The organism is Pedobacter sp. KBW01, assembly GCF_003852395.1.
Lineage (GTDB): Bacteria > Bacteroidota > Bacteroidia > Sphingobacteriales > Sphingobacteriaceae > Pedobacter.
The window spans coordinates 57,672-115,342 of record NZ_QAJQ01000001.1 but is presented as its reverse complement, the minus strand read 5'-3'; the positions used below and the strand labels follow the sequence as shown (position 1 = coordinate 115,342).

Sequence of the window (57,671 nt, the reverse complement as noted above, 5' to 3'; positions counted from 1 at the left end):
GGTTTAAGGTATAATAAGCTACCGGATGAACCAGCGAATAGAAACCATCCTGCGAACGGATACCATCTAAAGTTAAAGTATGGATATAATACTGACGCAGGTTTTGAACAATAAATCTTGCTTTCAATCCATCAGCCGAAACTTTAACACCCGAAATTTTTAGTTTCTCGGTATTTACCGGTGGCGAACCATAAACCGGGTGGTACTTATAAATAAAGCTTTCAGCATCGTAAGAAGCTAAATCTTCGGCCGATTTACGATCTACCGGCATGGTAAATTCAACTTCGAAACCATCAGGCATTGCCCTTACGGCCTTCATCTCGAAAGGTGTTTTATTGTTGTAAACCAATCTTTCTAAACCTTCGTTTGCATCACCAGCCGATCCCCAGCCGCGGTTGGTTTCTCCAACAAATAACGAACCATCGGTTCCCCACTCTAATCTTAATACACCCGAACGGAAACCTTTACGGAACAAGAAGGCTGCGCCTTGCTCTTCACCTTTTACGGTTTCCATAAAAATCCTCGAAATGATACTCATCCCCTGATCGCCAACTAAAATCTGACCTGCAAATGGACCAAATGTATTTTCAGGAATTTTAACAGGCTCTGCAGAAGAGATACCCAAAATACCGTAAGGCAACCAAACCGATGGTAAACGCAACTCAGGAAATACTTTCTTCATATCGAACAAAGTTTTGAAGGTTTCATTTACCCTGTTTTCTGGCTTAATATATCTTCCCTGCTCATTTTTAGTTCTACGCTCATCTATTTGCGAATAAAAGAAATCAGATTGTAGTTTAACGGGAGAGTTTGGCAGGTTGGTCCACCTTAAACTTGCAGGGTGCCCCATAAAATCGCCTTTGTTTACTTTCCATAAACCACCTGAGCCAACCCAGTCGCCCTGGTTTTCGGTATAATAAAATTTACCATCAATTTCGCCAATACCTGCAGGCGAACGGAAACCAGCTGCATAAGGGCTCATTTTACCATCTTCGGTAATGTTCATGGCCCAACCACGCATAGGTACGCGGCTTTCCGCACGCCACCATTCTTCATCGCCGAAAGCAACGTTTGCGGTAACCATAAAAGTACCATCAGGCATTAATTTAGGTCCGAAACTATATTCGTGGTAGTGACCGCTTAAAGGCCATGCATATACAGTTTCGTACACATCGGCTTTACCATCCTGATCTTTATCAACCAATTTGGTTAACTCGCCACGTTGCGCTACGTAAATCGCACCATTTTTATAGGCAATACCTAAAATTTCGTGCAAGCCGTAGGCAAATCTGCGCCAGTAAGGTTTGGTTGTTGTTGGGTTTTCTACCACAAACACTTCTCCTCTACGGGTAGAAAGGGCTAAATCGCCATTCGGTAAGGTAATTAAACCACCAACCTCTAAAATAGGTCCTTCGGGTACGCGTACTTTATTTATTTTGAAAAAATCTTCTTCTTTCGGTGTTTCCTGTGCAAAAACTGTAGTAAAGCTAAAACTTAATGCCAGTATTGCTAATTTCTTAAATGTATTTCTCATTACTATCACAATTAAAACAAAATGGTATAATTCAACTTACTTCCAATGGCTACAACCATTTCTTTCTTGCCATCTACATCTCTGATTACTGGTTTGGCAGCGCCATCAGCCAGCTGGATGTAATAAGATTTGTCATCAACCAGGTATAAACCTTTCGATACTTCTTCGATGTTGGAAGCAGTAGCTAAAAGGAAATACAAATCTTTTGAAGCATTGTCGACAGTAATTTCTCTTATTAAGCCTTGTCCATTTTCCATCACTTTTACCGCATCGGCAACTGTGGTACCATAAATATTGTATTTAAATGTTGGTCTTTCTTGTTGATCCAATACATATCCTCTTGTGCGGAAACCTGTACCAGCAGTATCTGCAACCCATTTACCCTGTGCATTTGCCAGTTTTGAAATGGCTAAAACAGGTTTCCTGGTAAAGCGGGTAACACTACCCAATGCACGTGAAGTACCATTACCACGGCCATCCCACATTGGTGTTGCGTCTATAAAATCGCCGTGCCAACCTTGTAATAAGGTTCCGTTATCCAAATCGTAGCTATAAGCCGTTTTTTCTGGTCCGCCTACTGAAATAGCATGTACTGAACGTACACCTGGTAACACATCTACAAAGCTTCTGATCATGTTGTTGCTTGCTGCTTCGATATAAATCGGATCTGCACCACCTCTTTGGTCTGACTTAGGAATATCAGATAGCGCAGTGATTACAATGTTTTTAAAAGCCACGCTACCATGATCGCCTTGTAAACGCAATGGTCCGGTAGCTTTTTCAGCACCTGCAGCGCCACGGGTTGCACCAAACAATTCTACATTTTCGTGAATGGTTACCCCATTAAGCACTACACTAATTACTTTCGCATTTTCGGTTTTCTTTCCAGATGCATCGAATTTTGGTGCCTGGAAAACAATTTTAATGTGCTGCCATAAACCAGGTGCTTTACTTGCATTCTGACGTGGAGCTATACCACCAAAACCTTTTTCGGCTTCTGGCTTGCTGTCATCCCAACGTTGGTAAATACCTCCGTTGTTTGATGAGGTTGCGTTTCTCAATCCCCAGGCATCATCAATTTGGATTTCGTAATTACCCTGAAGATAAATACCAGAGTTTGCACCTTTGGAAGTTAAATAGTCAAGTTCTACTGCTACGTTACCATATTCGCTTACGGTAAACAAATCAGATCCGGCTTTTTTAGCTGTTGACTGATTAACCAGAATTCCTTCACCTTTGGTTGCTTTCAAAATATTTTCACCGTTTAAATCGGCTACAACATTTTCGGCTAGTGACCATGAATTTCCAGGGTTCCGGAAAGCAGAGAGATCTTTTAGTTCGATGCGCTGGCCGTATGCCAGCAAGGTTCCACAAAGCCAGAGCATGGCTGTGAAACTCGTCTTTGAGACGTTTCTTATCATATATTTGGTTTCATTTGTGCCGACCGTATTAGGGTCAAACTGTGTCTTAAAATTTCCATTGAGCAGGTGTTTACTACTCAATGGAAAGGTAAAATTAATTATTTTTCTGTTGATAATGAATAAGGGAAATCGGCTGGATTTGCCCCACGTGTTTTGTTTGGTGTAGCTGTCATGTTAAAGTTTAACACGGCACCTTGCTGCATACCACTATGGCTGATCCAGTTTTTTGAATACGGTTTACCATTGATCTGCAATGATTGCACATAACGGTTGTTATCGCTGTTTTCTGGCGCATTAATTACTAACTGTTTACCATTTTCTAAAGTAACGGTTACCTTTTTAAACAAAGGCGCACCCAAAACATACTGATCAACAGCTGGTGTTACCGGATAGAAACCCATTGCCGAAAACACATACCAGGCAGAAGTTTGTCCGTTATCTTCGTCTCCGCAATAACCATCAGGTGTTGCTTTGTACATTCTGTTCATGGTTTCGCGCACCCAATATTGTGTTTTATAAGGAGCACCGCCATAGTTGTACAGGTAGATCATGTGTTGGATAGGCTGGTTACCGTGTGCGTACTGACCCATGTTGGCAATCTGCATTTCGCGGATTTCGTGAATTACGCCACCATAAGCACTTTCGTCAAACACCGGAGGCATAGAGAAAACTGAATCCAGTTTGGTTACAAATTTCTGATGACCACCCATTAATTTCGCTAAACCGTCGATATCCTGAAAAACCGACCAGGTATAGTGCCAGCTGTTACCTTCGGTAAATGCCCCCCCCCACTTAAACGGGCTAAACGGGCTTTGGAAAGTTCCATCCTGGTTTTTACCACGCATTAAGCCTGAAGCCGGATCGAAAAGGTTTTTGTAGTTCAGAGCCCTTTTCTTGTAAATATCGATCTCTGATGCCGGTTTACCCAGTGCTCTTCCCAGCTGGTAAATGGTGAAATCATCGTACGAATACTCTAAAGTTTTAGCTGCATTTTCGTTCTTTTTAACATCAAAAGGTACATAGCCTAATTCGTTATAATATTTAACGCCATCGCGACCAACAGCTTCCATAGGGCCTTCGTTATTGGCACCATGTTTTACCGCCTGCCATAAGGTTTCAATATCGTAACCACGCATCCCTTTGATATAAGCATCAGAAACTACTGAAGCAGAGTTGTTACCCACCATGATGTTGGCATACCCCGGGCTGCTCCATTCAGGCAACCAACCACCTTCTTTATAGTCGTTAATTAACCCTTGCTGCATTTCCTTGTTAATTGAAGGATAAACGAGGTTTAAGAAAGGATATAAAGCCCTGAATGTATCCCAGAAACCTGTTCCGGCAAACATATACCCTGGTAACACCTGACCGTTATACGGGCTCCAGTGTACAATCTGGTTCTGTGCATCAATTTCGTACAATTTGTTCGGGAAGAACAAGGTGCGGTACATGGCCGAGTAAAAAGTACGCGTTTGATCGATGGTACCACCCTCAACAGCAATTTTGCTTAAAGTTTTGTTCCAGGTAGCACGGCCTTTTGCTTTTGTTGCTTCGAAAGCATCGTTAGCCAGCTCTCTTTTTAAGTTTAAATCGGCTTGCTCAAAACTAATAAATGAAGAAGCAACTTTTGCAATTACCTGCTCGCCTTTTTGAGTAGCAAAACCGATAACAGCACCTGCATGATCAACGGTAAGCTCTAAATCTTTATCGTTTAATTTTTTATCATCCCAGGTTTTGGCCAATTTAAAATCTTTGTTAAAATAGATTACAAAGTAGTTTTTGAAATTTTTAGGCAACGGGCCACGGGCATACTTGGAGGTATAACCGATAATTTTTCTTTCGGCCGAAATAATTTTAATGTAAGAACCTTTGTTCTGTGCATCAATTACCACAAAAGAACTATCGGTTTTAGGGAAAGTAAACCTGAACTGTGCCGCTCTTTCTGTTGGTGTAATTTCGGTGGTTACATCAGCATCAGCCAAATAAACGCTATAGTAGTAAGGTTTAGAAACCTCTGCTTTATGGCTGAACCAGCTTGCGCGGTCATCGTCAGTAAATTTTAATTTACCGGTAACGGGCATTAAAGAAAAAGCGCCGTAATCATTCATCCATGGCGACGGCTGGTGGGTTTGTTTAAAACCGCGGATTTTATCGGCATCGTAGGTATAGGCCCATCCATCGCCGCTTTTACCGGTTTGTGGAGTCCACATATTCATTCCCCATGGCAAACCAATTGCCGGGTAGGTATTTCCGTTTGATAATGCCGGCTTGGATGCTGTTCCCATCAGGGGATTTATCCAATCAACCGGATCTGTAACCTTACCTATGGTTTGTGCGAAGCTGGTTGTTGCCGCAAAACCCAATAAGGCAATAAATAGTCGTTTCATTTGTTTTGTCCGTGTTTTTTATATGCGTGTAATTATTATTTAAACTTGCGAATTTTTAACGTAATCAGCCCAAAGCGCATCTAAATCTTTTCCGGTTAATTTCGTCCAGATTTCTTTAGTATAGGTATGGTCTCTTAGTGAAGCATCAACCGCTTTAATGGTACCCGGTTTAATGCTTTTCTCCATCCAGGCAAAAAATGCTGCCGTAATGCGGTAGCTGTTTTTATAACTATGCTCTGGTTTTAAAGCTGGCAATGCCCATTTGGCTCCGGCATTATCAACGCCGAATTTGTAACGGGCATAATCGGCAATGCCTTCGGTTAACCAACCCGGCCCAACGCTACGGCCATAATCCTGTACAATGTGCATTACTTCGTGGGTAACTACATCAATATCTTCTGGGTGCTTCACCATCCACAGCGAACTGAAAGTTACTTTGCCATCAGCCGTTGCTGCAACGCCTTTGTATGCCGTATCGACAAAAAATTTCACTTCTTTAATGGTTGATGGGTTATACTCTTTTGCAAGTTTTGGATAAACTTCAAAAAATGTTTTAATTAAACGCTTTTTTAACTGTGGATCCAGTTCTGCAAAATTACTTTCGAACGATAAGGTGTAACCGCTCTTTTTGGTAGTTTCCTGTGCTTTTAACTGTGCAGAAAGCGCCGTAATCAGCATTGCACAAATCGAAATGGTGAATATTTTTTTCATTTATCTGAGATTTATGGCTTTGGTTAGCACGTTTGGTTCTGCAAAATAAATATAATATGTAAAACGTTTTACTAAATGATCAAAAATTTTACTTTACCAACGATTATTTTACTTCCCGCCCCCTAACCAGGCGTTATTATTTACTGCTATAAGTTAGCGTTACTTTTTGTGGTTCCTTACTGTAATCTTCCCAAAGCTGATCGACAGTTTTGCCGGTTAAAGCTGCCCACGATTGCTCGGTGTATTGGTGTGCCCTCAACTGCTGATCCAAGGTGGCAATTAATCCTGGTTTTACATTTTGCTCTAACCATGCGAAAAAACGTGCGGTAATGCGATAACTATTTTTGTAGCTCTGTTTATCGTTATATGCCGGTAAGCTCCATTTAGAACCTACATTATCTACCCCGTATTTATAGCGCACATAATCGGCAATGCCCTCGGTTAACCAAACCGGACCTGCACTGTAGCCATAGCCTTGTACAATGTGCATGGTTTCGTGTGTTACCACATCGATATCAGTAGGATGTGCTTTCATATAACCTGCACTGAAAAGAATCCGGTTTCCGCTGGCTTCTGCAACAGCCTTATATGCCGTATCGACTACAAAAAGTACATTGTTAGTAGATTTGTTATTAAAGGTTTTAACCAGTGTAGGGTAAATTTCGAAATAGGTTTTAATGAGTTTTTTTCTAACCACCGGATCTAAATTGGGGTCTTTACTGATTAAGGTTAAGGTATAGCCTTTATGTTTTTCTTTGCTGTAGGAAACCCAGTTTTTTGAAAGCGCAGTAAACAGCTCTTTTTCTATTTTCTTTTGCGATTTATTTTTAACCCATTCGCTGTTTACTTTTATTTCTCCAGCTCTGGCCTTAATTGTTGGTGTTTCGTCGGTTACAAAATCCAGCTCCACATTTCTTTTTGTACGGTATCCATCTGCCTGAGCAAAACCTGGATAAACCTGAAAAAAAGCAGCCTTTAATTTGGCATCTACATCGGCATTAGTAACACTATCTGCATCGTTAATGATAATTTTATATTCTCTTTGCCCACGGTTTTGAGCAAAAGCACCGGTACCTAAAAGCGAGGCTAAGGCAAGGATTAAAAATTTCTTTTTCATTTGGTTTGTTTGGGTGTATGATAAATATGAACGTGGGCTTAAAAAATCAAATAGCTAGGTAAACAACTTCGCTGGTATGGGTAGCGATGCATCAAAAAACGACACATTATTTTAAGATAAACCTAAAAAATATAGCTTTAAAATAAAACTAAAACGTTTAAGTAAGCAATAATAAGCATATTACTACGTAAGCAAAAATTAATTCAGACTTTTTGGGACAGAAATTTTCACTAAACGCACAGCCAAATGCCACAGCGGCAATTAGAAATAAAAATATTACAGAAAATTTTTCTCGCCGGCAGGATACAAAAGAGGCTGTTTCACCAATAACAAACTAGATTTGATGAAACAGCCTCTGTAGAAAAAGAGATAAGAACCAGTCTTAGGTAAGGCTTAAATCGCAACAACTTGCGGCACCGATAAGAGCTGCATGCTCTTTAAGTTCTGATATTTTTATTTCCGTTTCAATGCCATTACCTTTCAGTGTGGCAATCAGTTCGGGGGCAAAAGCATTAAATGATTGTGCAATATTACCACCAATAATAACGGTATCAATTTTATGTTCTTTTATAATCGGAATTAAGAACTGAGCCAGGTTATTACCAAATTCCATAAAAACCATGGTTGCATGGTGATCGGTTTCTACAATCTCGACAAGCTCCTTAACGCCGGCTACCACTTTTCCGCTAAGCTGGTTAAAACGTTTTACGAACCAGCGTGTAGATAAGTAATCTTCGGCAATTCCGTCTAAAAATTCGGAGTTCCAAAGGTCAGCATCGAAAGCTTTATAGTTGAGGCATAGCGATGAACCCAACCCTGTACCAAGCGTTAAGCCCAATACACTTGCATTTCCTTTGGCTGCGCCTGCAAAAACCTCGCCTTGCAAAAAGCCTGCCGCATCGTTTATAAAGTGAATATGATCAGTAGGGATATCCAATCTTTTGGAAAGTTCTTCTTTAACATTAATTTGATAAAGTGCTTTAAACTTATCCTGTTCTTTAATTAAAGAAATGCCTTCGCTGTAATTAAATGGGCCTGGCATGGCAATACCCACACTGCGAACGCCATTTTTAATGTTTTTAAAAGCCTTATCAATGATATCGCACCATGCTGATAAAATCACTTCTTTACTCTCCTGTGAATTCACAGGGCTACGCTTGATAGAATCTTTCACCAAAGTTCTTGTTTCTAAATCCACCAATGCGGCCGTAATATGCGAGCCGCCAATATCTACACCTAATGCAACAGGCTTTTCCATTCTATATTTATATTTCTGTTATTTACTCTTCCTACTTTTTAATAATTTGCAAAAGTAGTAATTCCTTATCTATTTGCTAAGCGAAAATGGCTTATCTTCAGCTAATAACCCTCTATTTAACGAAGGTTTAACATTCATTTCTAATTTTAGTACCCCTCCCTTTAACAAATCGCTGTGATTGATGAAGTTTTTGGTGAAGTTTTTACCATTAAGTGTTGCCGATTTAATGTAAACATGGCTGACATCGTTGGCCGGTGCTTCGATCACGAATTTTTTACCGTTTTCTAAATTAATGGTCGTTTTTTTAAATACCGGGCTTCCCAATACATATTCACCGGTACCGGGGGTTACACTGTAAAAGCCTAGCGCACTTAATACATACCACGACGAGGTTTGCCCCTGATCTTCATCTCCAGGGTAACCGTTTTCCGTGGCATCGTACAGTTTACGCATCACCTCGCGGGCATAAAATTGCGATTTCCAGGGTTGGTTGGCATAATTGTACAGGTAAACCATGTGTTGTATGGGTTGATTACCATGGGCATATTGTCCCATGTTGGCCATTACCATTTCGGTCATTTCGTGTATCAAGCCACCGTATGAGCCTACATTCACCTTATTGGGCTCGCTAAAAACTGAATCGAGTTTTGCGGTAAAGTTTTGGTATCCGCCCATTAAATCAATCAGGCCTTTGGTATCCTGAAAAACCGACCAGTGATAATGCCAGGCATTGCCTTCGGTAAAAGGTCCACCCCACTCTATCGGGTCGAAATTAGGCGACCATTTTCCACTCACATCTTTACCACGCATAAAACGTGTAGAAGCATCGTAAACATTTTTATAATTGTACATCGGTTTTTCAAAAACCTCCATGTAGTGCCTATCCCCGATCATTTTAGCCAAATGGTAGGCACAATAATCATCGTAGGCATACTCTAAAGTTTTAGCAGTTGCTTCTCTGTATTTTGGATAGGGCACATAACCCAGCTCGTTATATTCTTTTACGCCATCCCTGCCATTTGCCGGCCCCCAGGGACCTTTGTTCATGGCTTCGTGGTAATAGGCATCCAAAGCTTTCTTAGGGTCGAAGGTCCTGATTCCCTTTGACCAGGCATCGGTTAATAACGAAATGGCGTGGTTTCCGATCATACTTCCGGCTTCGCTCGGGAAAGACCATGACGGCAGCCAGCCGCATTGCTGATAAGCATCAAGCAGGGCTTGCATATAACGGCCATGCATTTCGGACTGAACCAATGTATTTAATGGAAATTGTGCCCTGAAAGTATCCCAAAAACCAGTATCGGTAAACATGTACCCATCATGTACTTTACCATCGTAAGGACTAAAATAATAAGGTTTACCTGCTTCGTTCAGTTCATAAAACTTTCTCGAAAATAAACTCGCCCTGAAGAAGCAAGAATAAAAGGTTTCCATATCGGTTTTCGATCCACCTTCTACTTCAATTTTGCCAAGCGATTTATTCCATACCGCAGCGGCATTTGCTTTGGTATCTTCCAGGTTTTTATCGTTGCCCAGTTCTCTTTTTAAATTCAGCTCGGCTTGTTTTAAACTGATATAAGATGAAGCAGTTTTAATCTGCACTTTTGCTCCGGCTTCGAACTGCACAAAGGCACCTTTACCCAGCCCCTCTGCAGCGGTAGAATCGGCAGAAACCGTGTTGTTTTTGTTTTCCCATGTTCCGTACGATTTAATGGGCTGATCGAACTGAATTACAAAATAGCTTTTCCAACCCCTTTTAAACCCTTCGCCGTTATTTACCCAACCGGTAATTTTATTTTCTTTTGGAAAAATCTGTACACCGCTTAACCGGTTGTAACCATCTAAAACCAGAAAACTTCTTTTACCTTTTGGATAGCTGAAACGCAGGTGCGCCCCACGCTCTGAAGGCGAAATTTCGGTAGTAATATCGTTTTCGAACTTTACCTTATAATAGTTCGGTTTGGCTATTTCGTTGTTATGACTAAATTTTGTCTCACGCTTGTTTTCATCAACTACCAGCTCATCAACCACTGGCATTAAAGAAAATACGGCATAATCTCTGGTCCATGAACTGCATTGGTGTGCCTGCTGAAAACCTCTTATTTTATCTTTAAAATACTGGTATTTCCAGCCATCGCCGTTTCTACCAGTTTGGGGTGTCCAGGTGTGCATGCCAAAGGGCAATGAGGTTGTGGGGTAGGTATTGCCACGGGTTAACTCGTGTTTGGAGTTGGTTCCCTGCAAGGTGTTTACGTACTGTACCCAATCTTTTTGCTGTGCCAATAACCCCTTGGCAGAAAGACAAAACAGAACGGATGCGATTAATTTAATTTTCATTGTTTATTTGTGTGTTTATCTTTTGCGCTTTTTGCAAGCCACATACCTTTAAAAACCAGCATGTACACTCCAGTTTTATACTGCAGGCCATGCTGGTTATAGCTTATTTAATTTCCCATTTATCGGCCAGCATTTTAATAAAATAGCCGCCAACTACGCTCCTCGCCTGGAAGCCCGTCATTTTGCCATTGGTGGTTTCGTGCCAATCGCTTAATGGTACTTTACTTTGGGTTTCGGTTGCAAAACGATATATCGGGCTTATAAATTTTCTGAAATCTGTGTCTTTATCAGCCAAAGTAGCAGTCCACATAATCCAATCCGATTTGGTGTAAGTCCTGCGACTATCGAGAGGCAAGCCAAAATCTTTTTGTTTGGTTAAATAGAAATTGATTTCTTTTTTGTAAACCTCTTTAGGGAACAGATCCAGTTTTAACAGTTTATCCCATACCAGATTATATTTCTGGCTCCAGGTATTTTTATCGTTAAAGGTTAAGGCATAATGATCGCCATCATCGGCCATTTTCATCCAGTTTTGAGCCATTTGCAAAGCTGCCGTTCTGTATTTCGTCGCTATATCGGTTTTACCCAGTTGTTGTGCCATTTGTGCGTAACCTCCCAGGGCTACAATTGCCTTTACTGATAAGTTTGCATTGCGGGCCAAATGACCGGCAAAATCATCGGTACAAAGCTGGTTTGCAGGGTCAAATCCTTCTCTCAATAAATAGTTCGCCCATACCGACATTACCTCCCAGTGTTTTTCGGCATATTTTGCATTGCCCTCGGCCTTGGTAATGGCTGCGGTTAAAATAATCATGTTACCTGCTTCTTCCACAGGCATATCTTCGCCATAGGTTTGCCCGTTGGCCAACGGATAAGTACCCAAATCGTGTGCAGGGAAAGGTTTTTTCCACTTACCACTTTCAGAGTAATAGAAAATACCGTTTAGCATCCCTTTTAGTAATTCGGGGTTATATACCAAAAATTGCGGCGCTGAAGGGTAAGTAACATCTACTGTATTGATAGAGCCATTACTGAAATTTTCTTTGGATAGGAAAAGGATATCACCATTTGGTGCATAAACAATTTTGTGGGCAGCAATGGCCTGCCGATAAGCCAATTTACACATATCGGCGTATTCTACCCCTCCGGCCTTTTTGGCATCGGCGTATAATTTAGCATCAAATGCAGCACATTCAGATTTTAAGGCAGAATATTGTGCAGCGGCTTCGGCAAGTTGATCTTCAAAATTCTGACCACCAGTTTGTCGCCAAACGGGTGATAGTTTTTCGCCAAAGTATTCTACAGATTTTAAATCATCGTAGCCCAGCATTACATATTTTTCTACCAGGGCAGAAGAAACAGTACCAAAAGGTATCACATTACTCAGACTTAAATTTTTGGTATTTAACACCTGCTTTTGTGCAGGGTACTTTGTCGAAAGAAAAGCTTTCAGACTTTCGTTTGGTGTACCGATAAACTGAGTGGCTTTAAATTTTGTAGGAACGGCAACATACAGGTAACCCCAATCGATACGCAGGTCATCGCCACGTTTTTTCAATATGGGCTGTTCCACGGTACCTGTTTTTAATACCGATAAATTGTTGCTGGTATTTTTCCATGCAGAAACGGGTTGGATAGGATTATTTACGGCAATGTTGGATGAAGCACTGAAGTAAACATCAACCTGGTGTGTTTTGCCATCAGTAGCGTTTACTGCATAGCTGATATAACTAATCGGGCGAGCGGTTAGTTTAATATCATTAGCCAATAAAGGCGAGGTAAAATCGACCTTTAACTTTACCGGACCACAGCTAAAAGTATATTGTGTGCTGGTGGCCTGAATGTTTACATGGGTTTGCGTAGCTACATCTGTTTTAATATCTGATGCCTCTTCCTCTACAATACCGGCATCTAAATGACGACCACCTGCTGTATTTTTAACGTAGATGGCCAATACATTTTTGCCTTTCTGCAGCGTGCTATTCTCAATTGGGAGGTAGGCGTAATCTGAAACCCAACCATTTTTTCTGTAAATAACCTTACCATTTAGATAAACGATTACATTGTCATCGTGATTAAGCTTTAAATATTTTTTTGTAGCAGAAACATTGGTTATATCGAAAGTTCTGCGGAAGTAAAGATCGTTAGTTGTCCATTTTGTTTTGGCTCGCTCGTCATCGCCAAAAGGTGCTTCTGCTTTTTTCCAGTCAGTATCTTTGTAAGTGTTGCTTTCCCAACCCTCCTGAGGTTTTTCAAAGCTATAACTTGCCTGATATTTCGATTCATCAGCAGCCGGAAGTATGGTTTTGAAAGTTTTGCTTTCCTCGCCTAAAAAGCGATATAATTTACCATCCACTTTTATAATGCCCAATAACGACTGCTCTTTGCCGGTCCAATGTTTGGTAACAGAGTTGGTAAGGCCTTCGCCAAAAGACCAGATACTGAAATAAGCATCGTGGGTAATTAAGGGATAGGCCGGGGCTTTGTCTTGCGCTCTCGTAATTAAGCTAAAAAAAAGACAAAGTGCTAGTAAGGAAAGTTTTCTCATAAATTAATATTTGGTTTCATTGCAGTTGATAAAACGTTTTACCAGTTTATTCACCAAATATCTTATATCAAGCCTAAATAGCTAATGTAGATAATGCTGGTTAAATGTCGTTTTTACAGTTAAAAATGATTAAACAAAGTAAAACGTTTTACTAAATCAATATTAGTAAAAAATAATACACTTTTCGCCGCTTCGATTGGTAACATATAGGTTACATATCACTAATATAAAAGCGGCTAGCATAATAAAATAAAAAAGAAGCCGCAGCATAATTATCTTATACTGCGGCTTTCTTCTATACCTAAGCTATTTATTAATTATAGCCTGGATTTTGGGCTAAGTTTTCATTAAGTGTACGCTGAACCTGAGGAATTGGATACAAATTCCTGAATGCAGCAGAAGGGGTATGATCCCACCAGCTTTCGGTAGTAAATTTACCAAATCTAATAAGGTCATTTCTTCTAAAACCTTCAAAAATAAACTCCCTGCCTCTTTCAGATAGGAGCTCATTTAAGGTTAACGTTCCTGGTGTGTAAGCCCTTGTCGCCCAATTTGCATCAGTAAAAGCTCTTTTTTTACAATCATTGATTAATTGTACAGCTTCTGCAGTGGCTACTCCCCCATTTTTACGCATTATTGCTTCTGCCTTGGCAAAATATACCCAGGTTAAACGGTAAATATTCCAATCTGTATTGTTGTAGTTTTGATCAATGGGTACAGCTACTCCATTTACAATGCCTGCAACCTGATTGCCTAATTTGTATTTATTGAAACGGACACCGCTGTTTTCTTCACCTTCACTCATATTGGATACGGTAGATCCAGTTTTATTTTTGCGGATGTTATCTACAAAAACAATCTGTTGACCATCATATTCGTTTCCTCCTCTGGCAAGCGCCGGTTGACCATTGTCAAATCTAACCATTGGCCCCTCTAAGAGCCAGGTTCTCTTTCTTAAATCTTCATCCTCGTATTTTGTAAAATTTCCGGGCACTACAACAATCCCATCGTTACCATTTCTGGCACCACCATAAATTTGATCTTGCTGAAAGTGAAAGAATTCACCTGTCCACGAGGGTTGAAAAGAAGCTTTTGCAAACTCATAAGCGATTGAAAAAATCACTTCTTTGGATAAATCGTTAGTAGACTTGAATGGATCAGTGATGTTTGGATCTAACTGCATAGTCCCGTTCTGCGCACCACCATCACCTGCAATCAGTTTATTTGCTGCAGCAATACAATCGTCCCATCTTGCTGTACCTGTCCAAATTTCAGCATTCAGATAGAGCTCTACCAACATTGCATACGCACCAGCCTGACTCATCCTGCCAATCATGTTCCTAGATAATTTTGGTGCTTTATCGATATTTTCTTTGATTTCTTTTTCGACAAAAGCAAAAACCTGTGCACGAGGCAATGTTGCTGGCTTAGCCGGAACACCTACTTGGGTAACTACAGGAATGTTTCCAAAAAGATCCATTAATTTTAAATAATGGAAAGCCCGGAATAGTTTTAACTCAGCAATGTAGGCATCTTTTTCTGCTTGTGTAATACCCATTTCTGCTATACTTTTCTTTTCTAAGTTTTCGATTGGAGAATTACATAAACCCATTCCCCAATACATCAACACCCAAGCGTTGTTCAATGGCCCATCATCGCTTAACCACGTATGGTAATGTAGTCTTTTCCATTTACCACCATCTTCGCCGTGACGGCCTTTAGTTGGCCAGGCCAATTGATCTCCTGACAGTTCAGCTGGTCTCCACCATCCGTCCTGACCTGATGGCGTAACCCAAGCATTAGCGTGCGTATATGGTCTTAACACAGCAGATAAAACCTCATTTTTATTGTTGTAGAAATTATCTGCAATCAGTTGATCATAAATCGGTTGATCTAGTTTAGAGCAGCTATTTAGGAGCAATGTTGGTGCTGCCACAAGCACTGCTAATATTATTTTTTTATATCTTTTCATTACTTAAAAATTAAAATCCGAAATTAACGCCAAATAAGAATTGTCTTGTTGCTGGGTAAGGGCTTCTGGTATCGATACCTAAGCTTCTGCCGTTGATTTCTTGCCCTAAACCTGTATCTTGAATATAGTCTGGGTCATTCCCTGTGTAACCAGTGATGGTCACCAGATTTTGTCCAGTCAAGTTCAATCTTAGTGTTCTCACATATTTAGTTTTAAGTTTAAAGGTATAGCCAAGTGTTACTTCATCAAGTTTAAGGAAACTACCACTCTCTAAGTAATAATCAGTATACATATAAGTGTCTTTCAGATCGGCATATTTGGTGAAAGCACTATTTAAAAGATTTGTAGAGGCACCATTTTTATTGCCATAAGAAATGGCCATTGTATTGAGCACATCAAAATCAAGCTTACTTCTCAAGAATACTCTTAAATCAAATCCTTTGTAGGTAAAGTTGTTTGTTAAGGATAAATAGTACTTTGGAACTGCGTTCCCGATTACAGCAAGGTCAGTTTGGTCTCTGAATACTGAGGTGTTAATTTGAGCATTAGTCACGACTTCATTATTTCTATTGAAGAAAGTCCATTTGCCATCAGGGCTGAAGCCAGCGAAGCGTTTTCCCCAAAATTCGCCAACTTTTCTACCTTCGTAGGTTCTAAATGCATCTCCCAGCGCTCCGAAACCACCAATCGAGCCAAAAGTTCGCATGTCTCTGCGATATTCACTATTTGAGTAAGTGTCCAGGATATTTTCTGTCGTACTACCTGCAAAATCTACGCTCCAACTGAAATCTTTATTTTTAATAGCCGCGTAGCTTAAAGAAACCTCAATACCTTTAGCTGAAATTGATCCAACGTTTGTCGTAATTGATGATGTTACAAAAGGAGGTTGTGGAGAAGTATATGTATCTATGAGGTCTTTCGTTTTTCGTTTATATACATCTATCGAACCAGTTAATTTATTATTTAGGATAGTAAAGTCTATACCAATATTAGTTTCTTGCTTGGTTTCCCACCTCAAATCAGGATTAGGGTTTTTATTTGGACCATAAGTTTGCAGGTACTCGCCTGTTGGGAAAAGATAGATCCCTCCACCGTTTAAGGTTACCAGAGCAGCATCATTTCCCATACCCGAATTACCTGTTTCCCCATACCCTACTCTTAGCTTCAAATTGTTCACCCAGCTTACATTCTTCATGAATTCTTCCTGGGTGATATTCCAGCCTCCGGAAATAGCAGGGAAGTTAGCCCATTTGTTGTTTGCTCCAAACTTAGAAGAACCTTCTCTTCTGAAGATAGCTTGAGCAAAGTATTTATCATTCAAGGAATAGTTTAATCTTGCAAAAACAGCAATCAATGTATTCTCATTTTTAAAGCTTCCTATCCCAATTGTAGTAACCTTTACTGGCACACTTCCCAGGTTGTTATCTTCAAACAAATCATTCACATAGCCGCGGTTATTAGCGTTAAAACCCTCGTTGGTTTCGCGACGGAAACTGTAACCACCAATTCCAGAGAGTTTGTGTTTCCCGAAAGTCTTAGTATACTCAATAGTAGGTTCGAAGTTGATATTTTGGTTTAATTCGGTAGTTTTTGCAGCATATCCACCATTAGGTGCATCTCCATTCTCAACAGAGTTCTGGCTAGCTCTATCACGATATTCACTCCAAATTCTATTGTTTCTTTGAGCTGCAAAGAATGCACTTAACTTTAAATCTTTGATCACCTCTAAATCCAACTTACCATCCACGGAAGTAGTCTGTTGCTGTAAACCATAGCGTTCTTGCTCCAACCTAGCCAGTTCGTTGGTAATTGTACGAGTAAATTGATAAGAACCATCCGGATTGAAATAAGATTCGGTCGGGTTCTTTGTCAACACGTTCTCCCAACCGCCACCACCCAATAGGTTGGCATTATTAAAATTGGTAGAAACATTGAATTGTGCCTGAAGCTTATCTTGCAGACCTTTTTGTGTTAAGCTTGCCCGGATACCATATTCTTTTCGTCCGTTTTCTTTAGCCAAACCTTGAAGCTCTCTGTAATTCGCACTTACTCTATAGCTAGAATTATCACCACCTCCGGATACTGCTAAATTGTGGTTGTTTGATATATTATTTTTATTGATTAGATCCTGGAAGTAATCATAATCGCCCCCTTTATCAACTACTTTGTACTCACCACTTGCAATACGCGTTCTCCATTCAGTAGCATTCATAAAGTCAGGTCTTTTGACAAGGGTTTCTGTTCTAACATAGGCATTGTAATCAAAACGAGCAGGTCCTTTTTTGCCTTTTTTCGTTGTTACGATGATTACCCCTGCATTTGCTCTTGTTCCGTAAATTGCGGCACCCGATCCATCTTTTAAAACACTAAACGACTCAATATCGTCTTGCTGTAAAAGATCAAGGTTACCTCCTGGAATTCCATCAATAATGATTAAGGGGATTGCAGTACCAGATACAGAGGTAACTCCCCTCAATTGAATACCTACTCCACTGTTCGGATTAGAACTATTTCTAGAGATTTGTAAACCTGCAACCTTTCCTACCAATAAATCCAACGGGTTTCTCGACCCGCTTTGTCTGAATTTAGTAGAATCTACTTTAGTGATAGCCGAGGTAATCTCTTTTTCTCTTAATGTACCATAACCTACCACTACAACATCATCCAGCTTGGTATCAGCAGATACCACTAATTTGATGTTTAATGTGGTTTGATTTGCTATTGTAATGTTTTGCGTGATATAGCCTACATAGCTGATCCTGATTACATCACCTACATTTGCTTCTATGTTAAACTTCCCGCTTACATCGGTTACAGCACCTTTACCGGAAGTTACATTCTTAATACCAACCCCTGGTACTGGTAGATTGTTTTCATCGAGAATTGTTCCTGAGACGATCTTTCTTACCAGAGCATGTTTCAACAGCTTGCTCTCGCCCGATCGTCCTCCTGTAACTCCTAATTTTGCGTTCATTGAAAACGCAGGACTGTTTAGCAACACAATGGCAGCGGACAGCCCCGTAATTTTGAGTAAATTAATTTTCATTAACGGTTTTGTTTTAATTATAAATGATTAGTTATTGTTTCTGGTATTGTTTATCTGCGAAAGCGAAGGCCAGGCAAGGGTTATACTGCCTGACACTATTTATCGTGTTTAAGGTTTGATTGGATAACAACAGAGCCCCGATGACAAGACTCATCCCTGTGTTGATACAATCCCTTAAAAATCAGTAGGAAACTGGTGTAATGCTCATAAAATTTATTCCGGCCATGCTAAAACGTTTTAGCAAGCCCAATAATAGCAATTCTAAATCGTAATAAAACGTTTTAGTAAGTAAAAAAAATATGACAATTGATCGGAAGTCGGTTTTTGTTAGTCTCTAAGCACTAAACGGGCGGGGATAATCACCTCTTCTGCAGGCAATTTGCTTTTTGAAGAAAGTTGACTTAAAATGAGTTTGATGATGGTTTCGGCTATTTCCTCTAAGGGTTGCTGAATAGCAGAAATGCGGGGAGTATGCAGCTCAAATGCTTCATGATCATCGTAAGCAATAACTGCGAAGTCATCCCCTACTTTTTTATTGATCTGCTTTAAAGCCTTTAAACCACTAATGGCCAGGTAATTGGTAGCAAACAGCACAGCATCTATTTCTTTATGCTGCAGTAAGCCCTGAATCTGGGCAATGGTTTCACTTTCTTCTTGGTTAAAATGGATTTTTAAAACAAGGTCTTCATTGTATTTGATTCCGTTATCTTCCAGTGCTTTTTTATAGCCTTCTAAACGCTCGGTAATCTGTTCTACGTTAATATCGATAGTTACCAGGGCAATGTTCTTTTTACCCTGATCGATAAAGTTTTTGATGGATTGATAAGAAGCATTAAAATGATCTGCACCTACGTAACTGGTACTGATATCGGGCAGGTTCCTATCGAAAAGAATTACAGGATTACCGTCGTTTATTAACAGCTGTATATCTTCTTCAATTCCTTTAATTGGCGAAATAATATAGGCATCGACCTTGCGCGATTTAAACATGTTGATGAGCTCTTTCGCTTTATCTACACTGTTTTCGGTACTCGAATAAATAATTTTATACCCTTTTTTGTAAGCTTTATCTTCAATTAGCCTTGCTATCCTCGAAAAGAAAGAATTGGAAATATCTTCGATAATCAAGCCAATGATATTCGAATTTCCGGTACGCAGGCTTCGGGCGATCTGATTAGGTTTATACCCGCTTTCTTCAATAATTTTCTCTACTTTCTCTATTACTGCCTCACTAATCGATTTCTCTTTTGCTTTTCCATTAATGATAAAAGAAACTGTAGTGATGGATACGTTTGCTTTAACAGCGATATCTTTGATAGAAAGCGATTTCATGTGCCGGGGAGTTCTATTAGGTTAATCATTCAAAACTAAGCAAAAATTATAGCTTTTATTTTTTTGCATGTTTAAAAACTGCAATTTAACATTTTTTATGTTAATCGTTTTAGAAAGAAAGAGGGGAATAATAATTATTGAATGAGAGATTTGGGGTTGCGCCAGAAAACACTCAGTCATTCAATATTACAGTCGTTCAATAATTACGCAGATAGATAACCTTTAATCAGTTTTGCTGTTTTAGCCGATGCGCCAGGTTTTCCCATCAATTTTAAAAGTTCGTCGTAACCCGCCAGCATTTCACTTCTGCCTGCACCTCCAAGTATTAAACCTAACTCTTCGTCTATTTTTGGGGTATTGCAATCTTCCTGAATTAGCTCGGTCACGATTTTTTTATCTACGATGAGGTTTACAAGCGAAATAAACTTAATTTTTACCAGCAAGCGCGCAATGGCAATAGAAATGGTACCACCTTTATAAACCACCACCTGAGGCACTTTAAACAAGGCTGTTTCTAGAGTAGCCGTACCCGATGCTACAATTGCAGCATGTGCTTGGTGTAACAGGTTGTAAGTATTGTTAAAAACTAAAACTACTTTTTTGTCGCCAGTAAACTGATGATAATATTGGTCTGTAAAGGTTGGTGCAGCAGCAATTACAAAGGTATAATCATTATGATTTTCGACCACACTCAGCATTACCGGGAGCAATCGTTCTATTTCCTGCTTCCGGCTTCCAGGCAATAATGCAATAATTTTTTTATCGCCTAGCTGGTGCTTTCCGCGAAAGACAGGATCGGGTGTGAACTGTGCAATTTCATCTAACAAAGGGTTGCCAATATAATCTACCTGCATGCCCCAGCTTTTGTAAAAATCTACCTCGAATGGCAAAATGCAGAACATATGATCTACAACTCTTTTAATTTTGAGTACCCGTTTCTGGTTCCAGGCCCAAACCTTTGGCGAAATATAGTAACAAACCTTTATGCCATGTGCTTTGGCAAACTCTGCAATTTTGAGGTTAAAACCCGGAAAATCGATCAGAATCAACACATCAGGTTTCCAGGCTAACAAATCTTGTTTACAGGCGCTAAGGTTTTTAAAAATAGTACGCAGGTTTAAAACTACTTCGGTAAAGCCCATAAAAGCCATATCGGCATAATGTTTTACCAGCTCCCCTCCTTCGGCAGCCATTTTATCGCCACCAAAGTAACGGAATACAGCTCCACCATCTTCAGCTTTTAATGCTTTCATTAGGTTTGCACCGTGTAAATCGCCTGATGCTTCTCCGGCTACGAGGTAGTATTTCATAGGTTGTTATGTAAGATGTGGGATTGATGATGGAAGATGTAGGAACAATCCCTGTCATCTATTTTACACGTTCTCTGCACAGTTATTTTTGACATAAGATTTGAGATAGAAATTGTAGTGTCCCCATCATCCATGTTACTTCTTCCATTATCCATTTTACCTATTCCATCATCTAAAAGACTTTGTAGGCAAAAAAGGCAAAGGCACACAAAAATGTAGCGGCCAGTATGCCTCTTCCAATATTTTCTTTATTGTATTTAAAAAAATATTGCATGGTATATGCGTTTACGGCAATGCCACCAATGTATAACAAATCGGCTTTGGTTAAAGAAGCTACATGGTGAATAATATACAAGGCAAGGGAACATAAAATTACCGGTACCAGTAAACCAATTACCAAACCAACCCATACCGAATTATTCAATGCTTTTAATCGATCGTTCATCACCTTGTGGTTAACCTAAATTAATGCCATCGGGTGCAGAAACCTTAGTGGCAATGCCTACCTGTTTAGAATCTTTTCCACCAGTAAAATTCCAGGTGTTTAGCGTTTGGATGGCATGGTGCGCGGTTAAATCGAACTGTACCGGAACAATAGATACGTAGCCGTTTTCTAAAGCCCAAACATCGGTATCTTCTCCTTTATCAAAGTTTTCGAAAACACCCGTAAGCCAGTAATACGGACGTTTGTATGGATCGGTTCTTTCTTCAAACTCCTCCATCCACTTGGCATTGGCCTGGCGGCAAACTTTAACCCCTTTCAGGTTATCTCCTTTGGGAAAATTAACATTTAAAAGGATGCCTTCCGGCAAACCGTTTTCAAGAAGCTGCTCGCAAATATTTTTTATATAAGGTTTGGTATGACTAAAATCAGCATCAGCTGCAAAATCATCTAAAGAGAAACCAACTGATGGTATTTTTTCAATAGCTCCTTCAACTGCAGCTGACATGGTACCAGAATACAGTACATTAACCGAATTATTTAAACCATGGTTAATTCCGGATACACACAAATCGGGCTTTTTACCTTTAAAAATTTTATTTACAGCAATTTTAACGCAATCAACAGGTGTACCGCTGCATTTATACATCTCAACGCCTTCATATAGATCAACTTTATCAAAACGAATCGGTTTGCCAATGGTAATAGCGTGCCCCATTCCACTCTGTGGACTATCGGGAGCTACCACAACCACATTGCCCAGCTCTTGCATTACTTCCATTAAATTCTTTATACCAGTAGCTGTAATTCCATCGTCGTTTACAACTAAAATATTTGGTTTTGTGCCCTGCTTTGTCATGCCGGTAAAAATACAGATTATAAATTCAAGGCACAATAAGTATTGCTTTAAGAGATCTGATTACTGTTAAGAACATACCATAGAAACATGTTATTTATAATTAGCCAATCAATATATTGGATCAAATATCTTTTTAAATAATAGTGTTTTCATTTACATGTAATCAATAATAAAAGGGGCGATCAATAGTCTGATTTCACTATCGTTAATCAATGAAATTAATAGGAACAGCTTTTAATATCACCCTCACTTATAATATACTTTTCCGAGATTAATAATGCCGTTACAATCTATATAAATACAGAAGAGATTAAAATCCTCACCAACGGGTAACAGGATGCAGGGCTTAAGTGGGTATCTACTCCATAGTTTCTAAACCTTTTCTTCGACAATCCTTAACCCACCAACCGAAAGCTTGCTAAACCTGTGGTATAGGCAAGTGCCAACAACACTTAGCTTTTACCAGTGTATAACCAAAGCAATCCTCCACCTAAGGCAAAGCAGTACCCAAGCAAGCCTGTCTGGAAGGTGGCATAAACGTGGAGTAAATGTAGAATAAAGGTGGGGTGCTGTGATGTTTTGTGGATTTTTAATCAGATTGACTAAAATGGGGTATTATCGCTTTTGTTTAACCTAATATACAAAAATTAAGGCTATCTAAAATGGAACTATTAAAGTTAAAGGAAACATCAATCTGCGGGAAACAACCCAACTGCAATCTGGCTTACAAACCCCCGACCTACGAGGAACCAATAGACTAATTCCAATCATATCTAAAAAGCATAAGTCAAGCTGCAGCACTGTCTGGCCCGCTAAGACTTGCGCTAGTGATGGATAGAGACAATTTATAGTTTGAAAAGGGTGTATAAATCTGATTTATATGCCAAAATCATTTATTCCTACCTATTTAGTTCTGAAATGAAAAAGTATTTCATAACGTAACAGAAAGGCTATATATTTGAACAAATAACTTATTAAAAATGAATGCTGTATTTTATCAGATCGTAAAAAACAAAATACAAGCGCATTATCATAAACCAAAACCATTTCAATGAAATTCAAACTATTTACTTTGGCTTGTTTTCTGATTACGGGTTCTATTGCGAAAGCACAGACCACCTATCAATGGAAAACAGGGACCTCGGGCGGATTTACGTATAAATATGTAACCAACGACCCGACTAAGACACGTTTTTACACGCTAAAAAACGGTTTGACAGTAATCTTATCGCAAAACAACAAAGAGCCTAACATTACCTACAAAATGGCAGTTAGGGCGGGTAGTAACACCGACCCTCGCACCAATACAGGTTTGGCGCACTATTTAGAGCATCTTTTGTTTAAAGGAACCGATAAGTTTGGAACGCTGAACTATGCCAAAGAAAAACCACTTTTGGATAAAATCGAATCGCTTTACGAGGTTTATAACAAAACTACCGATCCGGCTAAGCGTAAAGAAATTTACAAAGAGATAGATAAAACTTCGGGCGAAGCATCTAACTATTCGATTGCGAATGAGTACGATAAGATGATGAAATCGATCGGCAGCGGCTCTACAAATGCACATACTTCTGTAGAAGAAACTGTTTACGAAGAAGATCTTCCATCAAATGCTATCGATAAGTTTCTTGCAGTACAGGCTGAGCGTTTCCGCGCACCGGTTTTCCGTATTTTCCACACCGAGTTAGAAGCGGTATACGAAGAGAAAAACATCGGTATGGATAATGATGGACGTAAAATGTACGAAAAAATGCTTTACTCATTGTTTCCTACCCACAATTACGGTCAACAAACCACTATTGGTACCATTGAGCATTTAAAAAACCCTTCATTAATCGAAATCAGAAAATATTACAACAAATATTATGTACCAAATAACATGGCCTTAATCATGTCGGGTGATATTAATTATGATGAGTTGATTAAAAAAATCGATAAAGATTTTGCTTACATGGTTCCTAAACCATTTACGCTTTATAATCCTGCTCCCGAAAAACCTTTAACCCAGATACAAACAGTTGATATTTACGGTCCTAGTGCTGAGAATTTATATGTTGCTTACAGAGGTTTTGCACAAAACACTCGCCAAAGCTTATTGTTAGATTTAATCGGCAGCATTTTATCTAATGGTAAAGCTGGTTTAATGGATATTAACATCAACAAACAACAAAAAATGTTGCGTGCAGGTGCGGGTTATAATTCGATGAAAGATTACGGTATTTTCATTTTATCGGGATCGCCAAAAGCAGGACAAAGTTTAGAAGAAGCTCAAAAATTGTTATTAGAGCAAGTAGAACTGCTTAAAAAAGGCGAGTTTGATGAAAGCCTGATTAAAGCAACTGTAGCTAACATTAAACTGGCCGAATTGCAAGGGTTTGATAATAATGATGTACGTGCTGATGCTACCATGAATGCCTTTATCCAGAACAGAGGCGCTGAGTGGGACAAAACATTGGCTTCTACTGATGCCATGGCTAAAATAACCAAAAAGGAAATTGTAGATTTTGCCAATAAATTTTTCATCAACAACTATGTTTCTATACTGAAACATAAAGGTGAAGATAAAAGCATTGTTAAAGTAGAAAAGCCTACAATTACAGCTGTTAAAACCAATGTAAACGAAGTTTCTCCTTTTACAAAAAACATTATTGCTGCTCCGGTAAAACCAATTGCACCTAAATTTTTAGATTATACTAAAGACCTTAATTTCGGCAAAGCAGGTATTGCCGATGTAATTGCTGTACAAAATACCGAAAACGGAATTTTCCGTATGAGCTATCGTTTTGATATGGGTTCTTACAATTACAAACTGTTGCCCTATGCTTCGCAATATTTATCTTTCTTAAGCACTGATAAATATTCGGCAGAAGATATTAGCAAAGCATTTTACAACATTGCATGTAGCTATAGCATAAACGTTAGTAATGATGTAACAACGGTATCAATTAGTGGTTTACAAGAGAATTTCGACAAAGCTGTAGCTTTGGTAGAAGATGTTTTGGCGAACTGCAAACCAAACGAAAAAGCTTTAGAAGATTTAAAAGGCCGTTTGTTAAAATCGAGAGAAAACGCAAAGCTGAACAAATCATCAATCCTTGGTGGTTTAATGAGTTATGCACAGTTTGGTGCGGTTAATCCTTTCAACTACGGTTTAACAAACGATGAAATCAAGAACATGAAATCGGCTGATCTGATTTACATCTTGCATAATCTAACCAATTACAAACACACCATTACTTATTACGGTCCTAAAACGCTAGCTGCATTCTCGGCCGATATTGTGAAGGCACATCCTTTGGCAAAAGAATTTACTGATGCTGCGCCGATTAAGAAATTTACCTATACCAAAACCGATTCGACTAAAGTTTACTTTGCTGATTATGATATGGTTCAGGCAGAAATTCGTTGGGTGCGCAATGCTGGTTTATATGATCCGGCTAATTCAGCAAAAATTGCTTTATTCAACAATTATTTTGGCGGCGGTATGGGTTCGGTAGTATTCCAAACCATCCGCGAATCTAAAGCTCTAGCTTATTCTACTTTCGCAGTATATTCTTCGCCAAACAGTAAGGATAAAGAAAATGCAATTATTGCATACGTAGGTACACAGGCTGATAAAATGAACGATGCAGTAGCAGGAATGAATGATTTGTTAACTACTTTACCAGAGTCTGATAAATCGTTCGCACTTTCTAAAACCAACTCATTAAATGGCTTAGAAACCAGCCGTATTACCAAAGATGGCATCATTTACAGCTATCTTTCGGATAAAAAACTTGGTTTCGACCACGATTCGAGAATTGATGAGTATGCTAACTTAAAACCGCTAACCTTCAATGATGTAAAATCATTCCACCAGACTAATCTTTCGGGCAAGCCTTACAGCTATTGTATTGTTGCTTCTGAAAAGAAAATCAACATGGCCGATTTAGCCAAGTTTGGTCCGGTAACTAAATTAAGCCTGGAGCAAATTTTTGGATACTAATTTTAAAGGTAAAAGCTGAAAGACCAAAGCGAAAAGCTTAGATGCCCTAAGATGTCTAAGGTAGTAAAAGTCCCAGTCTAAAAGCTGAAGTTAGATTAATTCATAAAAAAGCGTTCTGATCACTTGTCAGAACGCTTTTTTTATCTACCTACAATCAATTATCCGAAAACACTGGCAAATAGTTTATTCGAATGCAATTTTGACTGGTGATCGTAAATATGCGAAGTACTCATGATTTCGTTAACCCCATGTTTTGAAATGAAGCTATTCAACTCTCCTTTTATAGTTTCGGTACTTCCAATAAAAGAATAGTACAACATTTGTTCTACCGCTTCCTTTTCAAGCTGATCCCAATATAGGTCAATATTATCAACTGCTGGTTTTAACAGCTCTCTTTTGCCGGTAATTACGCCTAAAAACATTCTTTTAACAGAAGTGGCTAAACGATTGGCTTCGGCATCGGTATCGGCAGCTACCACATTTACACAGGCCATGACATAGGGCGCTGACAAAAACTGAGAAGGCTTAAAGTTATTGCGGTAAATAGCAATGGCCTGCTCAAAGTAAGCAGGAGCAAAGTGACTTGCAAAAGCATATGGCAAACCTTTTTCTGCTGCAAGTCTGGCACTATCTGTACTCGATCCTAAAACCCAAATCGGAATATCTAGTCCTTCGCCAGGAATAGCGCGTACACTGGCCTTATTGTTTTCGGCCGAGAACAACCTCTGCAACTTATCAATATCATTAGGAAAACTGTGCACGGCATGCATATTTTCGCCTCTGATGGCCATTGCAGTAACCTGATCGGTACCAGGCGCCCTGCCCAGGCCCAAATCTATGCGGTTTGGATAAAGCGAAGCCAGCGTACCAAACTGCTCGGCTACAATTAATGGTGCGTGGTTAGGCAACATAATACCGCCTGAACCAACGCGAATTGATTTTGTCCCACCCGCAATAAAGCCAATTAACACAGCTGTAGCCGAACTGGCTACCCCAGCCATATTGTGGTGTTCGGCAAACCAGTAACGCCGGTAGCCCAAATCTTCTGATTGTTTAGCCAGTGCTAAACTTGTCTTAAAAGTATCGGCGGCGGTATGTCCATCTAAAACGGTGGCCAGATCGAGCACAGAGAAAGGTATATTTTTTAATAAATTCGAATCCATTTTTATAGGAGATTTTAACACCAGCAAAAGTATTCTTAAAACCAGCAAGTGCCTGCGGTTACCTGCACATATGACCTAAAGGCTACATTAATGAAAAGTATAAAACAAAGAAAGCAGCCAAAATTTTGACTGCTTCCATCTTCCTATACTACTGCTATTAAAGGGAATTTATCCATTTCACCAGTTCCTCTCTACCTTTTCCCGTTTTTTGTTGCAGCTTCCCTAACAACTCATCATCCTGCCCTTCCTCATGTTTCAAATCATCGTCAGTTAAATCGGCATAAGCCTGTTTAACTTTCCCTTTTATTTCATTCCACTTTCCTTTTAATTCTAACTTATCCATGCGTGTATGTTTTTCTAAATGTTAATGTTATACTTTAAAAAACAGCTATAGCCTGCTATTGTTTTGAAATAAAACAGATACTTCACTCCTATTTAAAATTTTGAGCAAAAAAAAGCCCCCGGAGTTTCCGGGGACAGGTAATATTTATCGTTTTTAAAAACTATTTTAAGGCTTTGGCTGCTTCGATAATTTCTTCTACCACCGCAGGATCTAACAAAGTAGATGTATCGCCTAAATTACTAGTATCACCTTCGGCTATTTTACGTAATATCCTACGCATTATTTTACCCGACCGGGTTTTTGGTAATCCAGATACAAATAAAATCTTATCGGGCTTGGCAATCGCACCAATTACACGGGTAACGGTTTGCAGGATATCCTTTTTCGATAAATCGGCTTCGCCATGCATTTCAGGATAAATTACGAAGGCATAAATACCCTGTCCTTTTACATCATGTGGATAACCCACAACGGCACTTTCAACTACGCCAGCGTGCATGTTAATTGCATTTTCTACCTCGGCAGTACCAATCCGGTGCCCCGAAACGTTTAATACATCATCAACGCGGCCAGTAATACGGTAATAACCATCGGCATCGCGTAAACAACCATCACCTGTGAAATATAGGTTTTCGTAAGTAGAAAAATAAGTCTGTTTGCAACGCTCATGGTCGCCATAAGTGGTACGCAACATACCCGGCCATGGGAACTTAATACACAGGTTACCCATTACATCGTTTCCTTCTACTTCCTTGCCGTTCTCATCAACTAAAATGGGTTGAATACCGGGTAAAGGCAAAGTAGCAAAACTTGGTTTTGTTGGGGTTACAGTTGCAATTGGCGAAATCATAATCCCCCCGGTTTCAGTTTGCCACCAGGTATCTACTATTGGTGCATTTCCCTTACCAATTTTCTCATCAAACCAATGCCACGCTTCTTCGTTAATTGGCTCTCCTACCGATCCCAATACCCTGATGCTACTAAGATCTTTTCCATTTAATGGTTCATCGCCGTAACTCATTAAAGAGCGGATAGCGGTTGGCGCAGTATATAAAGTATTTACTTTGTGTTTTTCTACAACATCCCAAAAACGTGATGGCGTTGGATAGGTAGGTATTCCCTCGAACAATACAGAAGTAGCACCTTGCGAAAGTGGCCCGTAAACAATGTAAGAGTGACCGGTAATCCAGCCAATATCTGCTGTACAGAAATAAACTTCGCCCGGCTTATAGTTAAATACATTTGAGAAAGTATAACCTGCATACACCATATAGCCACCACAGGTATGTACCACACCTTTAGGCTTGCCGGTAGAACCGGAAGTGTAAAGGATGAAAAGCATATCCTCTGCATCCATTTCTTCTGCTTCACAAATGTCGTTAACGTGTTTTACCTCATCTTCCCACCATACATCCCTCCCTTTTAGCATCGAAACAGGAGTGCGGATATGCGTTAATACAATACATTTTTCTACAGTTGGACAGCCAATTAAAGCATCGTCTATTACATCTTTAAGTGGAATCTGTTTGTTGCCGCGGTACGAACCATCAGCAGTAATTACCAGTTTACATTTCGAATCATTAATACGATCGGCAATAGATTTGGCAGAAAAACCACCGAAAATAACCGAGTGAACAGCACCGATACGTGCACAAGCCAAAACTGCGATAGCCAGCTCGGGCACCATAGGCATGTAAATACAAATACGATCGCTTTTTTTGGCACCATTGCGTTTTAATACGTTGGCAAAGCGGCAAACGCGCTCGTGCAACATTTTGTAGGTATAGGTAACCGACTCTTCTTCCGGGTTATTCGGTTCCCAGACAATAGCTGGTTTATCGCCATTGAGCGCAAGATGACGATCTAAACAATTTTCAGTGATATTAAGCTTAGCCCCTTCGAACCATTTGATATTCGGTTCGTTAAAGTTCCACGATAACACCTTGAACCAAGGTTTGCGCCATTGAAAATTTTGCGCAACCTCACCCCAAAACTGTTCAGGGTTTTCTACGCTTTTCTTATAATCTTCTTCGTATTGCTTAAAAGATGTAATTTGCATTGCTCGTTTTATATTTTGGATTAGTGGCGGCTAATTTAAATAAATAATAACAAGGAGAAATAGTTAAATCGTATCAAAATAAATATCAAACGTTTGATCAAAAATAATTATTTTTGATATATGAAAAATATCGCTTTATCACTTCTTCTATTCTGCATGGTAATGGGGAATAGAACTTTCGGCAACACTCGCCTTCATTTAACAAATAAAACCGACACGATTAAAACCACAACCTATAAAGTTTTGGGGAAATCAAAAAATATAGAGTCAGTTGAGATTCGTAAAAGTAAGAAGACAGGCCACATTGTTTACATTACCATTGGCAAAAAAAAACTAAATGCTATCAATAATAATTCAACGGCCTACGGAGTTGTAGGAAAATCAGAATCGGTAGAAGCAAAAAGTGAAACCGGACCGGTATTTGACAATATTGAGGTTTTGAATGGTGGATATGACAACATAAAAGTGGACAAAAAATCGACTTCACAAAATTTTTATACGCTCACCAACATTAATTTTCCATTACGGTTGCGAATGCATGCCGGTACTGAATACATAGATTTTGAATTAAAGGAAGCAGGAAGATGGGATGTTGATATAAAATATAAAAATAATTAGCTAGGCTCTTGCCTTTTACAATTATTATTCAGATATTTGCACACTCTTAAAAAAATTAAGCGACGATATTTAACAACTATATTTACAAGTCATGTCAAGAGTTTGTGATTTAACAGGAAAAATGGCAATGAAAGGTAATAACGTATCACACTCGAACGTTAAAACCAAACGCAAATTTTATCCGAATTTGAAACTTCAGAAATTTTATATCCCTGAAGAAGACCGTTGGATTACGTTGAAAGTTTCTACTTCAGCGATTAAAACCATCAATAAAGTGGGTATTAGCGAAGCAATCAACCGTTTCGTAAAAAAAGGATTTTTGTAAAAAACATTAACTGTTGAGATTAACAGTTTACAATTAATATTAAAATGGCAAAAAAAGGTAACAGAGTTCAGGTTATTTTAGAATGTACTGAGCACAAAGAAAGTGGCATGCCAGGTATGTCTAGGTACATTTCTACCAAAAACCGTAAAAACACTACTGAGCGTTTAGAATTGAAAAAATTCAACCCGGTATTGAGAAAAGTAACCGTACATAAAGAGATTAAATAAGGTTGAGGGTGTAAAGGTAGAAGGTTTAGGGTATGCCCTTCCATTCTATCCATCTATCATTCGATCATTAAAATTATAAGAACATGGCAAAGAAAGTAGTTGCAACCCTTAAAACAGGTACAGGTAAAGAATATTCGAAAGTAATTACAATGGTAAAATCACCTAAAACTGGTGCTTACTCATTCAAAGAGCTTATCGTACACAACGACCACGTAAAAGATGCTATTGCATCTAAATAAGGTTAATATTTTTTAATATTGAAAATATTACAGGCCGTTCCGCTTTAACCGGAAGGGCTTTTTTTGTTATATAAAATTTAGATATGGGTTTATTTGATTTTTTCAAAAAGAAAGAAACTGCACCTGAGGCTCAGGAAGCCTTAGATAAGGGTTTAGAGAAAACAAAAGACGGTTTCTTTAATAAAATTACCAAAGCTGTTGCCGGAAAATCTTCTGTTGATGATGAGGTACTCGATAACCTGGAAGAAGTTCTGGTAACCTCTGATGTAGGAGTAAGTACAACCTTAAAAATCATTAAACGTATTGAAGACCGTGTTTCGCGGGATAAATACCTGAACACGTCTGAACTGAATTTTATTTTACGTGATGAAATTCAATTGCTGTTATCAGAAAACAACAGTAACGATTTCCGCCAGTTTGAATATGGCAACCACAAGCCCTATGTAATTATGGTTGTTGGTGTAAATGGGGTAGGTAAAACCACTACCATTGGTAAACTGGCTCATAAACTTAAAGAATCGGGACTTAAAGTTGTTTTAGGTGCTGCCGATACTTTCAGAGCTGCCGCAGTTGATCAGATTAAACTTTGGGGAGAGCGCGTAGGCGTAAGAGTTGTAGCCCAGGCCATGGGATCAGATCCTGCCTCTGTAGCTTTCGACACCCTACAATCAGCTGTCGCCAACAACGAAGATGTAGTAATTATCGATACTGCCGGCCGTTTGCATAACAAAATTGGTTTGATGAACGAGTTGGGCAAAATTAAACAGGTAATGCAAAAAGTGGTTCCAGGTGCGCCACATGAAATATTATTGGTACTGGATGCCTCGACTGGCCAGAATGCCTTTGAACAGTGTAAACAGTTTACCGAAGCTACCGATGTAAACGCTTTAGCCATTACGAAATTAGATGGAACAGCTAAAGGTGGCGTGGTAATCGGGATCTCGGATCAGTTTAAAATTCCGGTTAAATATATCGGCGTAGGCGAAAAGATAAACGACTTACAACTCTTCGATAAAAAGGAGTTTGTGAATAGTTTATTTAAGTAACCGATCAAAACATTCGTCATGCTGATTTTATTTCAGCATCTCTTGTTTTAAAATTAAAGACCCTGAAATAAATTCAGGGTGACGATCTCCTTACTTATAATAACAGTAAAGATTAAGTGTAAAAGATGAATACTAAAGTAGTACGCAGTAAAACAACAGCTAAACAACCTAAAATCAATGTAATAACTTTGGGTTGCTCTAAAAACATATACGATTCAGAAGTATTGATGGGTCAGTTGCGTGGCAACAACCTCAACGTTACCCACGAATCTGATAAAATGGGCAAGGATGATATCGTGGTAATTAATACCTGCGGTTTTATCGATAATGCCAAGCAAGAATCGATTGATACCATTCTGCAATTCAGCGAGCTTAAAGAGGCCGGTAAAATTGGCAAGGTTGTGGTCACAGGCTGCCTATCTGAGCGCTATAAACCCGAACTTGAATCAGAAATTACCAACGTTGATGCTTTTTTTGGCACCAACGATTTACAAAACATATTGCACGAGTTGGGTGCCAATTACAAACACGAGCTTATTGGCGAACGTTTACTCACTACCCCATCTCATTTTGCTTATTTTAAAATAGCCGAGGGTTGTAACCGTCCATGTTCGTTTTGCGCTATTCCGCTGATGCGTGGCAAGCACATGAGCAAGCCAATGGAAGAATTGGTTAACGAAGCCAAGATATTGGCTAAAAACGGAACCAAAGAGCTGATATTAATTGCCCAGGATCTTACTTATTATGGTTTAGACCTATACGGTGTTCGTAAGTTAGATGAACTAATGCGCCGTTTGTCGGATGTGCCAGGCATTGAATGGATCCGCCTGCAATACGCCTATCCTTCTGGCTTTCCGATGGAAATTTTAGATGCCATGAATGAACGCGACAACATTTGCAAATATCTGGATATGCCGCTACAGCACATTACCGATAACATGCTCAAATCGATGCGCCGTGGTACCACCAAGCAGAAAACCATCGATCTGGTTAACCAAATTCGCGACAAGGTGCCAAATATTGCCATGCGTACCACTTTAATATGCGGTTATCCGGGCGAAACTGAACGCGATTTTGAAGAAATGAAAGAATGGGTTGCCGAAACTAAATTTGATCGTTTAGGCTGTTTCACTTACTCACACGAAGAAAAAACACATGCCCATACTTTGGTTGATGATGTAGCTGAAGAAGTGAAACAACAGCGTGTTGATGATATCATGGAAATTCAGCAAGGCATTTCATTTGATATTAACCAGGAAAAAGTAGGCAAGACCTTTAAAGTACTCATTGATAAAAAAGAAGGCGATTTCTTTGTGGGCAGAACCGAATTCGATTCGCCTGAGGTAGATAATGAAGTGTTAATTGATGCCGCTACAGGTTATGCTGCCAACGGAAGCTTTGTTAACGTTAAGGTTGATAGAGCCGAGGATTTCGACTTATACGGAACAATTGTTTAATAAAATATAACTGATTAAAAATCCCGGGGCGCTGCTTTCGGGATTTTTGTTTTTTAAGCTATTTTTTTAATCATCAATTGCTCTGTAGCGAAAAGCATAGTTTATGCGTTTAATTAAAAAACCATAAAAGAACTATGAAAAAATTTCTGATTATCCTCTCTGTTATTTTTATTGTTAGTTTAGGCTGCAAAAAAGAAAACATTGGCGGTGGCGGCTTGTGTGCTTGTTCGCCAGTTATAAACCCGCCTTTAAGCCTGGTGATTAAAAATAGTGCGGATGTTGATTTACTCAACCCCAAAACTAAAGGTTACTTTGATAAAACCCAGATACAGCTTTATTCCAAAGATGCCAAGAACGTGATCAAACAGATCAATTTTGAAATACGTCAGCCTTTTGCCTATACCACTAATCTTAAAATAGATTATTATCAGCTTATTTCGAGCGAAATACCTTATTTATCTAAAAGCATTGATCAAACCTTTTACCTTAAGCTTGGCGATAACAAGCTATATGAGCTTAATTTAAAAGTAACCAATAATATGGTCGAAAAATTACTGATTGATAAAACAGAGGCACCAAAAGAAATCCAAACGGGTACAAATTCTTATCTGGATACCATTTACAGACTAAAAATTTCATAATCGTTAGTCAATCGTTCCCCTTTTTAATGAAAAAACTCCCGATCGTTGACCGGGAGTTTTTTTATCTAGTTTTTAGGTGCAGGCCTGTCTTTAATCTGGCTTGCTTTTAACCAGATTTTGGCGCCTTTAGCGTTTACATAATATTTTTCATTCTTTCCGTTAATGTAAACATCCGAACCATCGGGTGCCATTTTACCTTTCCAGGTTTTATCGGCTACCTTCGAGCTACCTTTTACAGCAACTTCGGCGGTTTTATTGCCAACAGATTTGGCTCCTTTACTAATGGCTTTACCAGTATGGTCTAATGCCTTACCGACTTCGGTTTTCTTCTTTTCTTGTGCGTTTACGCTAAGGGTTACACCGCCAATTAAGGCCATTGCCAATAAACCCATTACAAATTTCTTTTTCATGACAGCTATATTATTTTTTATGATAACAGCACCATTTGATTTTTGTTTGGTGCACAGCCATAAATTAAATAAACCTTATTGAAGCGGCTATACTTTTTGTAATGGCCAGCAAAGCAAGAAAGATTGTTAAGCACTTAGGTAATGTTATAGCAGCAGATTAACTTAACCATACAAAAAGATAGTAGCGGAAAGAAGGGCTATCGTAGCCGACGAGCACGAAACTTGCTTTACATTTTTTTGAAGCGCAGGGAAGCCCGGCTTAATTCAATTTTTCGGCCAATAATTTCATTTCTATTTGTGGCGAACGTTTCTCGTAAATGATGCTGTGAACAGCCTTACAGATGGGCATATCTACATTATACTCCTGGTTTTTGATGTGCATACATTTTGCTGCATAATAACCTTCGGCCACCATGTTCATTTCTAACTGTGCCGATTTTACGGTATAACCCTTCCCAACCATGTTACCAAAGGTGCGGTTGCGGCTAAACTGCGAGTAGGCCGTCACCAATAAATCGCCCAAATAGGCCGATTCTTTAATATCGCGATCAATGGGATGCACCACATCTACAAAGCGCTTTATTTCTCGTATAGCGTTGCTAATAAGCACTGCCTGAAAATTATCGCCATAACCAATGCCGTGGCAAATGCCGCTGGCTACTGCATAAATATTTTTTAAAACCGCAGCGTATTCTGTTCCGAAAATATCGTCAGAAACATTGGTTTTAATGTAACGGGTATTTAAAATTGACGCAAACACCGATGCTTTTTCCGTATCTGTACAGGCTATAGTAAGATAAGATAATTTCTCTAAAGCCACTTCTTCGGCATGGCACGGTCCGCTAACCACCAAAATATCGTGGTAAGGAATATCGTATTTTTCGTGCAAAAATTCACCGATTATCAGGTTATCTTCAGGTACAATGCCCTTAATGGCAGATACTATTTTCTTGCCTTTTAAATCGGCAGGTGTTATAGTTGATAATGTTTCCTTTAAAAAGGCTGCAGGCACGTTTAAAATAACGAAATCAGCCGATTTGATAATCGAACTGATATCAGACGAGATATTTTCCTGATCGAGTTTTAACTCAACAGAACTGAGGTAATGCGGATTGTGTTTAAATTTTTTAATGTGTTCAATGGCCGTCTCGTTACGCATCCACCAAAAAATTTCTTTCTCAGATAAATTATCTGCAAGCATTTTTACGATGGCAGTAGCCCAGCTCCCGCCCCCTATCATTGCTATTTTAGGTACCATGATTATAAAATAAAAATCCCGGTTTAATGTTTTAAACCGGGACAATTTAATTATTTATTATGGTTAAATATACCTTACTTCTTAGCCTCTTTGCTAAACAATTGGTCTTTAGATGTTTTTTCTACAACCATACCATCTTTCAATTTGTTCTGAATAGCAGAATAAGGACCGGTTACGATTTCGTTGCCAGCTTTAACACCCGATTTTACAATGATAAACTGATCGTTCTGGATACCTGTAGTTACTTCTGCCTTTTTAACTTTTTTGCTTTTAGCATCGTAAGTATAAACATATTGCTTAACCTTTTTATCAGTAAGTTTTGATTTCTGTTTATCGGTATTTTCCTGATTGCCCTGGTTATTGTTACTACCCGATTTTGCATTATCAGTAAATACTGACTGAATAGGAATGGCTAAGCCAGTTAACGATTCGCTTTCTATATCAACTGTTGCCGACATACCCGGACGGAAAATAGATTGTTGCTTACCTTCCATTTCTTCGCTGATCCTGATTTTTACCGAGAAGTTGGTTACCTGATCAACAGAAGTAGATACTGCAGTTCCAACCGCTGTTGAAGAACTTGCAATTTCGGTAACCACACCTCTGAATTTTTTATCAGAGAAGGCATCAACTTCAATTGAAGCTTTATCGCCAACCTTAACACGTGTAATGTCGTTCTCATTTACATCAACATTAACTTCCATTGATGATAAATTAGAAATACGCATAATTTCGGTACCCGCCATTTGCGAAGTTCCTAAAATACGGTCGCCCAACTCGATTGATAATTTAGACACCACACCATCAACAGGTGCATAAATGGTAGTTTTAGCTAAGTTAGCACCTGCTTCTTTAACATTTGCACCTGTTTGCTCTAAAGTAAACCTTGCACCGGTTACATTTTCTTTTGCACTGGCTAAATTAGCTTTAGCAGTTAAAAATGCAGCTTTAGCCGAATCAAACTCTGAAGCCGAAATTACCTTTTTATTAAAAAGCTCTACATTACGTTTATAGGTAGCCTCTGCATTAACGAAATTAGCCTGGTTTTGAGCAAGCTGTTGTTGCGCTGCAGCTACGCTGGCTTTTTGTGCATTAAAACTTGCCACAGTTCTTTCGTAACCCGATTGCAATACATCCGGACGTACTTTACAAAGTAATTGGCCTGCCTTAACAATATCGCCTTCTTTAACTTTTAGTTCTACCACCTCACCCGATACCTCAGAGCTTAATTTAACCTCGGTTTCTGGCTGGATTTTACCGCTTGCCGTAACTGTTTCCACAACAGTTTTATCTGATGCTTTTTCTGTAGTTACTTTTTCGGTTTTATCGCCACCAATTACACCAGCTAGTTTGAGTACAACCAGCAGCGCTACGATAGCAACTACGGTAATAATAATATGCTTCAGTTTCATAATTTATCTATTGTATTTCGTTTGTTTTATTAAAGTTGTAATGTTTTAAGGTTAAAACGTTGCAATGTTAGGCCCTAAACCCAAAGGGTTTTACCTTTATTTAAGCCTTAAAAAGTAATTTGTTTACCTAAGTAGTAATCAATAACCTTAGCCCTAAAAATAAGGTCATATTTTGCTTGTATAAAATCTATTTCCGCCTTGTTTCTATTGGTTTGGGCTGTACTATAATCTAATGAGTTTACCAAACCTACATTGTAACGTTGTTCAACTACGTAAAAAGCATCTTTTTGCGCATTAAAAGCATTTTGGGTAGAAGCATAACGGCTTTCAGCTGCCTTTAAATCGGTGGTAGCCTGAAAAATAACTTTATTCAGATTATTCTTAGCCAGTTGTTCCTGAACTAAATTATTCTGGTAAGTAATTTTAGCTTTACGTACACTTGAGCGGGCAGTAAAACCATTAAAAATAGGAATTTGAAGGCTCATACCTATGCTTTGTCCTAATCTTTGATCTATTTGATCTGCGAATGAAGCTTGAGGAGTTAGTCCGTTATAGTTAAATTGATAAGAATACGAGGTATTTAATCCTGCACCCAGGCTTAGTGAAGGCGAATATGCTCCCTTTGCCACAGCGATGGCTTGCTTTGCAGCTAACGCTCTTAAACTGGCCAGCTTAATATCAGGAAAAATATTCAGTGCATTGTTATAAATTTCTTCAGCACTTACAGTTGTTGATGCTGTTTTAATGTTATCAATTAAAGGTGCCTGTACAACAAATTTTTGGCTGGGCTGCATTTCCATTAACTGTCCTAATGTTAGGTATGAAATTGAAAGTGCATTTTGTGCATTCGTTAAGTTAAGCTCAGCAGTAGCTGCCTGAGATTTAGCCTGAGAAACATCAGCCAGTGTTTTGTTCCCCGCATCAAGCAAGGCATTCTCCCGGGCTAAGGTTTTTCTGGCAATATCCAATTGGTCTTTAGAAGCACGTTCCAGATCTGTATTATATAACACCTGAAGATAGGCATTAACTACATTTAAAATCAAATCGTTTTTAACCTTTTCTATATTACTTTTATCAGCATCTAAAAGAATTTTGTTCTGTCTGATTTGGTTTATTTTGGTAAAACCCTGAAATAAATCAACATTAGTACTCAAATTACCACTTGTGTATAGCGATGTTTGATTGGTAACCTGGAAAGTTGTTTGATCCAAACCACGTCCAAACGTTAAATTAGGATTTACGCTTGCATTTAAATTAGGATAAAGCGCATATTTTGATTGTGTTAAATTTTCCTCAGTTATAGCAGCGCTGAATTGGGCTTGTTTAATGGTCAGGTTATTTTTTAAAGTATTTTCAACAGCTTGCTGAATGGTGATTACTTGTTGGGCATTGACAATATTGACAAAACCGAGCGCAGCAACAAAAGTAAAACCGGTAATAAACTTCTTCTTGGTAAACATCTTCATAATTTGTTTCAAATCTATATAAACAACTTTAATAATTTCAATCTGTACAGGCATTTACTAACTTTGAGCTTAAATGTACCTGATCAAATCACCGCTTCTGCTAAAATGGTATTACCCATCACTGTTATGGAATAAATCCCGCACCGAAAAAGTTATTTATCTGACCTTTGACGATGGACCCATACCCAATGTTACAGATTTTGTATTAAAAACTTTAAAAGTCTTTAATGCAAAAGCTACATTTTTTTGCATCGGCGACAATATTGTAAAACACCCCGAAGTTTTTGAACGTGTAAAAACCGATGGGCATGCCATTGGTAACCACACTTTCAATCATTTAAAAGGGTGGAAAACCGATGATGAAACCTACCTTCAAAACACACTAAAATGCCAGGAACTTACCCAAACCAATCTTTTCCGGCCACCTTATGGGAGAATTAAAAAGAGCCAGGTTAAGAGTTTGGAATCGTTAGTTTGGAGTCCGGAGTCTGACTCCAAACTGAAAACTGAAAACTCCCAACTGCAAATTGTAATGTGGGATGTGCTCAGTGGCGATTTCGACATTAATCTTTCGCCCGAAAAATGCTATAAAAACGTGATTAAACATACCGAAAACGGCTCTATAATTGTTTTTCACGATAGTTTAAAAGCATTCGACCGTTTAGCATACGCACTTCCCAAAGTTTTAGCCTATTTTACTGAAAGGGGTTTCACTTTCGCTACACTTTAGCGATAGTTATGCCAGAACTGTTTATACCTACCGTAACTGGCAAAAACAAGCTTTTAGTCAGGTAGTCAATTTTCAGCTGTTCAAAAACGGACAAAACTGTACGGTAATGAACGGTTATGAAATCAAGAAATACTAAAGTTTTGAAGCAATTACCAATCATTTACCTGGTTAATCTTTCGATGTGATTGTTGCGTTTTATGACTTGTCATTAACACTAAATTTCATAGTTTAGAACAATTCCAAATTGCGCAATTGCCTGCTTAAATTACATTTAAAGCTTGCTTTTTGTTATTTTTGTTTTATCCAAAAATTCATTTTTTTTGGTCGATAACCACAAATTAATTACAAATAATAGTATTCTTTTGGGAAAGGTGTATTTTATTACGCAAAACTTAGCGAAAAAAGAATAAAATATCTAAGATGAGTATTTATAACGATTATATCCAGGAGATTGAGGAGAGAAAAACCCAAGGTCTTCACCCTAAACCTATTGATGGCGCCGAATTATTGAGCGAAATCATCGATCAGATCAAAAATGTAAATAATTTTAACAGAGCAGATGCTGTTAATTTTTTCATCTACAATACCCTGCCGGGCACTACCGCTGCAGCTGGTGTAAAAGCACAATTCTTAAAAGAAATTATTACCGGTGAAGCTGTTGTTGCAGAAATTACACCTGATTTTGCTTTCGAACTGTTATCACACATGAAGGGTGGCCCTTCTATCAAAGTTTTATTGGATATTGCTTTGGCTGATAATGGTGATAAAGCCCATAAAGCAGCAGATGTACTTAAAACACAGGTTTTCTTGTACGATGCTGATACTGATCGTTTAAAAGAAGCTTATAACAATGGCAATGACATTGCTAAAGAAATATTAGAAAGTTACGCTAAAGCCGAATTCTTTACAGAATTGCCTGCTGTTGCTGAAGAAATTAAAGTGGTAACCTTTATTGCTGGTATTGGCGATATTTCTACTGATTTATTATCTCCAGGTAACCAGGCGCACTCGCGTTCAGATCGCGAATTGCATGGTAAATGCATGATTACACCAGAAGCTCAGGAACAAATTCGCGCGTTACAGGCACAACACCCCGATAAAAGTGTGATGCTGGTAGCCGAAAAAGGCACCATGGGCGTAGGTTCTTCACGTATGTCGGGCGTAAACAATGTGGCACTTTGGACAGGTAAACAATCGAGCCCTTATGTTCCTTTTGTAAACATTGCACCAATTGTAGGTGGTACCAATGGTATTTCGCCAATTTTCTTAACCACAGTTGATGTAACCGGCGGTATTGGTATCGACCTTAAAAACTGGGTAAAGAAAACTGACGAGAACGGTAATGTTGTTCGCAATGAAAATGATGAACCTGTTTTAGAGCAAGCATTTTCTGTTGAAACCGGAACTGTACTTACCATCAATACAAAAACTAAAAAATTATACAGCGGAGATCAGGAGCTGATTGATATTGCAAAAGCATTGACTCCTCAAAAAATGGAATTTATCAAAGCAGGTGGTTCTTATGCCATCGTTTTCGGTAAAAAAATCCAAACATTTGCGGCCAAAACTTTAGGTATCGAGGCTCAGTTGGTATTTGCTCCGGCTAAAGAAGTATCTATCGAAGGTCAGGGTTTAACTGCTGTAGAAAAGATATTCAATAGAAACGCTGTAGGTTTAACCCCAGGTAAGATTCTACATGCCGGTTCTGATGTTCGTGTAGAAGTAAACATTGTAGGTTCGCAAGATACTACCGGTTTAATGACTGCTCAGGAATTAGAGGCAATGGCTGCTACAGTTATTTCTCCGATTGTTGATGGCGCTTATCAGTCAGGTTGCCATACGGCATCTGTTTGGGATAAAAAAGCACAGGCAAACATCCCTAAACTGATGAAGTTTATGAACGACTTTGGTGTGATTACAGCCCGTGACCCTAAAGGTACTTATCATTCAATGACCGACGTTATTCACAAAGTACTGAACGACATCACCATTGATGAGTGGGCAATTATTATCGGTGGCGACTCGCATACCCGTATGTCTAAAGGTGTAGCTTTCGGTGCCGATTCTGGTACGGTAGCTTTAGCACTGGCAACTGGCGAGGCATCTATGCCAATTCCGGAGTCGGTAAAAGTTACGTTCAAAGGTGAAATGAAACAACACATGGATTTCCGTGATGTGGTTCATGCTACGCAATTGCAGATGTTGCAGCAGTTTGATGGCGAAAACGTATTCCAGGGTCGGATTATTGAGGTGCATATTGGTACTTTATTAGCTGACCAGGCCTTTACTTTTACAGACTGGACCGCAGAGATGAAAGCAAAAGCTTCAATCTGTATTTCTCAGGACGATACTTTAATCCAGTCTTTAGAAATTGCCAAAAACCGTATTCAAATCATGATAGACAAGGGTATGGACAACCATAACCAGGTTTTACAAGGTTTGATTAATAAAGCAAATAAACGCATTGAGGAAATTAAAACTGGTATCAAACCAGCTTTAACACCAGACGATAACGCCAAATATTACGCTGAAGTAGTAATTGATCTTGATCTGATTCAGGAACCAATGATTGCCGATCCGGATGTGAATAACGCCGATGTTTCTAAACGTTATACGCATGATACCATTAGAGATTTAACTTTCTACGGTGGCGATAAAAAAGTAGACCTTGGTTTCGTTGGCTCATGCATGGTGCATAAGGATGACTTGAAAATCGTTTCTCAAATGTTAAAAAACATAGAGACACAAACTGGTAAAGTAGAATTCAAAGCACCATTGGTAGTTGCAGCTCCGACTTACAATATCATTGATGAATTGAAAGCAGAAGGTGATTGGGAATATTTACAAAGATATTCTGGATTCGAGTTCAGCGATGCATTACCTAAAAGCACAGCGCGTACCGAGTACGAAAACATTATGTATTTAGAGCGTCCGGGTTGTAACCTTTGTATGGGTAACCAGGAAAAAGCGGCTAAAGGTGATACGGTAATGGCTACTTCAACTCGCTTGTTCCAGGGCCGTGTAGTAGAAGATAAAGATGGTAAAAAAGGAGAGTCTTTACTGGCATCTACGCCGGTAGTTGTTCTTTCAGCTATCCTAGGTCGTATTCCAAGCATTGAAGAATATAAAGTAGCGGTAGAAGGCATCAACTTAACCAAGTTTACCCCTATTTCTACCAAACAATAAGAAACAAAAAAACATATCATTTGTTAAATACACGAAAAGGCTATCTGAGATTTCAGATAGCCTTTTCTTTTGTAAAAATAGTTGCATAGAATGGTTTTAAATAACACATTATGACAAATCTCAAAAATAAGTGTGTTTAAAATTGTGTAATTTAGATAGTACCTTATTGACAATAATTATAAAAAATTAAAGTATGGCTTTTGATATAGACATGATTAAAAAGGTTTATGCAAACTTTGGCAGCCGCGTTGAGGCTGCACGCAAAGTTGTTGGCAGACCTTTAACCTTATCTGAAAAAATATTGTATGCACACCTTTGGGATGGAGATCCTAAAACGGCGTTTAAACGTGGGTCTGACTATGTAGATTTTGCACCAGACCGTGTAGCGATGCAAGATGCAACAGCACAGATGGCATTATTGCAGTTTATGCAGGCAGGTCGTCCGCAGGTTGCTGTTCCCTCTACGGTTCACTGCGATCACTTAATTACGGCTAAAGAAGGTGCTGCAATAGATTTACCTCATGCCAAAACCGAGAGTGCAGAAGTTTTTGATTTCTTATCATCTGTGTCCAACAAATACGGCATCGGTTTCTGGAAACCAGGTGCAGGTATTATTCACCAGGTTGTTTTAGAAAATTACGCATTTCCGGGTGGAATGATGATTGGTACCGACTCGCACACTGTAAATGCAGGTGGTTTAGGTATGGTTGCCATTGGTGTTGGTGGTGCTGATGCCTGCGATGTTATGGCTGGTTTACCATGGGAGCTCAAATTCCCTAAATTAATCGGTGTAAAGTTAACCGGTAAATTAAACGGCTGGACTGCTGCCAAAGATGTGATACTTAAAGTTGCTGGTATTTTAACTGTAAAAGGTGGTACAGGCGCAATTGTAGAATATTTTGGCGATGGAGCTACATCGATGAGCTGTACTGGTAAAGGTACCATTTGTAACATGGGAGCTGAAATCGGTGCAACTACTTCTACCTTCGGCTACGACGAGAGCATGGAGCGTTATTTACGCGCCACAGGCAGAAACGAAGTGGCCAATGAAGCCAACAAAATTGCTGCATATTTAACAGGTGATGATGAAGTTTATGCCAATCCTGAAAACTATTTCGATCAGGTTATTGAGATTGATTTAGATACTTTAGAACCTTACTTAAACGGTCCTTTTACACCAGATTTAGCTACTCCGGTTTCGCAAATGAAAACTGAAGCAGAGAAAAATGGCTGGCCATTAAAAGTAGAATGGGGTTTAATTGGTTCTTGTACCAACTCTTCTTACGAAGATTTATCGAGAGCAGCATCTATTGCCAACCAGGCCATTGCTAAAGGTTTAGTAACAAAAGCCGAATTTGGTATTAACCCGGGTTCAGAGCAGGTTCGTTATACTGCAGACCGCGATGGCTATTTAAAAACTTTCGAAGATTTAAATGCGACTATCTTTACCAACGCTTGCGGACCATGTATAGGTATGTGGGATCGTACGGGTGCAGAAAAAGCAGAAAAAAATACCATTGTACACTCGTTTAACAGAAATTTTGCTAAACGCGCCGATGGTAACCCAAATACTTACGCATTTGTAGCTTCGCCAGAAATGGTGGCGGCGATAGCCATTTCGGGTAATTTAGGATTTAACCCGTTAACAGACACTTTAACAAACGATAAAGGCGAGCAGGTTAAACTAGACCCGCCTACCGGTTATGAATTACCTACTAAGGGCTTTGCTGTAGAAGATGCAGGTTATCAGGCCCCGGCTGCTGATGGTTCGAAAGTAGAAGTTCTGGTTTCGCCAACCTCGCACCGTTTACAATTGCTAGATCCGTTTACACCTTGGGAAGGTACTGACCTTAAAGGCTTAAAATTATTAATTAAAGCCAAAGGAAAATGTACAACCGATCATATTTCGATGGCTGGTCCGTGGTTAAAATTCCGTGGTCACTTAGATAACATTTCTAACAACATGTTAATTGGTGCAGTTAATTACTTCAACGATAAAACAGATACCGTTAAAAACGAATTAACGGGCGAATATGGCCCTGTTCCGGCTACGCAACGCGATTACAAAGCTGCAGGCTTGGGTTCTATTGTTGTTGGTGATGAAAACTATGGTGAAGGGTCATCTCGCGAGCACGCAGCGATGGAGCCTCGTCATTTAGGTGTTCGTGCAGTATTGGTTAAATCTTTTGCCCGTATCCACGAAACCAACCTTAAAAAACAAGGTATGCTTGGCTTAACTTTTGCCGATAAAGATGATTACGATAAAATCTTAGAAGATGATACGATCGACATTTTAGGCTTAACTGAGTTTGCTCCTGATAAACCATTAACATTGGTATTACACCATGCGGATGGTACTACGGATCAGTTCCCGGTTAACCATAGCTACAACGCGCAACAAATAGACTGGTTTAAAGCTGGTGGCGCATTGAACATTATCAGAGCTGAGGCTGCCGCAAAAGCTGCGCTTTAGTCTGAAATTTAGAAATCGGTAGTCCGAAGTCTGAGTTTATAATATCAATCCCGTTTTGAGTAAAATCAGAACGGGATTTTTTATTTGTAAAACACAATAATAAATCTATTTTTGCCTGCTAAAACAAACAAATCAAATTAATGAAAAAGCTCTTTCTTTGTGCCATTACGGCCATGACTTTCCTTTGTGCAAAAGCGCAGGATGCCCAGAACACGATTAAAATTAACCCCTTAAGTGCACTATTAAAAACAGGTTCGGTATTTTACGAACGTAAACTAAATGACGGTGTTTCATTGCAACTTGGAGTGGCTTATACTGGCTTAAAATTAGATGACGTTAAATTTACAGGTGTTGCCATTACACCTGAAGTTCGTTTCTACTTAAAACAAAAAGCAATTAGTGGCTTATACGCAGCTCCTTTTTTGAGATATCAGGATTATACAGTTTCTGATGGCGGAGATAAAGGAAATTACAATTCGTTTGGTGGTGGTGTAGTAATGGGCCGCCAATGGGTATATGGTAGCGGTTTTGTTCTCGACATTTTCTTTGGACCAAGTTACAATAATGGTAATTACAAAGCTACACAAGGTAATAACGAACCTGATATTAAGGGAGGTATTGAAGGTTTTGGTCTTCGTACAGGTATTGCCCTTGGTTTCGGTTTTTAATCTATAAAAGCATTATTATAATCCCGTTCTGTTTATTCAGGGCGGGATTTTTTATCATACGCACACCTTTATTATTTCATGAAAAAACTATTACTATCATTAGGGATCTTAACCCTCATTAACCTAAGCTCCTGCAAAAAAGATGAGACGACAAGCAATACCATTGTTGGAAAATGGCAAATTGATTCTTACATCATTACCAATTTTGAAAACACAGGCAAGGATCAGGATGACACCAAAGGAGAAAGCCCGAGGCCAACTTTAGAATTTAAGGAAGACGGTAATTTACATGCCATTTTCTATTTCAAAGATCTTCCCGGAAATAATCAAAATACGATAGAAGATGTTCAAGTAAAGTATACCTTAAATGGAGACAAACTAAACCTGAGCGGAAATTTAGCTTTTAACCATAACAGCTTTACCTTTTCTATATCAAACAATATATTAATCCTGAAAAGAACTGATGTTTCCAGTATCGGGAATAAGGATTCGGGAACATACATAGAATACACAACCATTAAGACAACCAGAATAAAGTAATTTTCTCAAAAGACTTAAACCGTATAAATCCCGTTTTGTTAAATCAAAGCGGGATTTTTTATTTTAGAGTCATGTTAAATTATTGCTTTTGAGTTTGGTTACTCCACTTCGTTTACTAACGGCTCTTTAAATTCATAACCACAATCGTAACAGTGGTAACATTTATTTGCCTGAATTGGCGTAGTAAAGGTTAAAAAGGCTAATATGGTAGCCCAAAGACTGTATTTTTGATCTGTTGCCATTCCATAACCTACATTTTTAGACCCACAATTGATGCAGGCAACACGATTAAGATCTTCTTCCATATCGGTAACTTCATCCCTATGTTGGCTAACAGTTTCACTATGATCCTCGGCCAGCAAAGCGTTAATTGCCTCCACGTCTCTTTCAAAAACGATTAGTTTAACACCACCAATGGCCTGATTATATAAAGGGTTAAGTGTAGCCACATTTTCATCAGCAAGAAAGCAAGAAAACCCACTATCTTCTAACCTGGCTTTGATAATATTGGCTTCTATGGGGTTATAATAGGTACTGTAAACTATGGTTCTGTCGTTCATTAATGAGGTTTCTTGTAAGCGTAAATATAAAAATCTTTACTTAGATAGATTTTTATAAGATTTGTTACCAAAACTTAAGGTACCGCCACAAAGCAAAATTATTGGTCCTAAAAAGAAAAAACGCCTTACCTCAACCTATGCACCAGAAGATGTTAGGCTTTTAAAAACTCCTGCCACCAGTAGCCAGAATACTTTATAGTACGTTTCAAAGTATGGAAATCGGTGTAAACCAGGCCAAACCGTGCATTAAAACCTTCAGCCCATTCGAAATTATCCATCAACGTCCAGGCCATATAACCGGTGATATTCATACCCTCGTTCTTAGCCTTTAACAAAGCACTTAAGTATAGCTTAAAATAGTCGATCCGCTCTGCGTCAACAACATTTCCGTTGTTTAGTTTATCATGATAGGCCGCACCATTTTCGGTAATCATTATATTTTTGACATTGGGATAGCTTGCAAATTGCTTAATAATATTGTAAAAGCTGTCGGCATTTATTTCCCAGCCCATTGCCGTATGCGGCTTTTTTCTGCCTTTAGCTTTTACTTCCCAGGCCTGTATTACCGGGATAAAGGCATTGTATTTTACGGTTAAAGGAAAATAATTTTGCAGGCCTATAAAATCGAAGTCAAACTTCATTCTATCCTGCAGTCGCCAGGTACCGTATTCCATCTGAAATTTCTCGAGTACATCCCAATCGGCCGTTGGAAAGCCCATGCCTTGAGTAGGTTCGACAAATAAACGGTTCATTAAACAATCTACCCGTTTAGCAGCCAGTATATCATTATCACTCTGGGTATAAGGCAGTATTTCGGAGCAGGAATAGGTAGTGCCAATATTGGCTTTAGCTATCTCGGCACGTAAAATTTTGCCTCCTTCGGCCTGCGCCAGGGCTGTATGCAAAACTGCCGGAAAAAAATTGCTCAAACCAGTTTTACCGGGAGCATGTACGCCCAGCATGTAGCCCAAAGAGGTGTAGCCGAAAGGTTCGTTCAGTACAATCCAGTTTTTTACTTTATCGCCATATTCCAACGCACAGATGCTCACAAAAGCATTAAAAGCTGCATTAATGCTAAAGCTGGTCCAGCCTCCTTCGTCTTCAAGGACCTGAGGCAAATCCCAGTGGTAAAGGGTAACATAAGGCGTAATCCCCTGGGTAAGGCACTCATCGATCAGGTTATGGTAAAAGCGGATCCCTTCCTGATTTACTTCTCCCCTTCCGTGTGGCAAAATCCTCGACCAGGCAATAGAGAACCTGAACACTTTAAAACCAAGCAGTTTTACCATTGCAACATCCTCTACATACCGGTGGTAAAAATCGCAGGCGGGATCTAATTTATGGTTCCTTTTTATTTTGCCGTTTTTTGCAGCGAAAGTATCCCATATAGAAGGGCCTTTGCCATACTGGCTTGCTGCACCTTCTATTTGCACGGCAGCTGCAGCCACGCCCCAGGTAAATTTCGGACCAAAATCACTTGCCTTAATCATTTGTTATCCATTAATTGCCATAAGTTGCAAGTTTAATATTAACAAATCATTAATTGTCAGGCCAATAGTTATTTTAACCTATTTATTACCAAAACAATTCATCATTATGGCGCTTTTAGAACCGCTGTGTCTTGCGCCAGCAATGGCACTTTATAATTACCGGTATCTAAACTTACTTTGGGCAATAGTTTCTTTATTTTCAATAAATCGGCCTTGTTTATATTGGTTTGGTACAAATAGAGGAACTTCAGGTTTTTAGATTTTTTAAGCTGGTTAATACCGTTGGCGGTAATCTTTGTACCTACCAAACTAAGCGATTGCAGCTGTTCTAAATCTTTAAGTTTTGCTAACCCGGCATCGGTAACAGCTGTATAGTTTAAACTAAGGCGGGTTAAGTTTTTACAATCTTTAATTGCATCGAGGGTTTGGTCGGTAACCTTTCCGTTTTCTAATTTAAGCCAGGTTAACTGCTTTTTTATCGATTTGATCAAATCCTGAACCTCTTTACCCATAGAAACGGCGTTGATAAAGTTCGCTGATAAATAATTGGTGTTCTGTGCAACCGGAAAAACTGAGATGCCTAAACTGGTGAATTGTTGCAATACCTTCTCGTCAACTGCACCCACCTCTTCTGATGGAATTTCGCTGGCTGTAGTTTCTCCCGCTACGGTTTCGCCTTTTTGTAAAGCCGCCAAAACTGGTTTGATGATTTCGGGCTGAGGCAATTCTTTAAATTTCTTTTTAAAATCTGCCCCATTATCAATCCACCATTTTAATAAAGCAATTTCGTTTGCTGTTAGTTGAGGTTTCTCTTTCGGTGCCATATGATCATCATGGGTTAAAGGAAGCAACAACCTTTTAATCAACTCACTTTCATCGGCTTTGCCTTTTACAAGCGTATGTCCGTCTTCACCACCTTTTAAAATAAATACTTCCTGATCGAGACGTAATTTGCCCTTCTGTTTTTCACTTCCATGACAACTATAGCAACGGCTTTTCAAAAGTGGCTGAATGGCGTGCTGATAAACAAAGGCTTCCTGAATATTGGCAATTGGCGGAATTGCTGCACCAACCTTCGCACCATCAGATTTTAACGGTGCAGTTAAATAATCGGCACCATGTGTTAATGAACCTCCGAAATGCCCTGTAACAGAAATCAGAATGATTAAAACGCCACTAATGCTTCCTAATATTACATTGGATTTAACCTTTTGATGAATGATCAGCAAAATAAGCGATAAAACTGCAACACTAATACCCATCCACTGATGATTACTCACCAGCTTGCCGTCATAATCTCCGCCATTGGCCAAAAAATATCCGGTAAGGCAGGAAACAACAGCGCTAAGCATCCCCAGCAAAAGCATGATGGGGAGTGCGGGTTTTAAGCTGGAAAATCTTGTCCAAAACGACAAAATGATACAAATACAGGCTAGTAGCAATATACCAATTGGAAGATGTACAAAAACAGGGTGAAAGCGACCGAAAAACTCTAGCATCTTTTAATTATTGGTATCTCTTTCTTAATAAATTCATCATATACACATTTATTGCCCATTGATCGGCAACAGGCTGACGGGTATAGGGCAAGGTAGGCATATAATCGGCCGGACCAAATTCAGTTAATATGGTCATTCGCTCGCCATTTTGTTTTTTTCGTGCAATCACTTTATCCCACCAGGTCAGGTGGGCTTCGATTACCTTGTTCCACTCAGGTGCCCGCGGATCGTTAACCTGTGGTCCTTCGGGATGCCCTACCCTGGAATGGATATGATCTGTTTTTTCTAAAATAAAATCTATGGTTTGTTTCTGATCGGACAATAAGCTTTCGTGCACATTACACCAGTGCGAAATATCTAAAGTAAACCTAACTTCCGGATTTTTTTCGGCAAAGTTTTTAGCAATTGGTGCTGCAAACATCATTCTTCCGCGGTGTGTTTCATGATAAATAGGAATCCCCGAAGTTTTTCTTTTGGCGGTTACATAATCAATTATCTGTTTATTTTCTTCATAACTAAAATAATCTTTACCCGAATGGCAGTTGATATACACCGGCTTTTGATAGGTATTGGCACAAATGGCATCTAAGCTACTTTTAAAGGAAGCAAAATGCTCTTTAATATTCGATTGCGATCCTGCACATAAAAAACCTATTTCCAATTTATGCTTTTTTACGGCATCGAAAAGTTCTTTCACGGCGTTGGCTTCGCCCGGCCACCATACCTCAATGCCTTCGTAGCCTTCTTTTTTTGCCGCTGCACAAAATTCATCTCTCGTGCCTTCAAAACCCCAGTCGGTTTGCATAAACAATAATTCGTAGCCTGCTTTTGCCTTTACATTGGTAACTTCGCTTGCATTTATATTATTAATAGGTGCCAAAAATGAGGCTGCCGTTACAACGGCTGTATTTTGCAAAAATTTTCTTCTGGTTTGAGACATATTTTATTGGTTCATTATCGTTAGTTCAAGGGTTCATTCGTTCAATAGTTCATTAGTTCATTAGTTCATTAGCCATTGGGTTCATTACCAAATCCTACATTTCGAACTGAAGGGTTACTGTAAGCGTGGTGGCTTGAGCAACCTATCTATTGGTTCACTTGTTCATTCATTAGTTATTGCAAATTGTTAACTGTTAATTGGTTTTGGTTATCGATTATCCTTTAAGCCACAATCTCCGATATCACTTTACCGCCCACATCAGTTAGCCTAAACGGGCGCCCCTGGAATGGGTAAGTAAATTGTTCGTGGTTAAAACCCAATTGGTTTAAGATTGTTGCCTGAATATCAAAAGCATCAACTTTTCCGCTGATGGCACTATAACCAATTTCATCGGTTTCGCCGTGTGTAAATCCTTTTTTTACACCGCCACCGGCCATCCAGATGGTAAAGGCTTCGGTGTGGTGATCTCTTCCTTTAAACGGATTTTGAATACCATTCCGGTTTTCCATCATTGGTGTACGCCCGAATTCGCCGCCCCAAACCACCAGTGTTTCTTCTAAAAGACCGCGCTGCTTTAAATCGAGCAGCAAAGCGGTAATTGGCCGGTCAATGCTTCTGCACTTATTTTTTAGGCCGATATTGAGCGAGTTATTCGGATTATCGCCATGTGCATCCCAACCCCAATCGAACAGCTGAATGTAACGCACTCCTTTTTCTACCAGTTTGCGTGCAAGCAACACATTATTGGCAAAACAGGCTTTACCTGGCTGTGTACCATACATTTCGTGGATATAAGCTGGTTCATCGTTAATATTCATCACCTCGGGGGCCGATATCTGCATGCGGTAAGCCATTTCGTATTGTGCTATCCGCGATAAAATTTCGGGATCATTGTACTCCTGATATTGTTGTTCGTTGGCTTTGTTAATGGCATCGATAGAAGCTTTGCGCAAATCGCGGTTCATACCATCGGGATCTTTGATAAAGAGTACCGGATCGCCCTCGCTCCGGCATTGCACGCCCTGATAAACCGAAGGTAGAAAGCCGCTGCCCCAAACGCTTTTTCCGGCGTCGGGAAAACTTCCGCCGCTGGTAAGCACTACATAGCCTGGCAAATTCTGATTTTCGGAACCTAAACCATAAGTTACCCAGCTACCCATACTCGGCCTACCCAAACGTGGCGATCCGGTATGCACCAAAAGTTGTGCAGGCGCATGGTTAAACTGATCTGTTTTTACTGCTTTTAAAAAACTTACATCGTCTACCATGGTAGAAAAGTGAGGCAGGTTATCGCTCACCAAAGCTCCTGATTGCCCATGTTTGGCAAAATTAGCCTGTGGGCCCAGCATTTTGGGTACGCCTGTAATGAAGGCAAATTTCTTACCAGCAAGTAACGAAGGCGGACAATCCTGACCATCCATTTTCATTAGTTCGGGTTTAAAATCGAATAATTCCAACTGTGATGGTGCACCGGCCATGTGCAGGTAAATTACGCTCTTTGCCTTGCCTACCAATGGCGGCGATTTTGGCAATAACGGATGCGCCGGATCGTAAGCAATTTTAGTTTGCGGACTTGAAAAAAGATTACCACAACTGCCCAGTAATGAGCCCATGGCCAAAGCCCCTAAACCCATTGCGCTTTCTTTTAAAAAATGTCGCCTCGAATGCAGTCGGGCATTGGCCTCTTGTGCTTCCTTAATTAATCTGTGTGCGTTTAGCTCGTCTCTTGTCATAACCGTCCCTTAATTTTTGGTAACTACCTCATCCAGGTTTAACATGGCATTGGCCACTAAAACCATCGCTGCTTCTTCTGGCTTAAATTTCTTATGCTTATCGCCCATAAATGCCGATGCATCGGCTGCATTTTTTCTAAATGCCTGGAGGGCCTTTGTATACAGCTCTTCAAATACTTTTAACCTGTTTTCCGGAATAGCTTTATACAACATCAATTCATATCCTTTCGAAATTTTAGCTGCATTGGTGCTCCCTCCTACTTTTTCCATTCGTAAGGCTAATTTTCTGGCCAAATCAATATAAACGCTATCATTTAGGGTAACCAGTGCCTGCAAAGGCGTATTGGTGCGAATACGCCTTGGGCTGCAGACCACTCTGGATGCACCATCGAAAGCAATAGATGAGGGATATGGCGCCGTGCGTTTCCAATAGGTATATATTCCTCTCCGGTATTGGTCTTCGCCTCCGCTTGTTTGCCATTTTGCTCCATTATACGGCGAAAACCATATGCCTTCGGGTTGCCATGGCATTACCGGCGGACCATACATTTTATTACTTAAAACACCACAAACGGCCAAACTCTGGTCCCTGATCTGTTCTGCACTTAGTCTCACCCTCGAACCACGTGCATAGAATTTATTAAAAAGATCTTTTTCTTTTATTTCTTCGGTTACTTTACTATCCTGACGATAGGTGGCCATCATCACCATTTCTTTGAGCATTTTTTTAACACTCCAATGGTATTGGTGCATAAACTGATAGGCCATAAAATCAAGCAGCTCCTGATGGGTTGGTGCCATACCTTGTGTACCCATATCTTCTAATGTTTCTACCAAACCGGCACCATACAACTGCTCCCATAACCGGTTAACCATAGTTCTCGATACCAGCGGATTTCGCTTATCGGTAAGCCACATGGCAAGTCCCATCCTATTATCGGGCGCATTTTTAGGCATAGCAAAAGCCAAAGAATTGGGTACGCCAACTTTTACTTCCTTACCTTTAGAGGTCCAGGCGCCACGTTCAAACACGTAGTTTTTACGCTGCATACTTAATGGATTTTCGACCATAACTGGTGTTGTTGGTACAGCGGCATTCATTAAATTGGTAAATGTTTTTTTATAGGCCAGATAATCCGAGTTACCCTGGCCCGGAAACTTCTGTGTAAAATAAAACCAGTCGAAATACACCATAAACTCATCAGGATTTTTTACTGATGGATTGCTATATTTTAAATACACATCTTTTACCCCACTTTGCTTAGGAAAATCGATGGTTACATTTTCATAGCCTTTAGTTTGCGCTACCTTCCACGATTTTACAAGCGGTCCGTTAGGCGAACCTAAATGCAGGCTCATGGCACCATTTTCCTTGCTGCAATTGTAACGCAGTATCAGTTGATCAACATTTTGGAGGTTAACCGATTTTAACCTTGCAGATGAACTGTTTTTAAAGAATAGTGCAATATTGTGATTGCCAATTACCGAATTCACCAGTTCATCGGCTGTTGTAGAGTTTATAGCCGGCTGACCAGTTTTTAAGAACAATTCTACCTCAGCTGCCCGCTCTTTACCCGCCACATCCTTAACCCAGCTGGTTAAATGATTCAGTTCATTTTTAAGACTGTCGTTAAAATTTTTAAGTAAAGGATACTCTGCCGATACATCTTCATCTCTTGTATTGTTAAAATACGACATGAATTTATAATACTCATCGTGTTTAAAAGGATCGTAAGGATGGCTATGACATTGTACACATGAGAAAGTGGTACTCATTAAGCCTTCCCAGGTGGCATTTACCCGATCCAGCACTGCTGCCGTTCTAAACTCCTCATTATTTGTTCCCCCTTCATCGTTTGTAGGGGTATTTCGGCTAAATGCAGTAGCAATATATTGGGCATCGGTTGGCTTGGCAAACAAATCACCTGCAATCTGATCGGTAATAAACCTATCGTAAGGCATATCGGCATTATAAGCCTTAATTACCCAATCACGGTAGCTCCAGATGTTCCGGTTAGGATCGCTCTCATATCCCTTTGTATCGGCATAACGGGCAATATCCAGCCACATAGAAGCCCAGCGTTCGCCAAATTTAGACGATGCCAGCAAACTATCTACTAAAACATTATAGGCCTTTTGCTCGTCTTTACTGTTCAGGTAAAATTTCGCCAGTTTATCCGATGGATAAGTACCAATCAGATCTAAACTAACCCTTCTGAGTAAAGTAGCCTTATCGGCAGTTTTGGACGGTGCCAGTTTATTTTCTTCCAGTTTGGCAAAAATAAATTTATCCAGGTCGTTACGTACCCAATCGTTATCTACATCTGGCAATGCTGTTGGTTTTACACTTACATAGGCCCAATGATTACCCCACTTTGCACCTTGTTTAACCCAGCTACTAAGAATGTCTATTTCATCGTTATTTAAAGCCGGATGTTTATAGGGCATCCTTTCTTCAGGATCGTTAGATTTAAGGCGCTTGATAAACTCACTATCGTTGGGATTGCCCGGAATGATGGCTGGTTTGCCGCTTTTGGTATTGGCCAACGCTTCGTCTCTAAACAACACGCTAAAACCACCCTGTTGCTTAACACCGCCATGGCAAGCAATACACTTCTTATTGAGTATTGGCTTAACCTGCGAGTTAAAATCGATTTCCTTTTCCGAAGAAAAAAGTGAAAAAGCGACCAGCGCTATAGCCACTAGTGCAAAGCCGGAAGCAAATAATATTTTCCTTTTCAATAACATTTGGTTAGTATACATTAAAACAGCCTTTTTGGCCGATATGTCTTTGTTTATCGGGCTATGTTCATAAAACAATTAGTCTGAACTATTATTAGAACAAAGATTTGGCAAAAACACCAAGTGCTATACCCCCCTTAAAACCAAAGGTCTATAAAATTGCAAAAGACTAAAATGTATTAATTTGCGTAAAAGATGGATTATACTACTTTTGCATAGTGTAATTACGTATGAGAAGTTTAGTATGGAAAAACAATTGGCAAGGAGAAAAGATGGTTTTGAATATCAAAAAGCAATTATTATCCCAAGAAATGTACTAAGCAAACAATGTATTAAAAATGAAATCATTAACAATCTATACATTACCAATATTGGATATTATCCGAAAGCTTTAAATCATTACCGTAAACGAAACCATGGTTCAGAACAACATATTTTGATTTATTGTTTTGAAGGAAAGGGGCATGTAGAAGTTGAGGGGACTGCTTACCATATAGAAGCTGGTAATTTTATTATTATCCCCAAAAAAAAGGCCCATATATATCAGGCAGACTTAATTTTACCCTGGACGATTTACTGGTTTCACTTTTCAGGATCAGGAGCTGACCTGTTGGTAGCGCAGCTAGAAAACCATAAAGCATACGCCGGCTTTAGTGAGGAAAGAAATTTATTGTTCAATACCATTTACAGCCGGCTGGAACGTGGATTCAGCAGAGAAAATATTATTTATGCAAACTTGTGTTTCCACCAGTACATTGCAGGCTTTATTTATGCGGATAAACACATTACAAATGATAAAACCATAACGCCTGATAAAGTAGAGGAAACCATTGATTTTATGCGAAACAATATTGATAAAACGCTTAGTTTAAAAGAAGTAGCCTTAGCTGTTTATCTCTCTCCTTCTTACTTATCAGCCATATTTAAAAAGAAAACCGGAACTTCCCCAATCGACTATTTTAATCAGCTAAAAATTCAGAGAACAACCCAATACCTACTTTTTACTAACCTGAGAATTAATGAAATTGCACAGAAAATCGGTATAAGCGATCCTTATTATTTTAGCAGGCTTTTTTCCAATATCATGGGGATTTCGCCAAAGCAATACCGTGATAACCGGTTTAATTGATGCGGAATTAAACCTTTATAGCATTAATTAATTCGTATTCACAATAAACAATATTCCTATTAATAGTTATCCGCTTTTTCGTAAAAAACTTTATTTTTTTCATTTAGATTGGTTCAAATATTTTTTATAAAAATTTGAGATTTCTGAAATAACTAAATCCGGCTTATCCAGAGGTATATTATGTGAGCTACCCGGTGCACGAACCAAATTCGCGTTTATTCTTTTTCCGATAAGGTTTTTTAGATCAGATTGAAATCTGTCATTTTCTTCTTTATCATCAAATGGGCCTTGCTCTGCCATTATACCTAGCACTGGTATATTAGGAGGTATGTTTTTTCCTCTTATAAAATCACTATTTTTCTCCATTCGGGCTAAAACATAGTAAAGACCAATATCCTCTCGCCTAAAGTCACTACGTTTAATTTTTGTAAACACGCTTCTTGCAAACCGCATATCAGCAAGTGATGGTAGCCTTGGGTCTAACATTATAATTCCTTTAACAAGATGCGGGTGCCTAAACGCGTATAGACTAGAATAGAATGTCCCTAAAGAATGGCAAGCCAATAAAATATTTTTATTTGCATACCCTAATTTTTTAATTGCAATTTCTAAGCCTTTCACTTCATCAAGAATGGTGTATTTAGAAGTATCCAGTTCGCTTTTTCCAAAACCCTGACGGTCGTAAGTTATGATTGTGGCGTTTAGTTTGTTGTAAAGTATATTGGAAATAGAATCCCATTGTCTTGCGTCGAGTGCACCACCCGATTCGAACAATATTGGAGCTCCTTTACCTTTTAATATTTTTATGTGGAGTTTATAAGATCCAACATCAAGTAGTGTATCTACCTGCCCATAAGCGCTTATGATGCCAATCCAAAAGAAAAGACAACATAATATATAAGTTTTCATGATTAACAATATGCTTAAAAAGTTAGCGCCAGTCTCACTAATCCAGAGTCAAACCAATCTGTTTCAGTAAAATAGCAGCATTAAAGGTTTTGCAGGGGCCATGTTTCAACAGGTAATCAAATTTCATTTCTCCGTTGGTAATCTGGATA

At 39.1% G+C, this 57,671-nt stretch carries 43 protein-coding genes (2 of these 43 cut by a window edge); 14 read left to right on the top strand and 29 right to left on the bottom strand.

Going from position 1 to position 57,671, the window contains the following annotated elements:
* The 14 genes from DBR40_RS00465 to surE form a co-directional block, all read right to left on the bottom strand.
* Positions 1-1,534 carry the 5' portion of a c-type cytochrome gene (locus DBR40_RS00465; RefSeq protein ID WP_124557846.1) on the bottom strand. Its footprint begins 410 nt before the window's first position, so only the first 1,534 of its 1,944 coding nucleotides appear in the window; the start codon lies at positions 1,532-1,534; its stop codon lies beyond the left edge, outside the window.
* 11 nt (positions 1,535-1,545) lie between these two features.
* The gene (locus tag DBR40_RS00460; protein ID WP_124557845.1) at positions 1,546-2,955 is read right to left on the bottom strand and encodes a DUF1080 domain-containing protein; all 1,410 of its coding nucleotides are present in this window, start codon (positions 2,953-2,955) and stop codon (positions 1,546-1,548) included.
* Positions 2,956-3,053: 98 nt separating this feature from the next.
* Positions 3,054-5,342 carry a GH92 family glycosyl hydrolase gene (locus DBR40_RS00455; protein ID WP_124557844.1) on the bottom strand — a complete coding sequence of 763 codons (2,289 nt, stop codon included), beginning with the start codon at positions 5,340-5,342 and terminating at the stop codon, positions 3,054-3,056.
* A 39-nt stretch (positions 5,343-5,381) separates the two neighbouring features.
* Complete coding sequence (locus DBR40_RS00450; RefSeq protein ID WP_124557843.1) at positions 5,382-6,053, bottom strand: basic secretory protein-like protein; 672 nt, start codon at positions 6,051-6,053, stop codon at positions 5,382-5,384.
* Positions 6,054-6,189: 136 nt separating this feature from the next.
* Complete coding sequence (locus DBR40_RS00445; protein WP_124557842.1) at positions 6,190-7,170, bottom strand: basic secretory protein-like protein; 981 nt, start codon at positions 7,168-7,170, stop codon at positions 6,190-6,192.
* Between the two features lie 382 nt (positions 7,171-7,552).
* Entirely contained in the window at positions 7,553-8,428 is an 876-nt protein-coding gene (locus DBR40_RS00440) for an ROK family protein (protein WP_124557841.1), read from the bottom strand.
* Between the two features lie 69 nt (positions 8,429-8,497).
* On the bottom strand, positions 8,498-10,765 hold the full coding sequence (locus DBR40_RS00435) for a GH92 family glycosyl hydrolase (protein WP_124557840.1): 2,268 nt from the start codon (positions 10,763-10,765) through the stop codon (positions 8,498-8,500).
* Between the two features lie 103 nt (positions 10,766-10,868).
* Positions 10,869-13,313 (bottom strand): glutaminase family protein, encoded by a 2,445-nt coding sequence (locus tag DBR40_RS00430; RefSeq protein ID WP_124557839.1) that lies wholly within the window; start codon positions 13,311-13,313, stop codon positions 10,869-10,871.
* A 313-nt stretch (positions 13,314-13,626) separates the two neighbouring features.
* Positions 13,627-15,285: a RagB/SusD family nutrient uptake outer membrane protein gene (locus DBR40_RS00425; protein ID WP_124557838.1), complete on the bottom strand. Its 1,659-nt coding sequence runs from the start codon at positions 15,283-15,285 to the stop codon at positions 13,627-13,629.
* Positions 15,286-15,295: 10 nt separating this feature from the next.
* Positions 15,296-18,331: a SusC/RagA family TonB-linked outer membrane protein gene (locus tag DBR40_RS00420; protein ID WP_124557837.1), complete on the bottom strand. Its 3,036-nt coding sequence runs from the start codon at positions 18,329-18,331 to the stop codon at positions 15,296-15,298.
* A gap of 327 nt (positions 18,332-18,658) precedes the next feature.
* Positions 18,659-19,663 (bottom strand): LacI family DNA-binding transcriptional regulator, encoded by a 1,005-nt coding sequence (locus tag DBR40_RS00415; protein ID WP_124557836.1) that lies wholly within the window; start codon positions 19,661-19,663, stop codon positions 18,659-18,661.
* Positions 19,664-19,866: 203 nt separating this feature from the next.
* The gene (gene lpxB / locus DBR40_RS00410) at positions 19,867-20,973 is read right to left on the bottom strand and encodes a lipid-A-disaccharide synthase (RefSeq protein ID WP_124557835.1); all 1,107 of its coding nucleotides are present in this window, start codon (positions 20,971-20,973) and stop codon (positions 19,867-19,869) included.
* 172 nt (positions 20,974-21,145) lie between these two features.
* Positions 21,146-21,418 (bottom strand): stationary phase survival protein SurE, encoded by a 273-nt coding sequence (locus tag DBR40_RS00405; protein WP_124557834.1) that lies wholly within the window; start codon positions 21,416-21,418, stop codon positions 21,146-21,148.
* Between the two features lie 10 nt (positions 21,419-21,428).
* Positions 21,429-22,274 carry a 5'/3'-nucleotidase SurE gene (gene surE / locus DBR40_RS00400; protein WP_124557833.1) on the bottom strand — a complete coding sequence of 282 codons (846 nt, stop codon included), beginning with the start codon at positions 22,272-22,274 and terminating at the stop codon, positions 21,429-21,431.
* A 1,051-nt stretch (positions 22,275-23,325) separates the two neighbouring features.
* On the opposite strand from surE, the gene DBR40_RS00390 reads away from it, so the two are divergent.
* Positions 23,326-26,259 (top strand): M16 family metallopeptidase, encoded by a 2,934-nt coding sequence (locus tag DBR40_RS00390; protein ID WP_124557831.1) that lies wholly within the window; start codon positions 23,326-23,328, stop codon positions 26,257-26,259.
* A gap of 158 nt (positions 26,260-26,417) precedes the next feature.
* Here DBR40_RS00390 and DBR40_RS00385 read toward each other — a convergent pair whose 3' ends face one another.
* The 3 genes from DBR40_RS00385 to acs all read right to left on the bottom strand — a co-directional run bounded on the left by DBR40_RS00385 (position 26,418) and on the right by acs (position 29,836).
* Positions 26,418-27,422 carry an LLM class flavin-dependent oxidoreductase gene (locus DBR40_RS00385; RefSeq protein ID WP_124557830.1) on the bottom strand — a complete coding sequence of 335 codons (1,005 nt, stop codon included), beginning with the start codon at positions 27,420-27,422 and terminating at the stop codon, positions 26,418-26,420.
* 157 nt (positions 27,423-27,579) lie between these two features.
* A complete protein-coding gene (locus DBR40_RS00380) occupies positions 27,580-27,765 on the bottom strand; it encodes a CsbD family protein (protein WP_025145117.1) in 186 nt (61 codons plus the stop codon).
* 160 nt (positions 27,766-27,925) lie between these two features.
* Positions 27,926-29,836, bottom strand: a complete 1,911-nt coding sequence (acs, locus tag DBR40_RS00375; RefSeq protein ID WP_255420092.1) for an acetate--CoA ligase — start codon at positions 29,834-29,836, stop codon at positions 27,926-27,928.
* Positions 29,837-29,944: 108 nt separating this feature from the next.
* On the opposite strand from acs, the gene DBR40_RS00370 reads away from it, so the two are divergent.
* From DBR40_RS00370 to DBR40_RS00340, 7 genes are all read left to right on the top strand, one after another.
* Positions 29,945-30,442: a hypothetical protein gene (locus DBR40_RS00370; RefSeq protein ID WP_124557828.1), complete on the top strand. Its 498-nt coding sequence runs from the start codon at positions 29,945-29,947 to the stop codon at positions 30,440-30,442.
* Positions 30,443-30,533: 91 nt separating this feature from the next.
* The gene (gene rpmB / locus DBR40_RS00365; RefSeq protein ID WP_010599806.1) at positions 30,534-30,767 is read left to right on the top strand and encodes a 50S ribosomal protein L28; all 234 of its coding nucleotides are present in this window, start codon (positions 30,534-30,536) and stop codon (positions 30,765-30,767) included.
* A 44-nt stretch (positions 30,768-30,811) separates the two neighbouring features.
* Positions 30,812-30,994: a 50S ribosomal protein L33 gene (gene rpmG / locus DBR40_RS00360; protein ID WP_010599807.1), complete on the top strand. Its 183-nt coding sequence runs from the start codon at positions 30,812-30,814 to the stop codon at positions 30,992-30,994.
* Between the two features lie 83 nt (positions 30,995-31,077).
* Positions 31,078-31,233, top strand: a complete 156-nt coding sequence (locus DBR40_RS00355) for a DUF4295 domain-containing protein (protein WP_010599808.1) — start codon at positions 31,078-31,080, stop codon at positions 31,231-31,233.
* 83 nt (positions 31,234-31,316) lie between these two features.
* Complete coding sequence (gene ftsY, locus DBR40_RS00350; RefSeq protein WP_124557827.1) at positions 31,317-32,279, top strand: signal recognition particle-docking protein FtsY; 963 nt, start codon at positions 31,317-31,319, stop codon at positions 32,277-32,279.
* A gap of 125 nt (positions 32,280-32,404) precedes the next feature.
* Positions 32,405-33,736: a 30S ribosomal protein S12 methylthiotransferase RimO gene (rimO, locus tag DBR40_RS00345; RefSeq protein ID WP_124557826.1), complete on the top strand. Its 1,332-nt coding sequence runs from the start codon at positions 32,405-32,407 to the stop codon at positions 33,734-33,736.
* A gap of 134 nt (positions 33,737-33,870) precedes the next feature.
* Positions 33,871-34,377, top strand: a complete 507-nt coding sequence (locus tag DBR40_RS00340; protein ID WP_124557825.1) for a hypothetical protein — start codon at positions 33,871-33,873, stop codon at positions 34,375-34,377.
* Positions 34,378-34,442: 65 nt separating this feature from the next.
* Here the strand turns inward: DBR40_RS00340 and DBR40_RS00335 are convergent, their stop codons facing one another.
* The 4 genes from DBR40_RS00335 to DBR40_RS00320 all read right to left on the bottom strand — a co-directional run bounded on the left by DBR40_RS00335 (position 34,443) and on the right by DBR40_RS00320 (position 38,977).
* Complete coding sequence (locus DBR40_RS00335; RefSeq protein ID WP_124557824.1) at positions 34,443-34,787, bottom strand: hypothetical protein; 345 nt, start codon at positions 34,785-34,787, stop codon at positions 34,443-34,445.
* A 259-nt stretch (positions 34,788-35,046) separates the two neighbouring features.
* Entirely contained in the window at positions 35,047-36,045 is a 999-nt protein-coding gene (locus DBR40_RS00330; protein WP_233603741.1) for an NAD(P)H-dependent glycerol-3-phosphate dehydrogenase, read from the bottom strand.
* A gap of 74 nt (positions 36,046-36,119) precedes the next feature.
* Positions 36,120-37,457, bottom strand: coding sequence for an efflux RND transporter periplasmic adaptor subunit (locus tag DBR40_RS00325; RefSeq protein WP_124557823.1), 1,338 nt, complete (start codon positions 37,455-37,457; stop codon positions 36,120-36,122).
* A gap of 107 nt (positions 37,458-37,564) precedes the next feature.
* The gene (locus tag DBR40_RS00320) at positions 37,565-38,977 is read right to left on the bottom strand and encodes a TolC family protein (protein WP_233603740.1); all 1,413 of its coding nucleotides are present in this window, start codon (positions 38,975-38,977) and stop codon (positions 37,565-37,567) included.
* 19 nt (positions 38,978-38,996) lie between these two features.
* Between DBR40_RS00320 and DBR40_RS00315 the strand changes: the two genes are divergently transcribed.
* The 5 genes from DBR40_RS00315 to DBR40_RS00295 all read left to right on the top strand — a co-directional run bounded on the left by DBR40_RS00315 (position 38,997) and on the right by DBR40_RS00295 (position 46,520).
* Entirely contained in the window at positions 38,997-39,653 is a 657-nt protein-coding gene (locus DBR40_RS00315; protein ID WP_124557821.1) for a polysaccharide deacetylase family protein, read from the top strand.
* Between the two features lie 420 nt (positions 39,654-40,073).
* On the top strand, positions 40,074-42,839 hold the full coding sequence (locus DBR40_RS00310; protein WP_124557820.1) for a bifunctional aconitate hydratase 2/2-methylisocitrate dehydratase: 2,766 nt from the start codon (positions 40,074-40,076) through the stop codon (positions 42,837-42,839).
* A 193-nt stretch (positions 42,840-43,032) separates the two neighbouring features.
* Positions 43,033-45,312: an aconitate hydratase gene (locus tag DBR40_RS00305; protein ID WP_124557819.1), complete on the top strand. Its 2,280-nt coding sequence runs from the start codon at positions 43,033-43,035 to the stop codon at positions 45,310-45,312.
* 140 nt (positions 45,313-45,452) lie between these two features.
* Positions 45,453-45,980, top strand: coding sequence for a DUF3575 domain-containing protein (locus tag DBR40_RS00300; RefSeq protein WP_124557818.1), 528 nt, complete (start codon positions 45,453-45,455; stop codon positions 45,978-45,980).
* A gap of 78 nt (positions 45,981-46,058) precedes the next feature.
* Positions 46,059-46,520: a lipocalin family protein gene (locus DBR40_RS00295; protein ID WP_124557817.1), complete on the top strand. Its 462-nt coding sequence runs from the start codon at positions 46,059-46,061 to the stop codon at positions 46,518-46,520.
* 98 nt (positions 46,521-46,618) lie between these two features.
* Here the strand turns inward: DBR40_RS00295 and DBR40_RS00290 are convergent, their stop codons facing one another.
* The 6 genes from DBR40_RS00290 to DBR40_RS00265 form a co-directional block, all read right to left on the bottom strand.
* Positions 46,619-47,080 (bottom strand): DUF2007 domain-containing protein, encoded by a 462-nt coding sequence (locus DBR40_RS00290; RefSeq protein ID WP_124557816.1) that lies wholly within the window; start codon positions 47,078-47,080, stop codon positions 46,619-46,621.
* Between the two features lie 152 nt (positions 47,081-47,232).
* Positions 47,233-48,570: a GH1 family beta-glucosidase gene (locus DBR40_RS00285; RefSeq protein ID WP_124557815.1), complete on the bottom strand. Its 1,338-nt coding sequence runs from the start codon at positions 48,568-48,570 to the stop codon at positions 47,233-47,235.
* Positions 48,571-48,674: 104 nt separating this feature from the next.
* A complete protein-coding gene (locus DBR40_RS00280; RefSeq protein ID WP_124557814.1) occupies positions 48,675-50,069 on the bottom strand; it encodes a c-type cytochrome domain-containing protein in 1,395 nt (464 codons plus the stop codon).
* Between the two features lie 7 nt (positions 50,070-50,076).
* Entirely contained in the window at positions 50,077-51,009 is a 933-nt protein-coding gene (locus DBR40_RS00275) for a sugar phosphate isomerase/epimerase family protein (protein WP_124557813.1), read from the bottom strand.
* A 221-nt stretch (positions 51,010-51,230) separates the two neighbouring features.
* Complete coding sequence (locus DBR40_RS00270) at positions 51,231-52,742, bottom strand: DUF1501 domain-containing protein (protein WP_124557812.1); 1,512 nt, start codon at positions 52,740-52,742, stop codon at positions 51,231-51,233.
* Between the two features lie 9 nt (positions 52,743-52,751).
* Complete coding sequence (locus DBR40_RS00265; protein WP_370526604.1) at positions 52,752-55,484, bottom strand: DUF1553 domain-containing protein; 2,733 nt, start codon at positions 55,482-55,484, stop codon at positions 52,752-52,754.
* Positions 55,485-55,728: 244 nt separating this feature from the next.
* On the opposite strand from DBR40_RS00265, the gene DBR40_RS00260 reads away from it, so the two are divergent.
* Complete coding sequence (locus tag DBR40_RS00260; protein ID WP_124557811.1) at positions 55,729-56,613, top strand: AraC family transcriptional regulator; 885 nt, start codon at positions 55,729-55,731, stop codon at positions 56,611-56,613.
* Positions 56,614-56,712: 99 nt separating this feature from the next.
* Here DBR40_RS00260 and DBR40_RS00255 read toward each other — a convergent pair whose 3' ends face one another.
* Together DBR40_RS00255 and DBR40_RS00250 are read right to left on the bottom strand one after the other, a co-directional pair.
* Positions 56,713-57,522, bottom strand: a complete 810-nt coding sequence (locus tag DBR40_RS00255; RefSeq protein ID WP_124557810.1) for an alpha/beta fold hydrolase — start codon at positions 57,520-57,522, stop codon at positions 56,713-56,715.
* Between the two features lie 37 nt (positions 57,523-57,559).
* Positions 57,560-57,671, bottom strand: partial view of a MutS-related protein gene (locus DBR40_RS00250; RefSeq protein ID WP_124557809.1) — the end only. It continues 1,703 nt past the right edge of the window; the window shows 112 of its 1,815 coding nt (coding positions 1,704-1,815); the start codon falls outside the window, past its right edge; the stop codon is at positions 57,560-57,562.

Excerpts from the sequence above, each read along its gene's own strand:
- DBR40_RS00460 (WP_124557845.1), bottom strand. The coding sequence starts at position 2,955 with ATGATAAGAAACGTCTCAAAGACGAGTTTCACAGCCATGCTCTGGCTT.
- DBR40_RS00455 (WP_124557844.1), bottom strand. The coding sequence starts at position 5,342 with ATGAAACGACTATTTATTGCCTTATTGGGTTTTGCGGCAACAACCAGC.
- DBR40_RS00450 (WP_124557843.1), bottom strand. The coding sequence starts at position 6,053 with ATGAAAAAAATATTCACCATTTCGATTTGTGCAATGCTGATTACGGCG.
- DBR40_RS00445 (WP_124557842.1), bottom strand. The coding sequence starts at position 7,170 with ATGAAAAAGAAATTTTTAATCCTTGCCTTAGCCTCGCTTTTAGGTACC.
- DBR40_RS00440 (WP_124557841.1), bottom strand. The coding sequence starts at position 8,428 with ATGGAAAAGCCTGTTGCATTAGGTGTAGATATTGGCGGCTCGCATATT.
- DBR40_RS00435 (WP_124557840.1), bottom strand. The coding sequence starts at position 10,765 with ATGAAAATTAAATTAATCGCATCCGTTCTGTTTTGTCTTTCTGCCAAG.
- DBR40_RS00430 (WP_124557839.1), bottom strand. The coding sequence starts at position 13,313 with ATGAGAAAACTTTCCTTACTAGCACTTTGTCTTTTTTTTAGCTTAATT.
- DBR40_RS00425 (WP_124557838.1), bottom strand. The coding sequence starts at position 15,285 with ATGAAAAGATATAAAAAAATAATATTAGCAGTGCTTGTGGCAGCACCA.
- DBR40_RS00420 (WP_124557837.1), bottom strand. The coding sequence starts at position 18,331 with ATGAAAATTAATTTACTCAAAATTACGGGGCTGTCCGCTGCCATTGTG.
- DBR40_RS00415 (WP_124557836.1), bottom strand. The coding sequence starts at position 19,663 with ATGAAATCGCTTTCTATCAAAGATATCGCTGTTAAAGCAAACGTATCC.
- lpxB (WP_124557835.1), bottom strand. The coding sequence starts at position 20,973 with ATGAAATACTACCTCGTAGCCGGAGAAGCATCAGGCGATTTACACGGT.
- DBR40_RS00405 (WP_124557834.1), bottom strand. The coding sequence starts at position 21,418 with ATGAACGATCGATTAAAAGCATTGAATAATTCGGTATGGGTTGGTTTG.
- surE (WP_124557833.1), bottom strand. The coding sequence starts at position 22,274 with ATGACAAAGCAGGGCACAAAACCAAATATTTTAGTTGTAAACGACGAT.
- DBR40_RS00390 (WP_124557831.1), top strand. The coding sequence starts at position 23,326 with ATGAAATTCAAACTATTTACTTTGGCTTGTTTTCTGATTACGGGTTCT.
- DBR40_RS00385 (WP_124557830.1), bottom strand. The coding sequence starts at position 27,422 with ATGGATTCGAATTTATTAAAAAATATACCTTTCTCTGTGCTCGATCTG.
- DBR40_RS00380 (WP_025145117.1), bottom strand. The coding sequence starts at position 27,765 with ATGGATAAGTTAGAATTAAAAGGAAAGTGGAATGAAATAAAAGGGAAA.
- DBR40_RS00370 (WP_124557828.1), top strand. The coding sequence starts at position 29,945 with ATGAAAAATATCGCTTTATCACTTCTTCTATTCTGCATGGTAATGGGG.
- rpmB (WP_010599806.1), top strand. The coding sequence starts at position 30,534 with ATGTCAAGAGTTTGTGATTTAACAGGAAAAATGGCAATGAAAGGTAAT.
- rpmG (WP_010599807.1), top strand. The coding sequence starts at position 30,812 with ATGGCAAAAAAAGGTAACAGAGTTCAGGTTATTTTAGAATGTACTGAG.
- DBR40_RS00355 (WP_010599808.1), top strand. The coding sequence starts at position 31,078 with ATGGCAAAGAAAGTAGTTGCAACCCTTAAAACAGGTACAGGTAAAGAA.
- ftsY (WP_124557827.1), top strand. The coding sequence starts at position 31,317 with ATGGGTTTATTTGATTTTTTCAAAAAGAAAGAAACTGCACCTGAGGCT.
- rimO (WP_124557826.1), top strand. The coding sequence starts at position 32,405 with ATGAATACTAAAGTAGTACGCAGTAAAACAACAGCTAAACAACCTAAA.
- DBR40_RS00340 (WP_124557825.1), top strand. The coding sequence starts at position 33,871 with ATGAAAAAATTTCTGATTATCCTCTCTGTTATTTTTATTGTTAGTTTA.
- DBR40_RS00335 (WP_124557824.1), bottom strand. The coding sequence starts at position 34,787 with ATGAAAAAGAAATTTGTAATGGGTTTATTGGCAATGGCCTTAATTGGC.
- DBR40_RS00330 (WP_233603741.1), bottom strand. The coding sequence starts at position 36,045 with ATGGTACCTAAAATAGCAATGATAGGGGGCGGGAGCTGGGCTACTGCC.
- DBR40_RS00325 (WP_124557823.1), bottom strand. The coding sequence starts at position 37,457 with ATGAAACTGAAGCATATTATTATTACCGTAGTTGCTATCGTAGCGCTG.
- DBR40_RS00320 (WP_233603740.1), bottom strand. The coding sequence starts at position 38,977 with ATGCCTGTACAGATTGAAATTATTAAAGTTGTTTATATAGATTTGAAA.
- DBR40_RS00315 (WP_124557821.1), top strand. The coding sequence starts at position 38,997 with ATGTACCTGATCAAATCACCGCTTCTGCTAAAATGGTATTACCCATCA.
- DBR40_RS00310 (WP_124557820.1), top strand. The coding sequence starts at position 40,074 with ATGAGTATTTATAACGATTATATCCAGGAGATTGAGGAGAGAAAAACC.
- DBR40_RS00305 (WP_124557819.1), top strand. The coding sequence starts at position 43,033 with ATGGCTTTTGATATAGACATGATTAAAAAGGTTTATGCAAACTTTGGC.
- DBR40_RS00300 (WP_124557818.1), top strand. The coding sequence starts at position 45,453 with ATGAAAAAGCTCTTTCTTTGTGCCATTACGGCCATGACTTTCCTTTGT.
- DBR40_RS00295 (WP_124557817.1), top strand. The coding sequence starts at position 46,059 with ATGAAAAAACTATTACTATCATTAGGGATCTTAACCCTCATTAACCTA.
- DBR40_RS00290 (WP_124557816.1), bottom strand. The coding sequence starts at position 47,080 with ATGAACGACAGAACCATAGTTTACAGTACCTATTATAACCCCATAGAA.
- DBR40_RS00285 (WP_124557815.1), bottom strand. The coding sequence starts at position 48,570 with ATGATTAAGGCAAGTGATTTTGGTCCGAAATTTACCTGGGGCGTGGCT.
- DBR40_RS00280 (WP_124557814.1), bottom strand. The coding sequence starts at position 50,069 with ATGCTAGAGTTTTTCGGTCGCTTTCACCCTGTTTTTGTACATCTTCCA.
- DBR40_RS00275 (WP_124557813.1), bottom strand. The coding sequence starts at position 51,009 with ATGTCTCAAACCAGAAGAAAATTTTTGCAAAATACAGCCGTTGTAACG.
- DBR40_RS00270 (WP_124557812.1), bottom strand. The coding sequence starts at position 52,742 with ATGACAAGAGACGAGCTAAACGCACACAGATTAATTAAGGAAGCACAA.
- DBR40_RS00260 (WP_124557811.1), top strand. The coding sequence starts at position 55,729 with ATGGAAAAACAATTGGCAAGGAGAAAAGATGGTTTTGAATATCAAAAA.
- DBR40_RS00255 (WP_124557810.1), bottom strand. The coding sequence starts at position 57,522 with ATGAAAACTTATATATTATGTTGTCTTTTCTTTTGGATTGGCATCATA.